This is a genomic window from Aromatoleum sp. (genome assembly GCF_036675785.1).
In the GTDB taxonomy this organism is placed as follows: Bacteria; Pseudomonadota; Gammaproteobacteria; order Burkholderiales; family Rhodocyclaceae; genus Aromatoleum.
Map to the genome: position 1 here is coordinate 114,531 of NZ_JAKFEF010000022.1, position 56,184 is coordinate 170,714.

50 protein-coding genes and 1 tRNA gene are annotated in these 56,184 nt (G+C 64.3%); 21 read left to right on the plus strand and 30 right to left on the minus strand.

Translation table 11 applies throughout. The annotated features are described in order from the left end of the window. Window positions 1-11: 11 nt before the first annotated feature. The 6 genes from V6M37_RS05515 to V6M37_RS05540 form a co-directional block, all read right to left on the minus strand. Window positions 12-638, minus strand: a complete 627-nt coding sequence (locus tag V6M37_RS05515; protein WP_332671572.1) for a DUF502 domain-containing protein — start codon at window positions 636-638, stop codon at window positions 12-14. A 14-nt stretch (window positions 639-652) separates the two neighbouring features. Beyond that, entirely contained in the window at window positions 653-925 is a 273-nt protein-coding gene (locus V6M37_RS05520) for an FmdB family zinc ribbon protein (RefSeq protein WP_332671526.1), read from the minus strand. Between the two features lie 133 nt (window positions 926-1,058). Further along, window positions 1,059-1,910: a prepilin peptidase gene (locus tag V6M37_RS05525; RefSeq protein ID WP_332671527.1), complete on the minus strand. Its 852-nt coding sequence runs from the start codon at window positions 1,908-1,910 to the stop codon at window positions 1,059-1,061. A gap of 64 nt (window positions 1,911-1,974) precedes the next feature. Then, a complete protein-coding gene (locus V6M37_RS05530) occupies window positions 1,975-3,207 on the minus strand; it encodes a type II secretion system F family protein (protein WP_332671528.1) in 1,233 nt (410 codons plus the stop codon). Between the two features lie 16 nt (window positions 3,208-3,223). Beyond that, the gene (gene pilB, locus V6M37_RS05535) at window positions 3,224-4,936 is read right to left on the minus strand and encodes a type IV-A pilus assembly ATPase PilB (protein ID WP_332671529.1); all 1,713 of its coding nucleotides are present in this window, start codon (window positions 4,934-4,936) and stop codon (window positions 3,224-3,226) included. A gap of 112 nt (window positions 4,937-5,048) precedes the next feature. Continuing rightward, the gene (locus V6M37_RS05540; protein ID WP_332671530.1) at window positions 5,049-5,876 is read right to left on the minus strand and encodes a cytochrome C assembly family protein; all 828 of its coding nucleotides are present in this window, start codon (window positions 5,874-5,876) and stop codon (window positions 5,049-5,051) included. A 42-nt stretch (window positions 5,877-5,918) separates the two neighbouring features. Here V6M37_RS05540 and ffh point away from each other — a divergent pair, with 42 nt between their 5' ends. From ffh to gloA, 5 genes are read left to right on the plus strand one after another with little or no spacing between them, the layout of a single operon-like run. Beyond that, entirely contained in the window at window positions 5,919-7,277 is a 1,359-nt protein-coding gene (ffh, locus tag V6M37_RS05545; RefSeq protein WP_332671531.1) for a signal recognition particle protein, read from the plus strand. Window positions 7,278-7,289: 12 nt separating this feature from the next. Then, window positions 7,290-8,054, plus strand: a complete 765-nt coding sequence (locus V6M37_RS05550) for an EI24 domain-containing protein (protein ID WP_332671532.1) — start codon at window positions 7,290-7,292, stop codon at window positions 8,052-8,054. A 9-nt stretch (window positions 8,055-8,063) separates the two neighbouring features. Further along, a complete protein-coding gene (locus V6M37_RS05555; RefSeq protein WP_332671533.1) occupies window positions 8,064-8,816 on the plus strand; it encodes a competence/damage-inducible protein A in 753 nt (250 codons plus the stop codon). Beyond that, on the plus strand, window positions 8,798-9,595 hold the full coding sequence (locus V6M37_RS05560; protein WP_332671534.1) for a M48 family metallopeptidase: 798 nt from the start codon (window positions 8,798-8,800) through the stop codon (window positions 9,593-9,595). Before V6M37_RS05555 ends, V6M37_RS05560 begins: the two co-directional genes overlap by 19 nt. A gap of 11 nt (window positions 9,596-9,606) precedes the next feature. Then, window positions 9,607-9,990, plus strand: a complete 384-nt coding sequence (gene gloA, locus V6M37_RS05565; RefSeq protein WP_332671535.1) for a lactoylglutathione lyase — start codon at window positions 9,607-9,609, stop codon at window positions 9,988-9,990. A gap of 21 nt (window positions 9,991-10,011) precedes the next feature. Here the strand turns inward: gloA and V6M37_RS05570 are convergent. The 5 genes from V6M37_RS05570 to rpsU all read right to left on the minus strand — a co-directional run bounded on the left by V6M37_RS05570 (window position 10,012) and on the right by rpsU (window position 14,852). Beyond that, window positions 10,012-10,088 (minus strand) — tRNA-Ile (locus V6M37_RS05570). Window positions 10,089-10,206: 118 nt separating this feature from the next. After that, window positions 10,207-12,195, minus strand: coding sequence for an RNA polymerase sigma factor RpoD (gene rpoD / locus V6M37_RS05575; protein WP_332671536.1), 1,989 nt, complete (start codon window positions 12,193-12,195; stop codon window positions 10,207-10,209). Window positions 12,196-12,244: 49 nt separating this feature from the next. Continuing rightward, window positions 12,245-14,065, minus strand: a complete 1,821-nt coding sequence (dnaG, locus tag V6M37_RS05580) for a DNA primase (protein WP_332671537.1) — start codon at window positions 14,063-14,065, stop codon at window positions 12,245-12,247. Window positions 14,066-14,099: 34 nt separating this feature from the next. Continuing rightward, window positions 14,100-14,546, minus strand: coding sequence for a GatB/YqeY domain-containing protein (locus tag V6M37_RS05585; RefSeq protein ID WP_332671538.1), 447 nt, complete (start codon window positions 14,544-14,546; stop codon window positions 14,100-14,102). Window positions 14,547-14,639: 93 nt separating this feature from the next. Beyond that, complete coding sequence (gene rpsU / locus V6M37_RS05590; protein ID WP_011238288.1) at window positions 14,640-14,852, minus strand: 30S ribosomal protein S21; 213 nt, start codon at window positions 14,850-14,852, stop codon at window positions 14,640-14,642. 144 nt (window positions 14,853-14,996) lie between these two features. On the opposite strand from rpsU, the gene tsaD reads away from it, so the two are divergent. Further along, on the plus strand, window positions 14,997-16,031 hold the full coding sequence (gene tsaD / locus V6M37_RS05595; protein WP_332671539.1) for a tRNA (adenosine(37)-N6)-threonylcarbamoyltransferase complex transferase subunit TsaD: 1,035 nt from the start codon (window positions 14,997-14,999) through the stop codon (window positions 16,029-16,031). A 93-nt stretch (window positions 16,032-16,124) separates the two neighbouring features. Here tsaD and plsY read toward each other — a convergent pair whose 3' ends face one another. Continuing rightward, on the minus strand, window positions 16,125-16,718 hold the full coding sequence (plsY, locus tag V6M37_RS05600) for a glycerol-3-phosphate 1-O-acyltransferase PlsY (protein ID WP_332671540.1): 594 nt from the start codon (window positions 16,716-16,718) through the stop codon (window positions 16,125-16,127). A gap of 41 nt (window positions 16,719-16,759) precedes the next feature. Here plsY and V6M37_RS05605 point away from each other — a divergent pair, with 41 nt between their 5' ends. Further along, entirely contained in the window at window positions 16,760-17,137 is a 378-nt protein-coding gene (locus V6M37_RS05605) for a dihydroneopterin aldolase (RefSeq protein ID WP_332671541.1), read from the plus strand. Between the two features lie 43 nt (window positions 17,138-17,180). On the opposite strand, the gene V6M37_RS05610 is transcribed toward V6M37_RS05605, so the two are convergent. The 10 genes from V6M37_RS05610 to V6M37_RS05655 form a co-directional block, all read right to left on the minus strand. After that, entirely contained in the window at window positions 17,181-17,552 is a 372-nt protein-coding gene (locus V6M37_RS05610; protein ID WP_332671542.1) for an H-NS histone family protein, read from the minus strand. A gap of 129 nt (window positions 17,553-17,681) precedes the next feature. Continuing rightward, window positions 17,682-18,173: a Cys-tRNA(Pro) deacylase gene (gene ybaK / locus V6M37_RS05615; RefSeq protein ID WP_332671543.1), complete on the minus strand. Its 492-nt coding sequence runs from the start codon at window positions 18,171-18,173 to the stop codon at window positions 17,682-17,684. Window positions 18,174-18,229: 56 nt separating this feature from the next. After that, window positions 18,230-19,147 carry a site-specific tyrosine recombinase XerD gene (gene xerD / locus V6M37_RS05620; RefSeq protein ID WP_332671573.1) on the minus strand — a complete coding sequence of 306 codons (918 nt, stop codon included), beginning with the start codon at window positions 19,145-19,147 and terminating at the stop codon, window positions 18,230-18,232. Then, on the minus strand, window positions 19,144-19,656 hold the full coding sequence (locus V6M37_RS05625; RefSeq protein ID WP_442880995.1) for a methylated-DNA--[protein]-cysteine S-methyltransferase: 513 nt from the start codon (window positions 19,654-19,656) through the stop codon (window positions 19,144-19,146). The genes xerD and V6M37_RS05625 overlap by 4 nt, the downstream gene beginning before the upstream one ends. After that, a complete protein-coding gene (locus V6M37_RS05630; protein WP_332671544.1) occupies window positions 19,653-20,930 on the minus strand; it encodes a glutamate-5-semialdehyde dehydrogenase in 1,278 nt (425 codons plus the stop codon). The genes V6M37_RS05625 and V6M37_RS05630 overlap by 4 nt, the downstream gene beginning before the upstream one ends. A gap of 178 nt (window positions 20,931-21,108) precedes the next feature. Beyond that, window positions 21,109-22,116: a DNA polymerase III subunit delta gene (holA, locus tag V6M37_RS05635; protein WP_332671545.1), complete on the minus strand. Its 1,008-nt coding sequence runs from the start codon at window positions 22,114-22,116 to the stop codon at window positions 21,109-21,111. Then, a complete protein-coding gene (locus tag V6M37_RS05640) occupies window positions 22,113-22,619 on the minus strand; it encodes an LPS-assembly lipoprotein LptE (RefSeq protein ID WP_332671546.1) in 507 nt (168 codons plus the stop codon). Before V6M37_RS05640 ends, holA begins: the two co-directional genes overlap by 4 nt. A gap of 12 nt (window positions 22,620-22,631) precedes the next feature. Continuing rightward, on the minus strand, window positions 22,632-25,247 hold the full coding sequence (gene leuS, locus V6M37_RS05645; RefSeq protein ID WP_332671547.1) for a leucine--tRNA ligase: 2,616 nt from the start codon (window positions 25,245-25,247) through the stop codon (window positions 22,632-22,634). Window positions 25,248-25,491: 244 nt separating this feature from the next. Continuing rightward, the gene (locus V6M37_RS05650) at window positions 25,492-25,818 is read right to left on the minus strand and encodes a hypothetical protein (protein ID WP_332671548.1); all 327 of its coding nucleotides are present in this window, start codon (window positions 25,816-25,818) and stop codon (window positions 25,492-25,494) included. Window positions 25,819-25,893: 75 nt separating this feature from the next. Continuing rightward, complete coding sequence (locus V6M37_RS05655; protein WP_332671549.1) at window positions 25,894-26,154, minus strand: hypothetical protein; 261 nt, start codon at window positions 26,152-26,154, stop codon at window positions 25,894-25,896. Here V6M37_RS05655 and V6M37_RS05660 point away from each other — a divergent pair. Continuing rightward, window positions 26,153-28,372, plus strand: coding sequence for a UvrD-helicase domain-containing protein (locus tag V6M37_RS05660; RefSeq protein ID WP_332671550.1), 2,220 nt, complete (start codon window positions 26,153-26,155; stop codon window positions 28,370-28,372). The genes V6M37_RS05655 and V6M37_RS05660 overlap by 2 nt on opposite strands. A 117-nt stretch (window positions 28,373-28,489) precedes the next feature. Here V6M37_RS05660 and V6M37_RS05665 read toward each other — a convergent pair whose 3' ends face one another. Next, window positions 28,490-29,269 carry a ParA family protein gene (locus V6M37_RS05665; RefSeq protein ID WP_332671551.1) on the minus strand — a complete coding sequence of 260 codons (780 nt, stop codon included), beginning with the start codon at window positions 29,267-29,269 and terminating at the stop codon, window positions 28,490-28,492. A 366-nt stretch (window positions 29,270-29,635) separates the two neighbouring features. Between V6M37_RS05665 and V6M37_RS05670 the strand changes: the two genes are divergently transcribed. The 5 genes from V6M37_RS05670 (at window position 29,636) to dnaE (ending at window position 38,160) form a co-directional block, all read left to right on the plus strand. Continuing rightward, window positions 29,636-31,936, plus strand: a complete 2,301-nt coding sequence (locus V6M37_RS05670; RefSeq protein WP_332671552.1) for an NADP-dependent malic enzyme — start codon at window positions 29,636-29,638, stop codon at window positions 31,934-31,936. Between the two features lie 101 nt (window positions 31,937-32,037). Further along, the gene (locus tag V6M37_RS05675; protein ID WP_332671553.1) at window positions 32,038-33,174 is read left to right on the plus strand and encodes a phospholipase A; all 1,137 of its coding nucleotides are present in this window, start codon (window positions 32,038-32,040) and stop codon (window positions 33,172-33,174) included. A 76-nt stretch (window positions 33,175-33,250) separates the two neighbouring features. After that, complete coding sequence (locus tag V6M37_RS05680) at window positions 33,251-34,225, plus strand: quinone oxidoreductase family protein (RefSeq protein ID WP_332671554.1); 975 nt, start codon at window positions 33,251-33,253, stop codon at window positions 34,223-34,225. A 27-nt stretch (window positions 34,226-34,252) separates the two neighbouring features. After that, window positions 34,253-34,621, plus strand: a complete 369-nt coding sequence (locus V6M37_RS05685) for a hypothetical protein (RefSeq protein WP_332671555.1) — start codon at window positions 34,253-34,255, stop codon at window positions 34,619-34,621. A 44-nt stretch (window positions 34,622-34,665) separates the two neighbouring features. Beyond that, window positions 34,666-38,160 carry a DNA polymerase III subunit alpha gene (dnaE, locus tag V6M37_RS05690; protein WP_332671556.1) on the plus strand — a complete coding sequence of 1,165 codons (3,495 nt, stop codon included), beginning with the start codon at window positions 34,666-34,668 and terminating at the stop codon, window positions 38,158-38,160. Window positions 38,161-38,312: 152 nt separating this feature from the next. On the opposite strand, the gene V6M37_RS05695 is transcribed toward dnaE, so the two are convergent. Continuing rightward, window positions 38,313-38,912, minus strand: coding sequence for a peroxiredoxin (locus tag V6M37_RS05695; protein WP_332671557.1), 600 nt, complete (start codon window positions 38,910-38,912; stop codon window positions 38,313-38,315). A 268-nt stretch (window positions 38,913-39,180) separates the two neighbouring features. Here V6M37_RS05695 and V6M37_RS05700 point away from each other — a divergent pair, with 268 nt between their 5' ends. The 5 genes from V6M37_RS05700 to V6M37_RS05720 all read left to right on the plus strand — a co-directional run bounded on the left by V6M37_RS05700 (window position 39,181) and on the right by V6M37_RS05720 (window position 45,052). Next, entirely contained in the window at window positions 39,181-40,809 is a 1,629-nt protein-coding gene (locus tag V6M37_RS05700) for a methyl-accepting chemotaxis protein (RefSeq protein WP_332671558.1), read from the plus strand. A gap of 174 nt (window positions 40,810-40,983) precedes the next feature. Further along, on the plus strand, window positions 40,984-41,313 hold the full coding sequence (locus V6M37_RS05705; RefSeq protein WP_332671559.1) for a c-type cytochrome: 330 nt from the start codon (window positions 40,984-40,986) through the stop codon (window positions 41,311-41,313). 39 nt (window positions 41,314-41,352) lie between these two features. Continuing rightward, window positions 41,353-41,925 (plus strand): NapC/NirT family cytochrome c, encoded by a 573-nt coding sequence (locus V6M37_RS05710; RefSeq protein ID WP_332671560.1) that lies wholly within the window; start codon window positions 41,353-41,355, stop codon window positions 41,923-41,925. A 76-nt stretch (window positions 41,926-42,001) separates the two neighbouring features. After that, complete coding sequence (locus V6M37_RS05715) at window positions 42,002-43,018, plus strand: DmsE family decaheme c-type cytochrome (RefSeq protein WP_332671561.1); 1,017 nt, start codon at window positions 42,002-42,004, stop codon at window positions 43,016-43,018. A gap of 15 nt (window positions 43,019-43,033) precedes the next feature. Then, complete coding sequence (locus V6M37_RS05720; RefSeq protein WP_332671562.1) at window positions 43,034-45,052, plus strand: MtrB/PioB family decaheme-associated outer membrane protein; 2,019 nt, start codon at window positions 43,034-43,036, stop codon at window positions 45,050-45,052. Window positions 45,053-45,205: 153 nt separating this feature from the next. On the opposite strand, the gene V6M37_RS05725 is transcribed toward V6M37_RS05720, so the two are convergent. From V6M37_RS05725 to V6M37_RS05740, 4 genes are all read right to left on the minus strand, one after another. Next, complete coding sequence (locus V6M37_RS05725; protein WP_332671563.1) at window positions 45,206-45,508, minus strand: acylphosphatase; 303 nt, start codon at window positions 45,506-45,508, stop codon at window positions 45,206-45,208. A 53-nt stretch (window positions 45,509-45,561) separates the two neighbouring features. Then, window positions 45,562-47,250, minus strand: coding sequence for a SulP family inorganic anion transporter (locus V6M37_RS05730; RefSeq protein ID WP_332671564.1), 1,689 nt, complete (start codon window positions 47,248-47,250; stop codon window positions 45,562-45,564). Window positions 47,251-47,382: 132 nt separating this feature from the next. Beyond that, window positions 47,383-49,551: a methionine--tRNA ligase gene (gene metG / locus V6M37_RS05735; RefSeq protein WP_332671565.1), complete on the minus strand. Its 2,169-nt coding sequence runs from the start codon at window positions 49,549-49,551 to the stop codon at window positions 47,383-47,385. 82 nt (window positions 49,552-49,633) lie between these two features. Next, window positions 49,634-50,041, minus strand: coding sequence for an OmpA family protein (locus V6M37_RS05740; protein ID WP_332671566.1), 408 nt, complete (start codon window positions 50,039-50,041; stop codon window positions 49,634-49,636). A gap of 350 nt (window positions 50,042-50,391) precedes the next feature. Between V6M37_RS05740 and apbC the strand changes: the two genes are divergently transcribed. From apbC to V6M37_RS05755, 3 genes are all read left to right on the plus strand, one after another. Then, the gene (apbC, locus tag V6M37_RS05745; RefSeq protein WP_332671567.1) at window positions 50,392-51,483 is read left to right on the plus strand and encodes an iron-sulfur cluster carrier protein ApbC; all 1,092 of its coding nucleotides are present in this window, start codon (window positions 50,392-50,394) and stop codon (window positions 51,481-51,483) included. Window positions 51,484-51,601: 118 nt separating this feature from the next. Continuing rightward, window positions 51,602-52,168 carry a dCTP deaminase gene (dcd, locus tag V6M37_RS05750; protein ID WP_332671568.1) on the plus strand — a complete coding sequence of 189 codons (567 nt, stop codon included), beginning with the start codon at window positions 51,602-51,604 and terminating at the stop codon, window positions 52,166-52,168. A 132-nt stretch (window positions 52,169-52,300) separates the two neighbouring features. Next, window positions 52,301-54,553: an arginine/lysine/ornithine decarboxylase gene (locus V6M37_RS05755; protein WP_332671569.1), complete on the plus strand. Its 2,253-nt coding sequence runs from the start codon at window positions 52,301-52,303 to the stop codon at window positions 54,551-54,553. Window positions 54,554-54,613: 60 nt separating this feature from the next. Here V6M37_RS05755 and V6M37_RS05760 read toward each other — a convergent pair whose 3' ends face one another. Both V6M37_RS05760 and V6M37_RS05765 read right to left on the minus strand, forming a co-directional pair. Continuing rightward, on the minus strand, window positions 54,614-55,120 hold the full coding sequence (locus V6M37_RS05760) for a dihydrofolate reductase (RefSeq protein ID WP_332671570.1): 507 nt from the start codon (window positions 55,118-55,120) through the stop codon (window positions 54,614-54,616). Beyond that, window positions 55,117-55,911 carry a thymidylate synthase gene (locus V6M37_RS05765; RefSeq protein WP_332671571.1) on the minus strand — a complete coding sequence of 265 codons (795 nt, stop codon included), beginning with the start codon at window positions 55,909-55,911 and terminating at the stop codon, window positions 55,117-55,119. The genes V6M37_RS05760 and V6M37_RS05765 overlap by 4 nt, the downstream gene beginning before the upstream one ends. Window positions 55,912-56,184 lie beyond the last annotated feature (273 nt).

Here is a 56,184-nt window from a genome sequence, read left to right on the forward strand (position 1 = left end):
GGGCCGCGCGGTTACTCAGTCAGCAGAGCGGAGCGGGGCTGGGCGGCGCGTGCCGGTGGCGCCACGACACCCATCGAAATGATGTACTTGAGGGCTTCGTCGACACTCATGTCGAGTTCGATCACCTCATCTTTCGGCATCATCAGGAAAAAGCCGGAGGTCGGGTTCGGCGTCGTCGGCACGTACACGCTGACGTGCTCGCCCCGGAGGTGGTGAGCCGCATCCCCGCCCGGTGTGCCGGTCAGGAAGGCGATGGTCCACGAACCGTGACGCGGATACTGCACCAGCAGCGCCTTGCGGAACGCTTGGCCAGTGCTGGAAAAGAGGGTATCGGAAACCTGCTTGACGCCGTAGTAGAGCGATTTCACGACCGGGATGCGGGCGAGCAGGGCTTCCCAGTAACGCACGAGCTTCTGGCCGATCACGTTCGCCGCGATCAGCCCGGTCGTGAACACGATCAGCACGCCGACCAGAAGGCCCGCGCCGGGAATGTTGAATCCGATCGCGTGACGCGGCTGAAGGCCGTTCGGCAGCCACTCGATGATCTGGTCGAGGCTGCCGACGATCCACGCCAGGACCATGAAGGTGATGGACAGCGGAATCCAGATCAGTAATCCGGTGATTAAATATTTCTTCACGGCCCCGCCGTCACTCAGCCGGAATGGCAGGCGCAACCGCCGGCGCATCCGGCCGCCGCGGCCGCGCTCTCGGCCGGTTTGCTCGCACTCGACGCGGAGACGCTACCGCCCTTGAAGTCCGTCGCGTACCACCCGGTCCCTTTCAGCTGGAAGCCCGCTGCGGAGACCATCTTCGTGTAAGAGTCCTTGCTGCACGCGGGGCAAACGCTAAGCGGCGCGTCGCTCATCTTCTGCATGTGTTCCTTCTGGAACCCGCAGCTGTCGCAACGATATTCGTAAATGGGCATGGCAACCTCCGGAAAGCAAGCGCGTAAGTCTAGCGCAACGCAGCATGAGCGAGAAGTCAGCGCGGACGGAGCTTGGAGCGGTCCGCGTCGATCCCGCATATGGCGGCGCGCCCGTGTTTTCAAGCGCCCTTGCTTACAGTCGGCCGAGGTAGAGGGTGGTCAGCGAGTCGCCCCAGAACAGTGCGATCACGCCCGCAGCGGCGAGGTAGGGGCCGAACGGTATCGGGACGTTGCGTCCATGGCGCTTGACGACGATCAGGCCGACGCCCGTGACCGCGCCGACGAGCGACGAGAACAGGATCGTCAGCGGCAGCATCTGCCACCCGAGCCACGCGCCGATCGCCGCAAGCAGCTTGAAATCGCCGTAGCCCATGCCTTCCTTGCCGGTCACGAGCTTGAACAGCCAGTAGACCGACCACAGAGACAGGTATCCGGCAATTGCCCCGACGACCGCATCTGGCAATTGCGCGTAGGTCGCGCCGAGATTGAAGACGAGTCCGATCCATACCAGCGGGAGCGTCACGCTGTCGGGCAGCAGCTGGGTGTCGAGATCGATGAAGGCGAGGGCGATCATCGCCCACAGGAACAGCAACGCGCCGGCCGCGGCGAGACCGAAGCCGAAGTGCCACGCCGCGTAGCCGGAAAGGACGGCGGTCAGCAGTTCGACGATCGGATAGCGCCGGCCGATCGTTGCATTGCAGTGGCGGCAGCGCCCGCGCAATGCCACGTAGCTGATGACCGGGATGTTTTCCAGCGCGCCGATCTGATGCCCGCAGTGCGGGCAGCGCGAGCGGGGCGTTGCGAGGTTGAAGGGTTCCTCGTCGGGCGCCGGCTCTCCGTGCAATTCCGCGGCCTGCGTGTGCCACTCGCGCTCCATCATCCGGGGCAGGCGGTGGATCACGACATTCAGGAAACTGCCGACGAACAGGCCGAGGACGGCTGCGAGCACGGCGAAGACCAGGGAGTCGTTCAGAAGGTTGAGCATGAAAGATATCGACCGAGGGCGTCCGGCGCGGGGGCGCGGCAACGCGCCGGACGGGGGAAGGGACTCAGACGACCTGGCCGAGCTTGAAGATCGGCAGGTACATCGCGACGACGAGCCCGCCAATCACGGTGCCGAGGAAGACCATGATGAGCGGCTCGAGCAGCGTCGACAGGCCGGCGACCGCATCGTCGACTTCCTGTTCGAAAAAGTCCGCGACCTTGCTCAGCATCGAATCAAGCTGGCCCGACTCCTCGCCGATCGACACCATCTGCACGACCATGCTCGGAAAGACGCTCGAGTTCTGCATCGACACCGTCAGGCTCGTGCCCGTGCTCACTTCCGTCTGGATCTGGCGCGTCGCGGTGAGATACACGTAGTTGCCCGACGCGCCGCCGACGGACTCCAGGGCTTCGACGAGCGGCACCCCCGCGGCGAACATCGTCGACAGCGTGCGGGTCCAGCGCGCGATCGTCGCCTTGCGGATGATGTCGCCGACGACCGGCAACTGCAGCACCATCCGGTCGACCGCGATCTGCATCGCCGGCGAACGTTTGTACATCGCGCTGATGCTGACCACGATCGCCGCGAGGATGCCGAAGATGATGTACCAGTAGGCGACGAACGCGTCCGATATCGCGATCACCATCAGGGTCGGCGCGGGAAGGTCGGCGCCGAAGCTGGTGAACACGTTCTTGAACTCGGGCACGACGAACAGCATGATCACCGTCACGACGATCGCCGCGACGACGATGACCGCGATCGGATAGAACATCGCCGACTTGATCTTGCTCTTGATCGCTAGGACTTTTTCCTTGTACGTCGCGATGCGGTCGAGCAGGCCGTCGAGGATGCCCGCCTGCTCGCCGGCCGCGACCAGATTGCAGAACAGCTTGTCGAAATAGACCGGGTGCCTGCTGAACGCCTGCGACAGGTTGGAGCCCGTCTCGACGTCGTTGCGGACATCGTTGAGGAGCCTCGCGAGACTCGGATTACCCGCGCCCTTGATGCCGATGTCGAAGGCCTGCAGCAGCGGCACGCCGGATTTCATCATCGTCGCGAGCTGGCGCGTGAAGAGCGCGATGTCCTTGTCGGTGATCTTGTGACCGCGGGTCATCTTCTGCTTCTTGACCTTCGACACGCGCACGCCCTGCCGGCGCAGCGTCGCCTGCACCAGCGCCTCGCCGCTCGCGCGCATTTCGCCGCGGACGGTTCGACCGTTCTTGTCCTTGCCTTCCCAGCTGTAGAGGGTTTCCTTCGGGCCGGTCGCGGTTCGCCCGGCTCGCGTTGTGGTCGCCATGGGGGATGTTCGTTCCCTATTCGTTGGTGGAAGCGAGGACTTCTTCGAGCGATGTCACGCCCTGCCGGACTTTCAGTAGCCCCGACCGGCGCAAATCCTTCACGCCTTCCCGCTTTGCCTGCTCGGCGATGTCCATCGAGTTGCCGTTGGTCATGATGATGTGGGCGATTTCCTCGGTGATCGGCATCACCTGGTAGATCCCGACCCGTCCCTTGTAGCCGCTGCCCTTGCAGCGATCGCAGCCGCCCGGCCCGTACGGCTGCCAGCTGCCATCGAGGTCGTCTCCTGAAAAACCAGCCTGCAGCAGGGCTTCGATCGGAATGTCGACCGGCTGCTTGCACGTGCACAGTCGTCGCGCCAGACGCTGCGCGGTGATCAGGATCACCGACGACGCGATATTGAACGGCGCGACGCCCATATTCTTTAGCCGCTCGAGCGTCGTCGGGGCGTCGTTGGTATGCAGCGTGGACAGCACGAGGTGGCCGGTTTGCGCCGCCTTGACCGAAATCTCGGCCGTCTCGAGGTCGCGGATCTCGCCGACCATGATGACGTCCGGATCCTGCCGTAGGAACGCGCGCAATGCGGCCGAGAAAGTCAGGCCCGCCTTCTCGTTGACGTTCACCTGGTTGATGCCCGGCAGGTTGATTTCAGCGGGATCCTCGGCTGTCGAGATATTGACGCCGGCCTTGTTGAGGATGTTGAGACAGGTGTAAAGCGAAACGGTCTTGCCGGAACCGGTGGGGCCGGTGACGAGAACCATCCCGTACGGGCGCTCGATCGCGTCGAGCAGCGCCTTCTTCTGCTCGGGCTCGTAGCCGAGCGCGTCAACGCCGAGCATTGCGGACGACGCGTCGAGGATCCGCATGACGATCTTTTCGCCATGCAGCGTGGGCAGGGACGACACGCGGAAGTCGATCGACTTGTTCTTCGACAGAACGAGCTTCATACGGCCGTCCTGCGGGATGCGCTTCTCCGAGATGTCGAGCCGGGAAATCACCTTGATGCGCGCGGCGATCTTTTCCTTGAGGATCAGCGGAGGCTGCGCGATTTCACGCAGCACGCCGTCGGTGCGCACACGGATCCGGTAGTACTTTTCGTAGGGCTCGAAGTGGATGTCCGAGGCGCCCTCGTTGATCGCGTCGATCAGGACTTTCTGGATGAACTTGACGACCGGGGCGTCATCGACTTCCTGCGTGTCTTCGGTCGGCGCCTCCGACGGGCCTTCCTGCTGCAGGAGGTCCATGTCGAATTCTTCGCCCGTCAGGTCCTTCAGCGTCTGTTCCGCCGATTCGGCGAGCGATTCGGACAGCTGCGCGAGCCGATCGGCTTCGACGATGACGGGGTCCACCTGAAGACCGGTCTGAAACCGGATCTCGTCGAGCGCCCGCATGTTCGACGGGTCGGCGGTCGCGACGGTCAGGCGGTTCTGACGTTTGCCGAGCGCCACCACCTGATGCTTGCCCATCAGCTTGCGGTCGATCGCGTCGCGTGGGATGACCGCGCGGTCGATCGCCGAAATGTCGAGCAGCGGATAACCGAAGGTCTCGGCGGCAAACCATGCGACCGCGCGAGGGGTCATAAGCTTGCGTTGCGCCAACTCGACGATGAAGCCGTTCGGAACCCCCGGTGCGTTCGCCGTGCACGCGACGGCATCGGCTTCGGAAAGCCGGCCGTGCTGGATCATCGCTCGCGCGAGTCCGCTCAGCGCAGTCTGGGGATTTGCTGCCATTTACCGCTCTTAACTGTCTGGCATCCAGTCTTGCATGGGGCGCCGACGCTTGTAAAGTTTCGTAACACTGCGCGCGGATGCAAGCTCAATCGCGGGAATGCTGTCCTCGCGTTCAGTTCGGACGCCCGAGCAGCACTTCGATCACGAACCGGCTGCCGACATAGGCGAGCACGAGCGCCAGGAAGCCGGCGAGGGTCCAGCGCAGCGCCACCCGCCCGCGCCAGCCCCAGACTCGCCGACCGAAGAGCAGCGCACCGAAGAGCAGCCATGAAATGATCGCGAAGACCGTCTTGTGGTCGAGACGGAAGGGCTGGCCGAACAGCTCTTCGGAGAACAGCACGCCGGAACTCAACGTCAGCGTCAGGAGGATGAAGGCGATCCCGATCAGCCGGAACAGGAGGGTCTCCATCGTCAGCAGCGGCGGCAGGTTCGCGAGGGTCCGCGTGAGACGGCCGCTGTGCAACTGCCGCTCGGCGACCGCCATTAGCATTGCGTGCAGCGCGGCGAGCGTGAACAGGCTGTACGACAGCATCGCGATGATGAAGTGCGCGCGGAACGCGGGCGACCCCGCATTCGGAAGGATATGTTCGCCGGGAAAGATCAGCGGCAGTGCGCTGCCGATCAGCCCGGCGGGAATGACCATCGCGTGCAGGCCGTCGAGGCGCGCGTAAAAGGTCTCGATCCAGTAGAAGCAGACGGCCAGCCAGACGACCAGCGACACCGCCGGTCCGAAGCCGAAGTGCATCGCATCGCCAGGGAAAATGGCTGCGCGCAGCGACAGGCCGTGGGCGACGATGGCGACGAGGAGAGTCACGCGCTCGGGCGCCGACATGCCCTTGCGCGGTGCCGGGGCAGGTGCCCGCGCATAACTGCGCCAGAACGAGATGCCCAGGACCGCGTACATCGAGGCGGCCAGTAGATGAAGTAGAATGGTCTGCATAGATTTCCGCAGTTTACTCCAAGGCCGAGGGGCCCAGCCAACATGCTCGACAATCTCACCCAGCGCCTGTCCAAGGTCGTAAAAACCCTCCGCGGGCAGGCGCGGCTCACCGAAGACAACATCCAGGAAGCCATGCGCGAAGTCCGCCTCGCGCTGCTCGAGGCGGATGTCGCGCTTCCGGTCGTGAAGGATTTCGTCGGGCGGGTCAAGGAAAAGGCGGTCGGCCAGGAAGTCGCCGGCTCGCTCACGCCGGGGCAGGCCCTCGTCGGTGTCGTCCACGACGAGCTGAAGGCGCTGATGGGCGGGACCCACACCGGCCTCAACCTCGCGACCCAGCCGCCGGCGGTGATCCTGATGGCGGGTCTCCAGGGCGCAGGCAAGACGACGACCACCGGCAAGCTCGGCAAGTTGTTGCATGAGCGGATGAAAAAGAAGGTGCTCGCGGTCTCGGCCGACGTGTACCGTCCGGCGGCGATCGAGCAGTTGAAGGCGGTCGCGGCGCAGGCGGGCATCGATTTCTTGCCGTCGACGCCGGACCAGAAGCCGGTCGACATCGCGCTTGCCGCGATCGATCACGCCCGTCGTCATTACTACGACGTGGTCCTGCTCGACACCGCCGGCCGCCTCGCGATCGACGCGGCGATGATGGACGAGATCAAGGCGCTGCACGCTGCGGCCAAGCCCGTCGAGACCCTGTTCGTCGTCGACGCGATGCTCGGCCAGGACGCGGTCAATACGGCGCGCGCGTTCAACGAGGCGCTGCCGCTGACCGGTGTCGTGCTGACCAAGCTCGACGGCGATGCGCGCGGCGGCGCCGCGCTGTCGGTGCGCCACGTGACCGGCAAGCCGCTCAAATTCGCCGGCGTCGGCGAGAAGCTCTCGGGCCTCGAGGAATTCCATCCCGAACGGATGGCGAGCCGGATCCTCGGCATGGGCGACATTCTCGGCCTGGTCGAGGAGGCGCGCCGCGGCGTCGACGAGGAGAAGGCGCGCGCGTTGGCACAGAAGCTCAAGACCGGCAAGGGCTTCGACCTGAACGATTTCAAGGAGCAGATCGCGCAGATGCGCAAGATGGGCGGTCTCGCGTCGATGGTGGAAAAGCTCCCGGCCCAGTTCGCGCAGGCGGCCGGCAAGTTGCAGGGCGGCGCGGAGGAAAAGGCGATCGGGCGCATCGAAGGGATCATCAATTCGATGACCGCGATCGAGCGGGCGAAACCGGACATCCTGAAGGCGAGCCGCAAGCGGCGCATCGCCGCGGGAGCCGGCGTGACCGTTCAGGAGGTCAATCGCCTGCTGAATCAGTTCGAACAGACGCAGAAAATGATGAAGCAGTTTTCGAAGGGCGGCATGCAGAAGATGATGCGCAACATGAAGGGCATGCTGCCCGGAATGATGCGGTAACCGGTTGCCCGGATGAGAGAAATCCTCGTCGCCTTCGCTCGCGCGATCCGCAGTCTCATGCAGCGGGGCGTGCTGCTGCATCTGCTGTGGCCGAGCGCCGCAGCGCTCGTGTTCTGGGTCATCATCGCGATCTTCGCGTGGTCCCCGGTGGTCGCCGCCGTGATCGGCTGGATCGAAGGCTGGTCGTTCGCGCGCGACTGGCTGATGGCGTCCGAGCTGGGGGCAGCGACGACGCTTTTCGTCGTCAAGCTCTCGATCGTGCTCGCGCTGCTGCCACTGATCTACGTGACCGCCGCGCTGCTCGTCGCCGTCTTCGCGCTGCCGCTGATGCTGGAGCGCGTCGCGGCCCGGGACTACGGCGACATCGAGCGGCGCAAGGGCGGCTCGAACCTCGGCAGCGCGTGGAACGCGACGGTCGCGGGGATTTTTTTCGTCATCGGCCTGATCGTGTCGCTGCCGTTCTGGCTCATCCCGGGGGTTGGCCTGCTCGCGTCGGTCGTCCTCACCGCGTGGCTGAACCAGCGCGCGTTCGGGTATGACGCCCTGATGCTGCACGCCGACCGCGAGGAACTGCGCCAGCTCCCGCGCACGCTGCGCCAGCCGATGTTCCTGCTCGGAGGCGGGTGTGCGCTGCTCGCGTACATCCCGGTCGTGAATCTCGTTGCCCCGGCGTTCTGCGGCCTCGCCTTCGTCCATTTCATGCTCGAATCCCTGCGTCGCAAGCGCGCGCTGAGCGGTGTCACCGTGCTCGACCCGCTGCCGGGCAGTCCGTCGTAAGGGCTCGCGGTGGCGTTCGGCGCGATCATCGTCGGCGACGAAATCCTGTCCGGCCGGCGGACGGACAAGCATTTTCCGAAACTCGTCGAACTGCTCCAGGCCCGCGGGATGAAGCTGTCGTGGGCGAGATACGTTGGCGACGAATTGGGCGGACTCGTCGAGATCCTGCGGCAGAGTTTCGCGGCCGGCGACGTCGTCTTCAGCTTCGGCGGCATCGGTGTGACACCCGACGACCGGACGCGGCAGGCCGCCGCCGCGGCGCTCGGCGTCAGGCTTGCGTTGCATCCGGCGGCCGAAGCGATCCTGCGGGCGAAGTTCGGCGACGAGATCACGCCGCACCGGCTGCAATTGGGTGTCTTCCCGGTCGGCAGCGGAATCATCCCGAACCCGTTCAACCAGGTTCCGGGCTTCTCGATCCGCGATCACTTCTTCGTGCCGGGCTTCCCGGTGATGGCGTGGCCGATGGTCGAATCGGTGCTCGACTCGCGTTTCCGCCATCTGCATCACGCGGAGGATTACGTTGAACGCGCGATCACGGTGCGGGACGGCTACGAAGGCGGGCTCATCGACTTGATGGAGGCGATTACGGCGGCCTACCCCGACACGAACCTGTTCAGCTTGCCCACGGTGGCGGAGACCGATCGACAACGGCGGTCGCTCGAACTCGGCGTCAAGGGGCCGGCCGCGAGCGTGTCGAAAGCGATGGAGCAGATCAAGGTGGCGGTCGGCGAGCGGGGCTACGCATGGCAGGACAAGGTCTGAAAGCGGCGACGCGCAGCAAGGCGTCCTCGGCGACGAGCGAGGAGCAGCGCCTCATCCGGCTGGGCGAGCGCGATATCCCGGTGCTGCTGCGACGTTCCTCGCGGCGGACCTTCGCGCTGCAAATCGACGAGCGCGGCGTTCGCGTCTCCGTGCCGCAGCTTGCGCGGGAAACCGATATCGAGCGCTTCGTCGCCGGGAATGGTCGCTGGTTGCTCGACAAGCTGGCGGCGCGCCGGGAGCGGCACGCGGAGCAGCTTTTCGACCCGGTCGATGGCGCGCGCTTTTCCGTTCTCGGCGAACACTGCCGGGTGCGGCTCGAAGCCTGCGGGCGCGGCGCGCGCTGGCGCGCTGGCCCGGACGGCGTCGAGGAACTCGTGCTCGACCCCGCTCACGAACCGCGGGCGGCGATGATAAGGGCGCTGCGAAAGCGCGCGTTGCCGTGGTTTTCCGAGCGGGTCGCGGAATACTGCTTCCGTTCGGGATGCGCCGTGCCGCCCGTTCGACTGTCGTCGGCGCGCACGCGCTGGGGAAGTTGCAGCGCAGGCAGCGGCATCCGCCTGCACTGGCGGCTGATCCATCTGCCGCCGGCGCTGATCGACTACGTCGTCGCGCACGAGGTCGCCCATCTCGCTGAAATGAATCACTCGCCACGCTTCTGGGCCGTCGTCGGCAGCCTTTACCCGGGCTGGAAGGCGGCGCGCGCGGCGCTGCGGAAGGCCGCGCTCGCCCTGCCGATCATCGAGGCGACGGCGGCTGGAGGATTTCTGAACGAAGACTGAGAGGATTTGAAATGCGCGTTCTCCATACGATGTTGCGGGTCGGCGATCTCGACCGGTCGATTGCGTTCTACACCGACGTCCTTGGCATGCGACTGCTGCGCCGGCAGGACTACCCCGAAGGGAAATTCACGCTGGCATTCGTCGGATACGAGGACGAGGCCGAAGGCGCCGTGATCGAACTGACGCACAACTGGGGTGTCAGCCAGTACGACATCGGCAACGGCTTTGGACATATCGCGCTCGCCGTGCCCGACGCACACCACGCGTGCGACGAGATCCGGTCGCGGGGCGGAAAGGTCGTGCGCGAGGCGGGACCGATGAAGCACGGCAGCACCGTCATCGCCTTCGTCGAGGACCCGGACGGCTACAAGATCGAGCTGATCCAGCGAGGGTGAGCGAAGGCGGGAGCGGATCGGTGGTGGGCCCTGCGGGACTCGAACCCGCAACCAACGGATTATGAGTCCGCTGCTCTAACCGATTGAGCTAAAGGCCCTTCTTGTAGAACTGGTGCGCTCCCTCGGCCCGTCCCGGTCGAGCTTCGCGCCAGACCGCCGGGCTGTCGAGGACCGAACATGGGAGCGCGCCCGTCGCAGGGACGGGCGCCGAGGGGGTCAGGCGTCGCTGTCGAGGAAGCTGCGAAGTCGTTCGGAGCGGCTTGGATGGCGCAGCTTGCGCAGCGCCTTCGCTTCGATCTGCCGGATCCGTTCCCGCGTGACATCGAACTGCTTACCGACTTCCTCGAGGGTGTGGTCGGTGTTCATTTCGATGCCGAAGCGCATGCGCAGCACCTTCGCTTCGCGGGCGGTCAGCGAATCGAGGACTTCGCCGGTCGCGTCGCGCAGGCTCGAATACATCGCCGCGTCCGCCGGCGCGAGCGTCGCCTGATCTTCGATGAAGTCGCCGAGGTGCGAATCGTCGTCGTCGCCGATCGGCGTCTCCATCGAGATCGGCTCCTTCGAGATCTTCATGATCTTGCGGATCTTCTCCTCGGGCATCTCCATCTTCTCGGCCAGCGTCGCCGGATCCGGCTCCTGACCGGTTTCCTGCAGGATCTGGCGGCTGATCCGGTTCATCTTGTTGATCGTTTCGATCATGTGAACCGGAATCCGGATCGTGCGCGCCTGGTCGGCGATCGAACGCGTGATCGCTTGGCGGATCCACCACGTCGCATACGTCGAGAATTTGTAGCCGCGACGGTATTCGAACTTGTCCACCGCCTTCATCAGGCCGATGTTGCCTTCCTGAATCAGGTCGAGGAACTGCAGGCCGCGGTTCGTGTATTTCTTCGCGATAGAGATAACGAGGCGCAGGTTCGCCTCGGTCATCTCGCGCTTGGCGCGGCGCATCTTCGCTTCGCCGGTCGACATCTGGCGGTTGATGTCCTTTAGCTCCTTCAGCGGGATGCCGATGTGGGTCTGCAGATCGATCAGCTTCTGCTGTTCTTCGAGCACCGCCGGATGCACGCGCATCAGGCCCTCGGCGTAGTTCTTGCCCGCGCCGATCTCGTCCTTGAGCCAGTCGAGGTCGATCTCCTTGCCCGGAAAGACCTTGATGAAGTGCTGGCGCGGCATCCCAGCGCGGTCGACGCATAGCTGCAGGATCTGGCGCTCGTGGCCGCGCACCTGCTCGACCATGTGGCGCACCGAATCGCACAGGCGCTCGATCGACTTTGCGGTGAAGCGGATATCGAGCAACTCGTCCGAGATGTGCCGCTGAAATTCGAGATAGGCGGGGTCCTGGGACCCGCGCTGTTCCAGCACCTCCATCTTGTTCGTGTGCAGGTCGCGAATCACGGCGAAGCGGGCGAGGGCGTCCGTCTTCAGTTGCAGCAGGGTCGCCGCATTCGCCGCGGCTTCCTTGTCCTCGTCGCTTTCGTCGTCGTCGTCGCTCTCGTCGTCGCTGACCTCCTCCTCGCTCGCTGCGGGCTCCTCCTCGGTGCTCTCGGGGAGTTCTTCTTCCGCTTCGGCGGCGTTCGGGTCGATGAGGCCGTCGATGAGTTCATCGATGCGCATCTCGTCGCGCGCGACCTTGTCGGTGATCTCGAGCATCTCGGCGATCGTCGTCGGGCAGGCCGAGATCGCCTGGACCATGTGGCGCAGTCCGTCCTCGATCCGCTTCGCAATCTCGATTTCGCCTTCGCGCGTCAGCAGTTCGACGGTGCCCATTTCACGCATGTACATGCGGACGGGATCGGTCGTGCGGCCGAATTCGGAGTCGACGGAAGACAGCGCCTGCTCGGCCTCTTCCTCGGCGACGTCCTCGTCCACGGTCGTCGGCACGCTGTCCGACATCAACAAATCTTCGGCCGCCGGAGCTTCGTCGAAGACCCGGATGCCCATGTTGTTGAAGGTCGCGATGATGCCTTCGATCTGCTCCGCGTCCGCGACGTCATCGGGGAGATGGTCACTGATTTCGGCGTACGTCAGATAGCCGCGCTCCTTGCCCAGCGTGATCAGGGTTTTGAGGCGGGTACGGCGAACCTCGGCGTCGAGCGGCGCAACCTGCGGGCCCTCGGCCATCAGTGTGTTCTTGTCTTTGGCTCTGGAGGCACGTCCTTTCGGGCTGTCCTTGCGCGAATCCTTGGTTTTTTCGCGGGCCATGGCACTCCTTGAATGGGGCTAGAGAAGATTCGGAAAACCGGCAATTATACTAAAAATCTTTGACTTTTCCGACGTTGACGAGGTTCCTTTTTTCCATTAGAAGCGCTGCGAGCCGACGGCGTTCGATCGGGGAAAGGCCCGCCTCGCGCTCCCTTGCCGTCAGTTCTTCGATTTCGCGCGCGATCGCGTCGGCGTGCAGCTTGCGCAGCGCGTCTTCGAACAGCGTCTCCACGATGTCGTCGTCGAATTCCGCCTCGACGAGTTCCCCGGCACACCGCGCGAGCACTTGGCCGTGGGCCGTCTCACGGAAGCGTTCGACCAGTGCGCCGAGTCCGGCGTTCGGGGGGAGGTCGCCGGTACTCGTCGCATCGACGATTGCGACCAGCGCCTCGCCCTCGGGGTTCGTCGCGGGGACCAGGTCCACCGGTAGTCGCGCGGCGAGGGCTGGGTGCTGGAGCACGAGTCGAAGCAAGGTCGCGGCGGCCGAGGGGGGCTTGCGGCGGCCGCGCGGAGGTCTCGCCGTGGCGTTGCCGGGCCGCCAGGCCGGCCGACCTTCCGGCTCGCCTCGGTCGGCGGCCGGCGCGGGCGTTGCGACGTCCAGCCCGAACGCGCGCTCGACCTCGGCCTGGCTGAACCCGCCGAGTCCGGCGACCGCCTTGATCACTTGCAGCCTGAGCATCGGGGCGGCGATGCGGGTCACGAGGGGCTTCGCTTCGTGCACGAGGCGCGCGCGTCCTTCCGCGGTGTCGGGTGGGCAGCTCGCCGTAAGCTCGTTGAGCAGGAAGGTCGCGAGCGGCGTCGCGCTTGCGGCGGCCTGACGGAAGGCTTCGCTTCCTTCCGCGCGAACGAACGAGTCCGGATCGTGCTGTTCCGGCAGGAAAAGGAAAGCGAGCGTGACGTCGTCGCGCAGAGCTTCGAGGGCGGACTCCAGTCCGCGGCGCGCAGCCTTGCGACCGGCGGAGTCGCCGTCGAAGCAGAACACAATCCGCTGCGAGTGACGCAGCAGCGCGTGGATGTGGTGAGGCGTCGTCGCCGTGCCGAGCGTCGCGACCGCGTTGCCGATGCCGAACTGCGCGAGCGCGACGACGTCCATGTAGCCCTCGACGACGAGGACATAACCGCTGTCGCGCATCGGCTTCTGCGCCTGCGTCAGGCCGTAGAGTTCGCGCCCTTTTTCGAAAAGCGGCGTTTCAGGCGAGTTCAGGTATTTCGGTTCGCCGCCGTCGAGAACCCGGCCGCCGAACGCGATGATGCGGCCGCGGCGATCCTGGATCGGAAAGATGATCCGGTTGCGGAAGCGGTCGTAACGGCGGCCCGCGTCGTTCTCGATGACGAGGCCGGCGTCGAGCAGGGGCTTCGAGTCGTAATCGGGGAAGGTCTTTTGCAGGCCCTGCCAGTCGTCGGGTGCATAGCCGATGCCGAAGCGCGCGGCGATTTCGCCGGAGACGCCTCGTCGTTTCAGGTAGGCGATCGCGGCCGGCGCCTGTTTCAGCTGCTCGCGGTAAAAGTGCGCCGCCCGCGACATCGCGTCGATGAGTGCGTCGTTTTGCGGCGTTTCGATCCGCGGGCTTGCGCCACCCTCCTGCGGAACCTGAAGTCCGGCGCGCGAAGCCAGCTCCTTGACGGCTTCGACGAACGGCAGTCCGCTGTACTCCATCAGGAAGCCGATCGCGCTGCCATGCGCGCCGCAGCCGAAGCAATGGTAGAACTGCTTGCTCGGGCTGACGGAAAACGACGGGGACTTTTCGCCGTGAAACGGGCAGCAGGCGAAGTAGTTCGCGCCGCCCTTTTTCAGTGGCAGATGAGGCTCGATGACGTCGACGATATCGACGCGGGCGAGGAGGTCCTGGATGAACGACTGCGGGATCATGGCCGAGCCGATGCCGGCCCGATGCGGCGGTAATTCAGCGGGAGAGTTTCTCGCGCACCCGCCGGGATGCTTCCGACATGTCGGCGCGACCCGCGAGGCGAGGCTTCAGTACGGCCATCACCCGGCCAATATCGGCGGGGCTGCTGGCATTGCTTTCGGTCAGGGCGGCGTCGATCGCTGCCTCGAATTCCGCGTCGGAAAGCGCTTCCGGGAGGTACGCCGACAGCACTTCGATTTCGAACCGCTCGCTTGCGGCGAGCTCCGGCCGGTTTGCGGCATCGTACTGGGTCGCGGCGTCGCGACGCTGCTTGACGAGCTTTTCGACCGTCGCCATGACCGCGGCGTCGTCGAGTTCGACTCGTTCGTCGATTTCGCGCTGCTTGATCGCGGCGATGAGCAGGCGGACCGCCGACAGCCTGGCGCTGTCCTTCGCGCGCAGCGCTGCTTTCATGTCGTCCTGGATTCCGGTCTTCAGAGACATGGCGTGCTCTCGATCGAAAATGAAAACGCCACGCCGGGCGCGAACCGATGATCCGCGCCCGGCGTGGAGATCCGCCGACTGAACCCGAAAGGATCAGTACAGCTTCGGCGGCAGGGTCTGGCTGCGCAGGCGCTTGTGGTTGCGCTTCACTGCGGCGGCGGACTTGCGCTTGCGTTCCGCGGTCGGCTTTTCGTAGAACTCGCGGGCGCGAAGCTCGGTCAGCAAACCGGTTTTTTCGATGGTGCGCTTGAAGCGGCGAATGGCGACTTCGAACGGCTCGTTTTCCTTGACGCGGATACCCGGCATTGCTTGCTTCCTTGAGTGTCTGTGGGCGGAAAAACGAGGATTATAACGGCGCGAGCATCCCTCGCCAAGTACAACCTTAGCCTCTCGTCGTGCCCGCCGGTAGAATGGGCGGTTCTCGACGGAAAGGGCCACGGGCGGTCAGTGATGAGAGTGCTGGGAATCGAAACTTCGTGCGACGAGACGGGCGTCGCGGTGTTCGACACCGAAAGGGGGTTGCTCGGGCATTGCGTGCATTCGCAAATCGAGCTGCACGCCGAATACGGCGGCGTCGTCCCCGAGCTCGCGTCGCGCGACCATATCCGCCGCCTGCCGGTGCTCGTCAGGCAGGTGCTCGCGGCCTCCGCGTGCACAGCAGGCGAGCTCGATGCGATCGCGTATACGGCCGGCCCGGGGCTTGCGGGCGCGCTGCTCGTCGGCGCGAGCTTTGCAGAGTCGCTCGGTCTTTCGCTCGGCGTGCCGGTCTTGCCGGTCCATCATCTCGAAGGTCATCTGCTGTCGCCGCTGCTGGCCGCCGAGCCGCCCGAATTTCCGTTCATCGCGCTGCTGGTCTCCGGGGGACATACGCAACTGATGCGGGTGATCGGCGTCGGGGAGTACGCGCTGCTCGGCGAGACGCTCGACGATGCCGCGGGCGAAGCATTCGACAAAACCGCAAAACTCATCGGTCTCGGCTATCCCGGCGGGCCGGAGCTGGCGCGCCTTGCGGAAACCGGGCACGGCGGGCGGTTCCGTCTGCCGCGTCCGATGCTGCACTCCGGCGACCTCGACTTCAGTTTCAGCGGCCTCAAGACCGCGGTGCTCAACGTCGTGTCGGGGAGGGAGTGGCAGCCGGAACGGGACGCCGCAGATCTCGCCACGGATTTCCAGGAGGCGGTCGTCGAGGTGCTGACCGCAAAAGCGCTCAAGGCATTGGAGCAGACCGGTCTGTCGCGGCTCGTCGTCGCGGGCGGAGTGGGGGCGAATCGAAAGCTGCGCCAACGCCTCGATTCGTCGTCGCGGCGCAAGGGCTGGAAGGTGTATTACCCGGAGCCGGAACTTTGCACCGATAACGGCGCGATGATCGCATTTGCCGGTGCGCGTCGGTTTGCAGCCGGACAGGCGGGGGCGGGCAGTTTTGCGGTGCGGGTGTTTCCCCGTTGGCCGCTCGCCGACCTGAAGGCGCCCGGCGTGCCTGGGTAAGCGTCGCGCGCTAAACGGAAGGCCGGGGCGCTCGTACGGTCGTGATGCGAGGGTGAGCGATTCTCGACAGGCGCTCCTGCTGTTTCCGATATTTCAGGCGCGCCGCCCCCCGATCTTGCTTTCGGTGCCGCTGATCAATTTGCGGATGTTGGATGCGTGACGCCAGACGAGGATGCCGGCAACGACCGCCAGCACGACGATGGTCGGCCCCGGGCCGAGCAGCACGAGGCCCGCGATCGGCGCTGCCGCCGCGGCGGATAGCGCGGCGGCCGACGAGTAACGGGTGAAGAATGCGACGGCGAGCCAGACGAACAGTGCGACGAAGGCGATCCACCCGTTGATTCCGGCGAGAACGCCGAGGGCAGTGGCGACCCCTTTACCTCCGTTGAACCGTAGAAATACGCTGAATACGTGCCCGAGGAAGGCGACGAGCCCGGCGAGCGCGGCTTCGAACGGTGAAAAGCCGAAGCGTGCCGCGGCCCAAACGGCAAGCCATCCTTTGAGGCAATCGCCAACGAGGGTCACCAATGCGGCCGCCTTGTTGCCGCTGCGCAGCACATTCGTCGCGCCGGGGTTTCCGGAACCGTATTTCCGCGGATCGGCGAGACCGAACAGACGGCTCGAAACGATCGCGAAGGGAATCGACCCGAGCACGTAGGCCGCGAGCAATAAAGGCAGAAGGGGCATGTTTTCACCTAAAATTGCCGCGATTCTAATCGGGAAACAACATGGATTTCATCTTCATCGAGGAACTGCGGGTTCAGGCCTGGGTCGGGATCTATCCCCGTGAAAAGGCCGCGCCGCAAACCGTCGAATTCAACCTGACGTTCGGGGTGCCGGATTCCGCCGCGGAGCATGACGACATCGGCGACACCATCAACTACGCCGAAGTGATAGAGCGGATCCGCAGCGAGCTCCTGAGCCGACACTTCAATCTGATCGAGACTTTGGGTGAATTCGTCGTCAATCTGCTGTTCGATGAATTCGGCGTCCCGTGGGTCAAGATCCGGATTGCGAAGATGGGAGTGATGAAAGGCGTGCGGCGGGTCGGTGTGTACATCCAGCGGGGGCGGGAAGGCATTTCGCTCCCGCCTTCCGCCGCTTGAGCCGGAACGCCGAGCCGATTCGAAACGGCGTTCCTGCGACTCGTCATTTCTCGGCGCTCGCTTCCAGTTCGGCCAGCGGTTTGGCCTGCGCGAGCCAGTCGATCACCCATTGCGGCTTCCTGCCGCGCCCGCTCCAGCCGATTGCGGGGTTTTCGGGATGACGATACTTCGCCGGGCTCGCACCGTTCTTCTTTGCTGCAGCCTTGGTCTTGCGCTTGGTCGAAGGCTGCTTTTCCTCGCCGGCGGAAGAAGCGCCGCCAAGGAGATCGCTGAGCGACAGACCCTCTTCGGCCGCCATTTTTTGCACTTTCTTGAGCAAATCACGGCGGGCGCTATCGCTCCGCCGGCGAATCTCGGTCTCGACCCGCGATTGAAGGCGGCGCAATTCAGTCAGCGACAGCTTGGCCAGTTCCATGGTTTCTCCAGTTATTGAACTTTGTCTTGATACGATCCCGGATCGTCAATACGTATTCTTTCCATGTCAACGGCCCGGCATACTTATTTTGCCAGCAAAACGCCGGAATTAGAATCCTGCGGCGGAAAATTACTCGATTGCCGCATTGACGATCTGCAGTGTCAATACACGCGGGAGATCGTTGGGGTTCAGGCCGACGAGAAAGCCTCGCCGTCCGCCGTTGATATAAATGAGCGGTAGATCGAGGATCGACTTTTCAATGAATACCGGAAGCGGTTTGCGGGTGCCGAATGGTGAGGTCCCGCCGACGAGATAGCCGGAGTGGTGCGTCGCCGTTTCCGGGGTGCAGGGCGCGATGCGCTTGCGGCCCGTTTGTCGGGCCAGTTCCTTTGTCGATACCTTGCGATCGCCGTGCATGAGGACGATCAGCGGGCTCGCGTCCTCGTCTTCCATTACGAGCGTCTTGACGACCGAATGTTCCGGTACGTTCAGTTCGCGGGCCGATGTCCGCGTTCCGCCATGAGGCTCGTACGGATAAAGATGCGTGGAGTACGAAATACGATGCTCCTTGAGGAAACGGGTGGCCGGGGTTTCCGGCGCGCGCGATCCCGATTTGCTCATGCACTTGCTCCATGAATCATGGGTGTCGTTTTGCCCGACGAATCTGCGCTGCAGTGTCAGGCGCGGGGATGGTGGCGGGCGTGCAGGGCTTTCAGCCGCTCCCGTGCAACGTGGGTATAAATTTGCGTGGTGGAAATGTCCGCGTGGCCGAGCAGCAGCTGCACGACGCGCAAATCGGCGCCGTGGTTGATCAGGTGCGTCGCAAAGGCATGCCGCAGGGTGTGCGGCGAAATTGACGCCGGCGAGATTCCGGCGGCGAGCGCATAGTGCTTGATGATTCGCCAGAACATCTGGCGCGTCATTCCGGTGCCGAAGCGGGTCAGAAAGACGTCGTCGCTGACTCTGCCATCGAGCAGGAGCGGCCGGGCTTTGGCCAGGTATTTCTGCATCCATTCGACGGCCGCCTCGCCGAGCGGCACGAGCCGTTCCTTGTCGCCCTTGCCGGTGACCCGCACCACACCGTCGATCAGGTTGACCGCGAATATCTTCAGGCCGACGAGTTCGGAAACGCGCACGCCGGTCGCGTAAAGGACTTCGAGCATGCCGCGGTCGCGAAGGCCGAAGATTGTGCCGGCATCGGGTGCGGCGAGCAGCGCTTCGACCTGGGCCTCCGACAATGTCTTCGGAAAACGCTCGGTGCGCATCGGCGGGTCGAGCAAAACGGTCGGGTCGTCGACAATCCGGCCGTCGGAAAGCAGATTCCGGTAATAGCGTCGCCACGCGGACAGCAATCGACGCTGGCTCGACGGTTTGGATTGCCGCGAGAATTCGGCGAGATAGGCGGCTAGGTCGTCGCCGTGTGCGTCGCGTAATTGCCCCCCGCGCTTGCCCAGCCAAAGCGCGAAAAGCGTGAGATCGCTGCGATAGGCGGACAGGGTATTGCGGGCGAGACCGTGTTCGAGCCAGACCTCGTCGGTGAACGCATCGAGCTCGGCCCGGATTTCCGCGCTCAGGCTCGTCTCGATTCCGCTCAACGCCCTGCCTCGAACTCCAGCAGCCAGTTCTTCGCGTCGATCAGATAACCGTCGGTGGCGTTGGCGAAACCCCCGAGCCCCGCGGCGGACACTACCCTGTGGCAGGGGATCACGAGCGGAAACGGATTCGCGCCGCACGCCTGGCCAATCGCTCTTGCAGCGGTTCCGAGTTCGGCTGCGAGCATGCCGTAGCGCCGATATTCGCCGGGCGGAATTGCGGCGATCGCGTTCCAAACCCGGCGCTGGAAAGCCGTGCCGCGGTTCGCGAGCGGCAATTCGAAAGGGCGCCCGGGGTCGGCGAGCCAGCGATCGATCTGCGTCGCGACCTGCTCCGCGAGCACACACTCGGGTGCCGCCGCCGGCGTCTCGGGCGGCAGGAACACGAGTTCGTCGACGACATCCCCGGCGAGGCGGACGCCGAACGCGCTGAACGGCAGCGAGAGAACGGCCGCGAAATGATCTCGATGCGAATCGACTGTGCGGCCCGATGTCTTGCGAGGGGAAGTCAGCGCCGCGTCTCCCCGTGGCCGAAAACGATCCACTTTTGGCTCGTCAGCCCCTCGAGTCCGACCGGTCCCCGAGCGTGGATCTTGTCGGTCGAAATGCCGATTTCCGCGCCGAGCCCGTATTCGAAACCGTCAGCGAAGCGGGTCGAGGCATTGACCATGACCGACGAAGAATCGACTTCGCGGAGAAAGCGCATCGCCTTCGTGTAGTTCTCGCTGACGATCGCCTCGGTATGGCCGGAGCTGTAATTGTTGATATGGGTGATCGCGTCGTCGATATCGGCGACGACCTTTACCGCGATCACCGGCGCGAGATATTCCTCGTGCCAGTCCTGCTCGGTTGCCGTCCGGAGTTTCATATTGGCGATGCCGGCTTCACGCAGGATCGACAATGACTCGGCGCAGCCGCGCATTTCGACGTCTTTCGCGGCGAGCATGCGGCCGATCTCCGGCAGGAAGCGCGCCGCGACGTCGCGCGCGACGAGCAACGACTCGGCCGTATTGCAGGTGCCATACCGCTGCGTCTTGGCGTTTTCGACGATCGGAACGACCTTCGCCGGATCGGCATCCGAATCGATATAGACGTGACAATTGCCGTCGAGATGCTTGATGACCGGCACGCGCGCTTCGGCCGAAATGCGCTCGATCAGCCCCTTGCCTCCGCGCGGGACGATGACGTCGACGAATTCCGGCATCGTGATCAAGTGGCCGACGGCCGCGCGGTCGGTGGTTTCGATGACCTGCACCGCCGTCTCGGGAAGGCCGGCGGCGGCGAGCCCGTCCCGCACGCAGGCCGCGATCGCCTGGTTGCAGTGCATCGCTTCCTTGCCGCCGCGCAGGATCGCAGCGTTGCCGGATTTCAGGCACAGCGCGGCGGCGTCCGCGGTCACATTCGGCCGCGCCTCGTAGATGATGCCGATGACGCCCAGCGGCACGCGCATCTTCCCGACTTCGATGCCCGAGGGGCGCCGTTTGACATCGTTGATTTCGCCGACGGGGTCGGGCAGCGCAGCGACCTGTTCGAGCCCTTCGGCCATGGCCTCGACGCCCTTGTCGGTGAGGGTCAGGCGGTCGATCAGCGCCGGCTCGAGTCCCGCCGCCCGCGCCTCTTCGAGGTCGCGCGCGTTCGCTGCGAGCAGTTGCGCGCGGCGTTCGCGAATCGCGGCAGCCATCGCGAGGAGCGCGTCGTTCTTGCTGGCCGTCGTGGCGGCAGCGAGCAGGCGGGAGGCAGCGCGGGCTGCGCGGCCCACCGTCTGCATGTAATTCCGGATTTCCATGGCGGTCTCGAGTGCCGGTAAAAGGCAATTAAATCATCGTTCGGGCGCGATCGGCCAGCCTCCACCCGCCCCGAACGGAGAATTCGGGTGAACGAAGCAGTCTGGGCGGGACGTAAAGCCGGGCGAAAAATGCCGCCGCCGAACAAGAACCGAAGGGATTCCACCCGGGCGGGCGCAGTCAGCGGCGGCAGACTCGCAGCGCAAGCTGCAGGAATTCGTCCCAGATGTCTCCGGCAGCGAGCCCCTTGATGATGCGGTCGATCTTCGCCGCATGCAGCAGGGCCGCGCGCAGGGCTGCGGGCCGGAGGCGCGGCAATGCGCGCTGGATCGCCTGCCGGCGACGCTCGTCGAAGATGCGTTCGGCCTTCATCAGGTTCGCGAGCGGCTGGCCGGACGCTTGGCCGCCGGCGAGCGTGGCGAGCGTGCGGATCTCGTTCGCTAGCGCCCACAGTACGAGCGGCGGCGCCGTGCCTTCTCCCTGCAGTCCTTCGAGGAGTCGCGTGCAGCGGGCCGGATCGCCTTCGATCAGCGCCTGCCGCAGCATGTCGATGTCGTAGCGTGCGACGTTCAGCACGGCGCTGCGGACGTCGTCTGCACTCAGTCTGCCTTCGCCGTGCAGCAGGCCGAGCTTGAGGATTTCCTGGTGCGCGGCGAGCAGGTTGCCTTCGACATGTTCGGCGATGAAGCTCAGGGCTTCGGGCTCGGCGACCTGCTTCTGCAGCGCGAGGCGCCCGGCGATCCACTCCGGCAGGCGCTCGCGTTCCGGCGCATTCAGCTCCAGCGCGATGCCCGCTTCGGCCAGCGCCGTGAACCACCCCGTCTTGCGCGTTGCCCAATCCACTTCGGGCAGGGTGACCAGCGTAACGATGCCGCTGCCGGCATGACGTGCGTGACGCTGCAGCGCCTCACCGCCTTCACGCCCGGGTTTCCCGTTCGGGATGCGCAGGTCGATCAGTTTCGAGCCGCCGAACAACGAGAAATTGCCCGCGGCCGCCGCGAGCGCGTCCCAACGGAAACCCTGGCCGACGACGAGCGTTTCGCGTTCTTCGAAGCCTTGCCGCCGGGCCGCGGCGCGCACGAGGTCGGCCGCTTCGAGGACGAGCAGGGGCTCGTTGCCGTGCAGCAGGTAGAGCGGCGCGAGCGGCTTGTCGAGATGGGCGCGTAACTGGTCGGGCCGCAGGTTCACGGATTGGCGGCAGCGAGGCGGCGCACCAGCTGGTCGACGAGGTCGGCCTGCATGTCCCGGAAAAGCAGCGCTTCTTCTTGCTCCTTCGCGAGCACCTGCGAATCGTCGAAGTTGTATTCGCGCTTCGCCGAAATCGTCGTCGGCGCGATCCACTCGTTGCCGGCGCGGCCGACGAGGCGGAATCTCATGACGTGCCGGAGTTCGTATTCGCGCACCTTGCCGGCGCCGGTAAGCGTCAGGATCTCGCGCTCGGGCGCGCTCTGCAGGATCTCGAGCCGGACTTCCGCCTTCGCGGGGTCGTCGACGACCTCGGTGCTGCCGCTCGCGATAACCCGCCGGCGCAGCGCCGAGCCGAGATCGGAATGGGCGCTGACGCCGAGGTGGATGCTCGAAAACGGAAGCGGCCGCGGCCCGCGGAGCTGGAAGCCGCAACCGGGCAGCGAGGTCGCCACCGCGGCGGCGCCGAGGGCGAGAATGAGACGGCGGCGGACAGGGGAGGTCATCGGCAATCCGGATCAGACGACGATATTGACGAGACGGCCGGGCACGACGATCACCTTGCGCGGCGGCTTGCCTTCCATGAATCGCTGCGCCGCTTCGGACGCCAGCGCGAGCGTCTCGATGTCGGACGGGCCGGCATCCGCAGTCACCCTGACGCTGCCGCGGAGCTTGCCGTTGACCTGCAGGACGAGATCGATTTCATCCTGTTTCAGCGCGTCGTCGGACGGCTCCGGCCAGGGCGCGTCGAGCAGTTCGCCGCCGAAGTCGCAGTCCTGCCACAGCGCCTGCGTGATGTGCGGCGAGATCGGCGCGAGGAGGCGCAGCAGGATGCCCAGTCCTTCCTCGGCGACTTCGGCGTGGGCGGCGGCATCGTCGCGCGGGGCCTTCTCGAGCGCGTTCAGGGTCTTCATCGCCGCGGAGACGACGGTGTTGAACTGATGCTTGCCGAAGTCGTAGTTAGCCTGCTTGAGGCAGGAGTGGATTTCCCGCCGCACGGCCGCGAGCGCATCGGGCAGTTTGCCGACCGGGAGCCGGCGGTCGGCTGGCAGTTGCTGGCGGAAGTCGCTCGCGAAAACGTGGCCGAACGTCCACACGCGCCGCAGGAAGCGGTACGCCCCTTCGACCCCGGAGTCGGACCACTCGAGTTGCTGGTCGGGCGGCGCGGCGAAGATGATGAAGAGGCGGGCGGTGTCCGCGCCGTACTGGTCGACGAGGGCCTGCGGGTCGACGCCGTTGTTCTTCGACTTCGACATCTTCTCGGTGCCGCCGATGACGACTGGCTGGCCGTCGGCGACGAGCTTCGCGGCGGCGACGCGGCCTTTTTCATCACGCTCGATCGCGACGTCGGCTGGGTTGATCCACTGCTTCTTGCCGCCTGCGGCTTCGCGGTAATAGGTTTCGGCGACGACCATTCCCTGTGTCAGCAGGTTCGTGAAGGGTTCCGATACGTTGACGAGGCCTTCGTCGCGCATCGCGCGCGTGAAGAAGCGCGAGTAGAGCAGGTGGAGGATCGCGTGCTCGATGCCGCCGATGTACTGGTCGACCGGGGCCCAGTAGTTGACGCGCCCGTCGAGCATCGCGTTACCGTTGTCCGGGGAGGCATAGCGCAGGAAGTACCACGACGACTCGACGAAGGTGTCCATCGTGTCCGTTTCACGCTTCGCCGGCTTGCCGCACTGCGGGCAGTCGCATTCGTAGAATTCGGGCATCTTCGCGAGCGGCGACCCGCGGCCGGTGATTTCGACATTCTCCGGCAGCACGACCGGCAATCGGTCGTCGGGCACCGGCACGTCGCCGCAGTCGCCGCAGCGGATCATCGGGATCGGACAGCCCCAATAGCGCTGGCGCGAAATCCCCCAGTCGCGCAGCCGATACTGCGTGCGCTTCGCGCCCAAGCCCTTCGTTTCGAGATCGGCCGCGATCGCGGCGACCGCATCCTGGAAATGCAGACCGTCGTACTTGCCGGAATTGACGAGGCGCCCGTGCTCCGCGTACGCGTCCTGCCACGGCGCGAGCGTGTCCGTGTTGCCGGCCGAGCGTACGACCATCCTGATCGGCAGCCGGTATTTCGTCGCGAACGCGAAGTCGCGCTCGTCGTGTGCCGGCACCGCCATCACCGCGCCTTCGCCGTAGCCCATCAGCACGTAGTTCGCGACCCAGACGTCGAGAGGTTTGCCGGTGATCGGATGCACGACACGCAGCCCGGTCGCCATCCCCTTTTTTTCCATCGTCGCGAGGTCCGCTTCCGCGATCCCGCCGTGCCGGCATTCGTCGACGAAGGCCGCGAGCGCCGGGTTGTTCGCCGCCGCTTGCAGCGCGAGCGGATGCTCGGCGGCGACCGCGACATAGGTCGCGCCCATCAGCGTGTCGGCGCGCGTCGTGAACACCTTCAGTACGCCGGCGTGGCCGATCGTCGCGACGTCGTACGGGAAATGCACCTCGACGCCTTCCGAGCGGCCGATCCAGTTCTTCTGCATCAGCTTGACCTGCTCCGGCCAGCCGGGCAGCGCGTCGAGCGCTTCGAGAAGTTCATCCGCGTACGCGGTGATCTTCATGTAGTACATCGGGATTTCGCGCTTCTCGATCGGCGCGCCGCTGCGCCAGCCGCGGCCGTCGATGACCTGTTCGTTCGCGAGCACGGTCTCGTCGACCGGGTCCCAGTTCACGGTGCCGAGCTTCTTGTAGATCAGTCCCTTCGCGTACAGCCGCGTGAACAGCCACTGCTCCCACCGGTAATAGTCGGGCTTGCAGGTCGCGAGCTCGCGCGACCAGTCGATCGCGAAACCGAGACGCTTCAGTTGCGTCTTCATGTACTCGATGTTCGCGTACGTCCATTTCGCCGGCGGCACGTTGTTCTGGATCGCGGCGTTCTCCGCCGGCATCCCGAAGGCGTCCCAGCCCATCGGCTGCAGCACGTTGTAGCCGCGCATCCGGTGGTAACGCGAGAGCACGTCGCCGATCGTGTAATTGCGCACGTGCCCCATGTGGAGCTTGCCCGACGGGTACGGGAACATGCTCAGGCAGTAGTACTTCGGCTTGCCGGCGTCCTCGGCGACACGGAAGGCCTCGGTGCCCTCCCAGTGCTGCTGGGCGGCGGCTTCGACTGCGGCGGGAATGTATTTGTCCTGCATGGCGGGGCTGGCGTCGCGGCGTGGAAAACGCGCAAGTATATCGCGAAGGCGGGGCCCGCCGGGCGGGGCGGTTCTGTCCCCCTGCCGGGCATTGCTTCGAGCGCGCGCAGCAGGATGAGCGTCGTCCCGATGTCGGATGGCGGAAAAAAAGCATCCGGCCGCGCCGGATGCGAATCTCCATGAACGGAGAGGGAGGGAGACGATACCGCGACGGCCGGGCGTCGCGGGGAGTTCGGGAGACCGGTCAGGCCGCTCTGCGGGGGCCGCCGGAATGGTGGTGCCAGTTCGCCGACATCGCGGAAACGACGTCTTCGAACGCGGTCAGCGGCAGGCGCCACAGGCGATTCTGGCTGCGCACGAACGGCGTGACGCGCGGCGCGCACATCGTGGCCTGTTCCTCTTCGAGCAGCCGCTGGAAGGTGTTCATCGCTTCGCCCCAGTACTCGGCGTTGCCGACCCAGCCCGTCGCCGCGGTGGCTTCGCGCACGGCCTTGTGCCACAGCACGGTCGCACGATCGATCGATACGCCGGCTTTGCGGGCATACCAGGGCAAAAGCTTCGGTGTCTTCATGTCCGTTCTCCAGTGGCCTTGTCGGCCTTGTGCGCCGAGGTAGGCCTTGTAAGCCTACCGTTGCGTTTGGCGCCGTTAATGCACTGCAGCATCAGAGGTTCCGGCGAATTTTCCGTGGAACCACTTGCAGTGTCCTTGATAAAACTCAACTGAATGTTGCCGCGCACAATCCAAAAAATAATGGAAAGACAGTAGCTCGATCAAGAGCGTGTTGCGGCAGTGCAACACGCCGAGCACACCGGTTCCTTTGCTCGTCCGATCTGCGGGGGTCGCGCCGTCCTGCTCCGGCATTCCTCCGCGCCCGGTAAAATCACGGGCACCCAAGGAAACCTCCATGTCAGACCTGCTAGCCAATCTAAATCCCCAGCAACTCCAGGCAGTCACGCTGCCGTCCCAACACGCCTTGATCCTCGCCGGCGCCGGCTCCGGCAAAACGCGCGTCCTGACGACTCGCATCGCCTGGCTCGTCCAGACGGGACAGGTCGACCCTCACGGCGTTCTTGCCGTTACTTTTACGAACAAGGCCGCGAAGGAACTGCTCGCCCGTCTGTCGGCAATGCTTCCGTTGAGCTTCAACCGCTCGGCGCGCAGCATGTGGATCGGTACCTTCCACGGCCTCTGCAACCGTCTGCTGCGTACCCACCACCGCGACGCCGGGCTGCCCCAACTCTTCCAGATCCTCGACTCGGGCGACCAGCTCGCCGCGATCAAGCGGCTGCTCAAGGCACTCAATGTCGACGACGAAAAATTTCCTCCCCGCGAACTGCAGCATTTCATCAATGCCCAGAAGGAGGCCGGCCTGCGTCCGCATGCTGTCGATGCTTGGGACGACCATACCAGCCGTCGGGTAGGGCTTTATACCGAGTATGAAGTACAGTGCCAGCGCGAGTCTGTTGTGGATTTTGCGGAGTTGTTGCTCCGCAGCTTCGAATTGCTCGAACGCAATGAACCCTTGCGCCAGCACTACCAGCGCCGTTTCCGGCACGTCCTCGTCGACGAGTTCCAGGACACGAACCGGCTGCAGTACCGGTGGCTGAAGCTGCTCGCGGACGAGGGGCGCGAGGGCGGAGCGAGTCTTTTCTGCGTCGGGGACGACGACCAGTCGATCTATCGCTTTCGCGGCGCCGAGGTCGGCAACATGCGCGATTTCGAGCGCGAGTTCCACGTCGCGAACGTCATCCGCCTGGAGCAGAACTACCGTTCCCACGGCAATATTCTCGACGCCGCGAACGCAATCATTCGTCACAATACTGCGCGGCTCGGCAAGAACCTGTGGACCGAGCGCGGGGCCGGGGAGCCGATCCGGGTGTTCGAGGCGCTTGCCGATCTCGACGAGGCGCGCTGGATCGTCGAGGAAATCCAGTCGCTGGTGCGCGACGGAACGGGCCGGTCGGACGTCGCGCTGCTCTATCGCTCCAACGCGCAGTCGCGTGTGCTCGAGCATCAGCTTTTTTCGGCGGGCATTCCGTATCGCGTCTATGGCGGCCTGCGCTTCTTCGAGCGGCAGGAAATCAAGCATGCGCTCGCGTACTTGAGGCTGATCGCGAACGCGGACGATGACACCGCGTTCAGCCGCGTCGTGAACTTCCCCGCCCGCGGCATCGGCGCGCGGTCGCTCGAAGTGCTGCAGGACGCGGCGAAGACCTGGAACAGCAGCCTGTATGCGTCGGTCCCACACCTCGCCGGCAAGCCGGGGACCGTGCTCGCGCAGTTCGTGCGCCTCGTCGAGGACCTGCGGCGCGACACGGCGAAGCTGCCGCTGTCGGAAATGGTCGATCATGTGCTCGATGCGTCGGGCCTGCGCGCGCACTATCGCAACGAGAAGGAAGGGCAGGAGCGGCTCGAGAACCTCGACGAGCTGATCAACGCGGCGGCGAATTTCCTCGTGGAGTCCGGCGCGGGTGCCGAAGCGCTCGATCAGCCGCACGCGCTGCTCGCGGACTTCCTCGCGCACGCGTCGCTCGAAGCGGGCGAGCACCAGGCCGACGCCGGGAGCGACGCGGTGCAGCTGATGACAGTGCACGCTTCGAAAGGGCTCGAGTTCGACGTCGTGTTCCTGTCGGGCCTAGAGGAAGGCCTGTTTCCGCACGAGAACAGCATCCTCGAAACGGAGGGGCTCGAGGAAGAGCGGCGCCTGATGTATGTCGCAGTGACGCGTGCGCGGGAACGGCTCTACCTGTCGTTCGCGCAGAGCCGGATGCTGCACGGGCAGACACGCTACAACCTGCGGTCGCGATTCCTCGAGGAGATTCCAGAGGTGCTGACGAAGTGGCTCTCGGTGCCGAGTTCGCGGGCGAGTGCCGTGAGGAGCGGGTTCGGCGGCTACTACGAGCCGTCGCGCGGCGCCGGTGCGAAACCGGCGCCGGTTCCGCCGCGCCGCAATCAGGAGGTCGGTGGGCTGCGCATCGGGCAGACGGTGAGCCACGCGAAATTCGGCAAGGGCGTTATCGTCGCGGCCGAGGGCAGCGGGTCCGACGCGCGCGTGCAGATCAATTTCGGGCCGGCCGGCATCAAGTGGTTGCTGCTAGGGGTCGCGAAGCTTACGGCGGTTTGACCGGAGCGCGCCGGCCTGCGCGATGTCGGCGTCCTCGCTCTTGGCTCCCGTGCGGGGCAACGAGGGTGGCGGCTGACAACGGCCGTGGCGCGGGACCCGGGGTGTCGGGGACGAGCGTCAGGCGCCGTACTTGCGCGCCAGCGTGTCGTGCAGCGCGACGAACTCCTGCGCGAGCTTGTGCTTCGGGTCGAGGTGGATCATCGGCCGCGACTGTTCGTGCGATTCCTTGATCTTCACCGATGCCGACAGGTACGGCGTCAGGACCGGCAGGCCTTCATTGATCAGTTCCTGCACGACTTTCTGCGGCAGTCCTGCGCGTGCCTGGAACTGGTTGACGACGATGCCTTCAACGGTCAGGTCGTGGTTGTGGTCCGCGCGGATTTCCTGGACGCTCTCGAGCAACGAATACAGTGCGCGGCGGGAAAATTCGTCGCAGTCGAACGGGATCAGGCAGCCGTTGGCGGCGATCAGCGCCGAGCGGGTGAAGAAGTTGAGCGCCGGGGGCGTGTCGATGTACACGACGTCGTAATGCCGCGACAGTTCGTCGAGCGCATCCCGCAGCTTGTAGATCTTGTAGCGCGACTCGAGCTTGCCTTGCAGGTCTTCGAGAGCGGGATGCGACGGCAGCACATCGAGTCCCTCGAACGGGCTGGCGACGATGAACTGCTCGGTTCGCTTCGGATTCAGCTTGAAGTTCAGCGTCTGGTCGAAAAAGTCCGCGAGGGTCGCGTCGAGCGTCTCGCCGCCGCAACCGAGGAGGTATTGCGTCGAGTTGCCTTGCGGATCGAGGTCGACGACGAGAGTCCGCCTGCCTTGCTGCGCACTGATCGCAGCGAGATTGCAGGTAATGGTCGATTTGCCGACTCCGCCCTTCTGATTGAACACCACGCGCCGCATTTTCGCCTTCCTTTCGTGACTGCTGCGGGATTGTGCCAAAAAACCATACCGGTTAGGGGTTATAGGTCGCGCTTTTCCCGGCGCGCCGACCCGTGGCATGGTGGTAAACCCCTATCAATCCCTGCCCACGGCGGCAAGCGCTGCGCTAAACTTGCCGCTCGCCGAATTCGGCCACCGCGGGCGCTTTCAGGCATTCGTCATGTAAATCCCGATTGATCGGTTACGCTCGGCGCAGTGGCCGTCACCCGGACGCAAAGGGAACTTTGCGACTGCGGATTTACGCAATTGGCGAAGCGCGGGTGGGGGCGTATTTTCCGGTAGCCGCACGTCCAGACAGAACAACTCATCCAAACCGAGAGGGAGAACATGGATCAGGATTTCATCGCCGCAGCACTCGACTATCACCGTTCGCCGACGCGCGGCAAGATTTCCGTCGTTCCCACGAAGGGCCTCACGAACCAGCGCGACCTCGCGCTCGCGTATTCGCCCGGTGTGGCCGCCGCGTGCGACGCCATCGTCGCGGACCCGAACGAGGCGCGCGAACTCACTTCGCGCGGCAATCTCGTCGCCGTCGTCACCAACGGCACCGCGGTGCTCGGGCTCGGCAACATCGGTCCGCTTGCCGCGAAGCCGGTCATGGAAGGCAAGGGCTGCCTGTTCAAAAAGTTCGCGAACATTGACGTCTTCGACATCGAATTGTCCGAGAAGGATCCGGACAAGCTGATCGAGATCATCGCGTCGCTCGAGCCGACGCTCGGCGGCGTCAACCTGGAAGACATCAAGGCGCCGGAGTGCTTCTACATCGAGCAGAAGCTGCGCGAGCGGATGAACATCCCGGTCTTCCACGACGACCAGCACGGCACCGCGATCATCTCGTCGGCGGGCCTGATCAACGGGCTGAAGATCGTCGGCAAGGACATCGGCCAGGTCAAGCTCGTCTGCTCAGGCGCGGGCGCCGCGGCGATCGCGTGCCTCGACCTGATGGTGGGTCTCGGCCTCAAGCGCGAGAACGTTTTCGTCTGCGACTCGAAGGGCGTCATCAGCCTCGGTCGCGACGAGAACATGGAGCCGAACAAGGCGCGCTACGCGCAGCGCACCGACGCGAAGACGCTCGGCGACGTCATCGAAGGCGCCGACGTGTTCCTCGGCCTGTCGACCGCCGGCGTGCTGAAACCCGAAATGGTCAAGCGGATGGCCGACAAGCCGCTGATCTTCGCGCTCGCCAACCCGAATCCCGAGATCCTGCCGGAAGTCGCGAAGGAAGCGCGCCCGGACTGCATCATTGCGACCGGCCGTTCGGATTACCCGAACCAGGTCAATAACGTCCTGTGCTTCCCGTTCATCTTCCGCGGCGCGCTCGACGCCGGCGCGACGAAGATCACCGAGGAGATGAAGCTCGCGTGCGTGAAGGCGATCGCCGACCTCGCGCAGGCCGAGCAGAGCGACATCGTCGCCGCGGCCTACGATCGCGAGGACCTGCGCTTCGGCCCCGACTACATCATCCCGAGCCCATTCGACCCGCGCCTGATCGTCAAGATCGCGCCGGCGGTCGCAAAGGCAGCGATGGAGTCCGGCGTCGCGACGACGCCGATCGCCGACCTCCAAGCCTACGCGGCGAGCCTGTCCGATTTCGTCTACACGTCCGGCATCGTGATGAAGCCGGTGTTCTCGGCCGCGAAGCGCGTGCCGGCGGAACTGAAGCGCGTGCTGTACGCCGAAGGCGAGGACGAGCGTGTGCTGCACGCGGCCCGGGTCGTCATCGACGAGGAACTCGCGCGTCCGATCCTGATCGGCCGTCCGAACGTCATCGAGATGCGGATCCAGAAGATCGGCCTGAACCTCGTGCCGGGCCGCGATTTCGACATCATCAATCCCGAGTCCGATCCGCGTTACCGCGAGCTGTGGCAGGAATACCACCGCATGATGTGCCGCGACGGCGTCACGCCCGACATCGCGAAAGCGAAGATGCGGCGCGACACGACGCTGATCGGCTGCATGGTGCTGCGCCGCGGCGACGCCGATGCGCTGGTGTGCGGCACGTTCGGCACGTATGACTACCACTTCAGCCAGGTCGAGAACGTCATCGGCCTGAAACCGGGCGCGAAGCTCTTCGCGACGATGAGCCTGCTGCTGCTGCCCAAGCGCACGCTCGCGATCACCGACCCGTACCTGAACGAGAACCCGAACGCTGAAGAAGTCGCCGAAATCGCGCGGATGGCGGCCGACGAGCTGCGTCGCTTCGGCCTCGAGCCGCGCGCCGCGCTGCTGTCGCATTCGAACTTCGGCAGCTCGCGCTCAGCGTCAGCGCGCAAGATGCGCGAAGCCGCCGCGATCCTGCGCCGCACGTCGCCCGACCTCGAGTGCGACGGCGAGATGCACGGCGACTCGGCCATTTCGCCCGCGATTCGTGCGAAGGTGAACCCGGAGTCGTCGCTCGTCGGCGAAGCGAACCTGATGGTGATGCCGAACCTCGACGCGGCGAACATCTCGTTCAACCTGATGAAGATGGCCAACGGCGACGGCGTCTCGATCGGACCAATGCTGCTCGGCGCGAAGCTGCCGGTGCACATCCTGACGCCGTCGGCGACGGTGCGCCGCCTCGTCAATATCACCGCGGTGGCGGTCGTGGACGCCTGCGAGCAGCGCCTGCAAACGACGAAGGCGTAAGGCCCACGCGTCCGCCGACCTCGCGGGGGGCGGCGGACGCGTGTCGATTCGAATGGCTATTCCGGCGTTAGCCGGGTCTCCCCCGTAGACGGAGCGCCCCGATGCGCGCATTCCGAATTTCGCTGCTGGCCGCCCTCTCGTCGCTCGCGCTGCCGGCTCACGCGGACTGGCTGCTGTCTTCGTTCGCGACCCGGGTTGCGGCCGGACAACCCTTCAGGATTTCGCTCGTGCGCGACGCCGACGCTGCGGACGAGCCGCTGCCCGATCGCCTGAAACTGGTCGTCGAGACCGGTGAACGGCTGCTGAGTCTCGACCTGGCGCCGAGTCGGCAAACGGCGGGCGCTGCATTCCGCCGTGACTACGTCGGAAATTGGCCGGCCGGGGTCACCGGACCGGTCGTGCTGCGGCTTGCGGACCGCGCTTCGTCCCGGCTGGTGCTTCTCGCGCAGGACGCCCCGGGCGCGCCCGGCGAGGAGGCTGTCCCCGTGCCGCCCGCCGAAATTGCCGCCGGGACCGCTGTTGCGCCCGAGCCGGCGCTGACCGTCAATGAGCCGATGTACTTCCTCGTCGGCGTGGACGACGACACCGCGCGTTTTCAACTGAGCTTCAAGTACCGCATCTTCGACCCGGAAAGCGCCATCGTCGAGTCGCTGCCCGCGCTCGGCGGGCTGCATTTCGGCTACACCCAGACTTCGTTGTGGGACCTCGGGTCCGACTCGAAGCCGTTCCGTGACACGAGCTATCGACCGTCGTTCTTCTACGAATGGCGCTTTGCGTCCGATCCGTCGAGTCGGCGCGGCGTCGGCGCACGCGCCGGCTACGAGCACGAATCGAACGGCCGCGACGGGGAATCGTCGCGCAGCATCGACACCCTGTTCGCGACGGTCGACTGGCGCTTCGGCCTCGGAAACGGATCCTATGTCGGGGTGACTCCGAAGGTGTGGACGTATCTCGACCGCGACGAGAATCCCGACATCTACCGTTACCGCGGCTATGGGGAGCTCGGACTGCGCTTCGGGCGCGACGACGGATGGCTCGCGCGGCTCCGGCTGCGCCGCGCCGCCGCCGGAGAGGGCAGCACGCAGCTCGACCTGTCATATCCCTTGACGCAGCGCGTCCTGTCCGAAACGGCGATCTATCTGCACCTGCAGGTTTTCGACGGCGTCGGTGAAACGCTGCTCGACTACAACAAGTCTCAGGACACCCAGTTTAGAATCGGCTTCTCGATCCAGCGCTGACCAGCCTGCGAGGATCTCCGGCGATGCCGGCGGGATGGTGTCCGGCCATCCGAATTTCCGACAGTAGGAGACGTTCATGCCCAAGGCGATTCGCTTCCATCAGACCGGCGGGCCCGAGGTGCTTCAGTGGGAGGACGTCGTCGTGCCCCCGCCCGCGGCCGGTGAAGTGCGCCTGCGCCACCACGCGGTCGGCCTGAATTACATCGACACCTATCACCGCAGCGGCCTCTACCCGGTGCCGCTGCCGTCCGGGATCGGTGTCGAAGGGGCAGGCGTCGTCGAAGCGGTCGGCGAGGGTGTCGCCGATTTCTCGCCCGGCGACCGCGTCGCGTATGGCGGCGGACCGCTGGGCGCGTATTCCGAGGTGCGCAACATTCCCGCTCACCGCCTCGTGAAGCTGCCCGACGCGATTTCGTTCGAGCAGGGTGCGGCGATGATGCTGCAGGGGCTTACCGCTCAGTACCTGCTGCGCCGGACGTACCGCGTCGAGCCGGGCGACACCGTCCTGATCCACGCGGCCGCGGGCGGCGTCGGCCTGATGGCGTGCCAGTGGGCGAAGGCGCTCGGCGCGACGGTCATCGGGACCGTCGGCTCGGACGAAAAGGCCCGCATCGCGCACGGCCACGGCTGCGATCATACGATCGTCTATACGCGCGAGAACTTCGCCGAGCGCGTCAGGGAAATCACGGGTGGCGCCGGCCTTCCGGTCGTATACGACTCGATCGGCAAGGACACTTTCATGGATTCGCTGCGCTGCCTGCGACCGCTCGGCATGATGGTGCTGTTCGGCGCGGCGTCCGGGCCGGTGCCGCCGTTCGATCTGAGCCTGCTGAACACGATGGGCTCGCTGTACGTCACGCGTCCCGGAATCGCCGCGTACACGGCGAAGCGGGAAGACCTCGTGACGATGGCGAACGAACTTTTCGAAGTCGTCGGTTTCGGCAAGGTCCGGATCGAGGTCAACCAGCGCTATCTGCTGAAGGACGCGATGCAGGCGCACCGCGACCTCGAAGCGCGGCGCACGACCGGCTCGACGGTCTTGTTGCCGTGATGCCGCGATGAGATGGAGGCACGCAGCTTGAAGCGCACGATCCTGCTGTCGCTGCTCGTGTTGACCCTGCAGCCGGTTCCCCCGGTGATGGGGCAGCCGGCCGGCCGCGCGGCGATGAACCCCGCCGAAACCGCATTCGTCGCCGCCGCCAGCCGTCGCATCGAGGATCACTTCGTCGCGGAAGTCGCGCGGATCACCGGGACGACGCCGCGGCAAGTGCGCAAGGCGATGCCCGACGAACACCGCATCACGTCGACGGCGATGCGGCTGATCGCGGCGCTCGAAGTCGAACTCGGCACCCCGTTGTCGGCCGAGCAGCAGGCGGAGATCCTCGAGGCGGACCGGATGCGCAAGCAGGCGCTGGCACAGGCGCGCGAAGCGGCCGGTGGTCGCTGATCCGCGGCGTGGGAAGGCGGGGGCATCGGGTAAAATCCGTCCCCATGACCGCCCCATACGCTCCGCGCTTCATCCATCTCCGGCTGCACTCCGAATACTCGATCTCGGACGGCATCGTCCAGATCGACGCTGCAATCGCAAGCGCGGCCGCGGACAATATGCCGGCGCTCGGCATTTCCGACCTCGCGAACCTCTTCGGGATGGTCAAGTTCTACAAGGGCGCGCGCGGCAAGGGGATCAAGCCGGTCCTCGGCGTCGACGCGTGGATCACGAACGACGCCGACCGCGACAAGCCGTTCCGCGTCCTGCTGATCTGCAAGAACCGCAAAGGCTACGGACAGTTGTGCGAACTGCTGACGCGCGCCTATCTCGACAACAAGTTCCGCGGCCGTGCCGAGATGCGCCAGCACTGGTTCGCCGACGGCGCGGCCTCCGATCTGCTGTGCCTGTCCGGCGCGACGATGGGCGACGTCGGCCTGGCGCTTGCAAACGGCAATGTCGAACTGGCCGAGCGCCTCGCGGCCGAGTGGTCGGCGCTGTTCCGGGATGCGTTCTACATCGAGCTGCAGCGCGCCGGGCACCCGGGCACCGAGACCTATATCCGCCAGGCGGTGCAACTCGCGGGCCGCCTCGGCCTGCCGGTCGTCGCGACGCACCCGGTGCAGTTTCTGAAGCGCGAGGACTTCAAGGCGCACGAGGCGCGCGTGTGCATCGCGCAGGGTTACGTCCTCGCTGACAAGCGCCGGCCGCGCGATTTCACCGAGGAGCAGTACCTCAAGAGCCAGGACGAGATGTGCGAACTCTTCGCGGATCTGCCCGAGGCGCTCGAAAACACCGTCGAGATCGCGCGCCGCTGCTCGCTGTCCGTGCAGCTCGGCAAGAACTTCCTGCCGCAGTTCCCGACGCCGGAAGGGATGACGCTCGACGACTTCCTCGTCGCGGAAGCTAAGGCCGGCCTCGAAGTGCGCCTCGCGGAGCTTTACCCCATTGATACCGAGCGCGAGCGCCAGCGCCCGACCTACGAGGCGCGGCTCAAGTTCGAGACCGACACGATCATCCAGATGGGCTTTCCGGGCTACTTCCTGATCGTCGCGGACTTCATCAACTGGGCGAAGCATAACGGCGTCCCCGTCGGCCCCGGACGGGGCTCGGGCGCGGGCTCGCTCGTCGCGTATTCCTTGCGCATCACCGACCTCGACCCGCTCGCGTACGCGCTGCTGTTCGAGCGTTTCCTGAACCCCGAGCGCGTGTCGATGCCCGACTTCGACATCGACTTCTGCCAGGACAACCGCTACCGCGTCATCGAATACGTGCGCGAGCGCTATGGCAAGGACGCCGTCAGCCAGATCGCGACCTTCGGCACGATGGCGTCGAAGGCCGTCGTGCGCGACGTCGGCCGCGTGCTCGATCTGCCGTACGGGCTGTGCGACCGCCTGTCGAAGCTGATCCCGATCGAGGGCGCGAAGCCGGTCTCGCTCGCGAAGGCGTACGAGATGGAGCCCCAGGTCGGCGAGATGATGAAGGACGGCAACGACGGCGAGTCGGTGCAGGAACTGTGGAGCCTCGCTGAGCCGCTCGAAGGGCTTTCCCGCAACGTCGGCATGCACGCCGGCGGCGTGCTGATCGCGCCGGGCAAGCTCACCGATTTCTGCCCGCTCTACATCGCCGACGGCGACGACGCGACGCCGGTGTCGCAGTTCGACAAGGACGACGTAGAAGCGGTCGGCCTCGTGAAGTTCGACTTCCTCGGCCTGAGGAACCTGACGATCATCGAGCTCGCCGTCGACTACGTCGAGCGACTGACCGGCGAGAAGCCGAACCTCGCAGCGCTCCCTTTCACCGACCCGGCCGCGTACAAGATCCTGAAGGACGCGAATACGACCGCGATCTTCCAGGTCGAATCGGACGGGATGAAGAAGCTCCTGAAGAAGCTCGCCCCCGACCGCTTCGAGGACATCATCGCGGTGCTCGCGCTGTACCGGCCGGGGCCGCTCGGCTCGGGGATGGTCGACGACTTCATCCTGCGCAAGAAAGGTCAGCAGGAGATCGACTACTTCCATCCGGATCTGAAGCCCTGCCTCGAGCCGACCTACGGCGTGATCGTGTATCAGGAGCAGGTGATGCAGATCTCGCAGATCATCGGCGGCTACACGCTCGGCGGCGCGGACATGCTGCGCCGCGCGATGGGCAAGAAGAAAGCCGACGAGATGGCGAAGCACCGCGAGACGATTGCGGCCGGCGCGAAGCAGAAGGGCTACGATCCCGCGCTCGCCGAGCAGCTCTTCGACCTGATGACGAAGTTCGCGGAATACGGCTTCAACAAGTCGCACACCGCCGCGTACGCGGTCGTCACGTACCACACCGCGTGGCTGAAGGCGCACCACTGCGCGGCCTTCATGGCCGCGACGATGTCGGCCGACCTCGACAACACGGACACGATCAAGATCTTCTTCGAGGACTCGATCGCGAACGGGCTGACGATCCTGCCGCCCGACGTCAATGCGTCGGACTTCCGCTTCGTGCCGACCGACCGCAAGACGATCCGCTACGGCCTCGGCGCGGTGAAGGGAGTCGGCGAGCCGGCGGTGCGGTCGATCCTTGGCGCGCGGGAGGTCGGGGGCGCCTTCAAGGATCTCTTCGACTTTTGCGCGCGCGTCGACCGCCGCATGGTGAACCGGCGCGTCATCGAGGCACTGATCCGCTCGGGCGCGTTCGACCTGATCGAGCCGAGCGGCACCGCCGACCGCGCCCGCCTGCTCGCGACGGTGAGTCTCGCGATGGAAGCCGCCGAACAGGCGGCCGCGAACGCGATGCAGGGCGGGCTGTTCGATCTGATTCCCGAAGCCGCAGGCGCGCCGCCCGAGTACGTGAACGCCCGTCCATGGACCGAGCGCGAACGGCTGAAGGAAGAGAAGCTCGCGATCGGCTTCTTCCTGTCGGGGCATCCGTTCAACAGCTTCCGCAAGGAAGTCCGGCGCTTCGTCCGGCGCCCGCTTACGGACCTCGAGCCGTCGCGCGACCTGTCGTTGCTTGCCGGTGTCGTCATGGACGTGCGCACGAAGATGACCGCACGCGGAAAGATGGCGTTCGTCGTGCTCGACGATGGCAGTCAGGTTCGTGAAGTCTCGGTGTTTTCGGAACTCTTTGACGGCCAGCGCGCGAAGATAGTGACCGACGAAGTCCTGGTTGTCGAAGGCAAGGTCAGCAACGACGACTTCACCGGCGGCTTGCGCATCGTCGCGGACAAACTGATGACGCTGGGCGAAGCGCGTTCCCGCTTCGCTCGTGCGCTGCAACTGACCGTGAACGGAGAAGTGAAAGCGACGGGCGGCGCAGCGGCCGCCGCCGATCGTCTGCAGGCCCTGCTGACGCCGTTCCGCGATGGAGGTTGCCCGGTCCGCGTGCGCTATCGCAACGAGCAGGCCGAGGCGGATCTGCCGTTCGGTGAAGGCTGGCGGGTGCGGATCGACGACGCGCTGCTCGACGGTCTGCGCGAGTGGCTGCCGGCCGACGCGGTCGAAGTGCTTTACCCGAACTAGCCGCTGTCCGTGCGAGAGCCGCCCGCTTCAAAGCAGCAGACGAGGCAAGCCGGCAACCGGTAAGCAAGCGAGCCCGCTCTGCCAGGGATCCGGAATCAAAAAAAGCCGCGGCTCTTGCGAGGCCGCGGCTTCTCTGATGCGGCAAAGTCCGATCAGAGCTCTTCGGCGTGCTGCGACAGGTAGCTCGCGACGCCACTCGGGTCGGCCTTCATGCCGGCCTTGCCCTTGTTCCAGCCAGCGGGGCAGACCTCACCGTGCTCTTCGGTGAACTGCAGCGCGTCGACCATCCGCAGCATCTCGTCGACGTTGCGTCCCAGCGGCAGGTCGTTGACGACCTGGTGCCGCACGACGCCCGACTTGTCGATCAGGAACGACCCGCGGAAGGCGACGCCGCCCGCGGATTCGACGTCGTACGCGCGGCAGATCTCGTGCTTCACGTCAGCGACCATCGCATACTGCACCTGGCCGATGCCGCCGTTATTGACCGGCGTGTTCTTCCATGCGAGGTGGGTGAACTGGCTGTCGATCGAAACGCTCAGCACTTCCACGCCGCGCTTCTTGAACTCCTCGAGCCGGTGGTCGAACGCGATCAGTTCGGACGGGCAAACGAAGGTGAAGTCGAGCGGGTAGAAAAACACGACCGCGTACTTGCCCCGGGTAAATTCGGAGAAGGTGATTTCCTTGATTTCGTTGTTGCCGAGGACCGCGGTGGCGGTGAAATCCGGGGCCTGCTTGCCTACGAGAACTGCCATGTCATCTCTCCTTGTCCGGTGGAATTAGTGCAGCGGCATCTTCACCCAGCGCTCCGGGGCAGTCAAATTGGAATTGCAATGGTGTGTTGATAGCCGCTGCCTATCGCTGCCCCTTTTGTCCTCCCTGGTATTTCGTGAAATACGGGTCGTTTTCCATTGAATTCGACATTTGTTAAATGTTCCTTTCCAGTTACCGTTACTTACAGCCAAACAGGTATCTGCCGGGGCGTGCGTCCGTCCCCGTGTCCCGCGAAAACAGGAAATCGTCATGATCGAACGACTCAAGAACTCGCCCATCTGGGTGCGCCTCATCCTCGCGATCGGAAGCCTGCTGATCGCCGTCGGTACGACACTCGTCGTGTGGGTGTCGGCTGAACAGGAGCGCATGGCGATCGAGCAGTCGCACGATTTCGCCGAGAGCGTCAACCAGATGACGATGGCCGCGCTCGTGTTCATGAAGACGACGAAGACGATCAAGCGCCGCGCGATCTATCTCGATCAGGTGAAGCAGTCGTCGGGTATGACCGACCTGCGCGTCGTCCGCGCACAACCGGTGGTACACCAGTTCGGGGATGGGGACGAGGACGAGATGCGGGTCGGTCCCGACGAGAAAGCCGTCATCGAGAGCGCCAAGCCGCTCTTCGAGGTGCGCGACGATCCGATGCACGGTAAGGTCCTGAAGGCGGTGTTTCCGGCGATCAACCGGGAAAACTACCTCGGCAAGAACTGCATGGAATGCCACGACGAGTTCCCGGCAGGCACGGTGCTGGGTGCGGTGACGATGGAAGTCTCGCTCGACCGCACGGCCGCCGCAGTGAGCTCGGCCCGCACGAAGCTGATCGGGGGCGCGGCGGTCGCGCTCGGCGTCGTGCTGCTCTGCGTCTTCTGGTTCCTGCAGCGCTTCGTCGCCGGCCCGCTCGGCGCGATGGCGCACCGACTGCGCGACATTGCCGATGGCGAAGGCGACCTCACGCAAAGACTGCCTGTCAATGGACAGGACGAGGTCGGGCAGGCCGCCACTTACTTCAACCGCATGATGGAAAAGCTTCAGGGCGTGATGCGCAACATTTCCGCGTCGGCCGATCAGGTGTCGAGCGCGGCGACCGATCTGCAGGCCGGGACCGGGCAGATTCGGACCGGAGCGGGCGAGCAGTCCGAGAAATCCGCTTCGGCCGCTTCCGCGGTCGAGGAGATGGCGGCGAGCATCGTATCGGTCGCGCAGGCGAGCGGCGAAGTCCTCGAACTCGCACGTACCAGCCTCTCGCGCGCGGAACAGGGCAATTCGGACGTGTCCGAGCTGACCGGACGCCTGAGTGACGTCGAAACGGCCGTGAGCAAGATGACCGACACGGTCGGCGAGTTCATCCACCATACGGATTCGATCTCTAGTCTCACCGCGCGGGTCAAGGAGATCGCCGACCAGACGAATCTGCTCGCGCTGAACGCTGCGATCGAAGCTGCCCGCGCCGGCGAGCACGGCCGCGGCTTTGCCGTCGTCGCCGACGAAGTGCGCAAACTCGCGGAGAAGTCGACCCGCTCGGCCAGCGACATTGACGACGTCACGCGCAACCTGAACGGCGGATCCGAAAACGTCCGCGCGGCGATCGTGCAGGGCTCGGAGGCGCTGCAACTGATCCGGGAGTCGATGCTGCGCGTCTCCGCTGCCCTACAGAGCAACATGACGACGGCGAGCGGCGTCGCGGACGGCATGAACAGCATCGCGACAGCGACCGAGGAGCAGATGCAGGCGAGCAACCTCGCCGCGAGCAGCGTCGAGATGATCGCCGGGCTTGCACAGCAGACGAGCACGTCGATCGACGACGTGGCGACCGCGACGCAAAGCCTCGAGCGCCTGGCATCGGAACTGCGCGACGAAATCCGGCGCTTCCGCGTCTAACTTCATCAGCTTGTCGGGGGCCTTGTCGTCCGTCAAGGCGCCGTTTCTAACGTGTACATTTTTTGCAACATCCGTAATTCCCGTTGTTGTTGTAAGGGTTTTCCGGGCGTATAAATGCCCTCACTCTGATTGCGGAATCGTCCTTATCCTCCGCGCCGAACCCAAGGAGTCATCATGAAATATCTGTCGTTGATTGCGTTGGCGATCGCCTCTGCTACCGTCAGCTTGCCGGCGTCCGCCGTCGACGCCAAAGCCGCCGAAGCGCTCGTTCGCAAGAGCAAGTGCCTCACCTGTCATGCGATCGACAAGAAGAAGGACGGTCCCTCTTACAGGGAAATCGCGGCCGAATACAAAGGCCAGGCCGACGCCGAGGAAAAGCTGATCAAGCACGTGACCGTGCCGAGCAAGGTCAAGGTCGATGGCAAGGAAGAAGATCACGAGACCCTGAAGTCCGACGATCCGGCGCAGGTGAAGAACGTCGTGCAGTGGATTCTTTCGCTTTAAGAAACGGATTGAAAGCCGATAAGGGCCAGGGAGGACAGCATGACAATTACTCGATGGTTGAGCCGCCGGTCACCCTGGTTCCTGCTGGCGAGCGCCGGCGTCGTCGCCCTCGTGATCGGGGGCGGCGCGTTCGCCGGGCTGAAGTGGACCAACACCGAAGCGTTCTGCATCGGATGTCACGAAATGCGTGACAACGTTTATGTCGAATACAAGGACACCCCCCACGACCGGAATGCGTCGGGCGTCAGGGCGACCTGTCCCGACTGCCACGTTCCGCGCGACACCGGCCCGTTGCTCATCCGCAAAGTGGAGGCGACCGGCGAGCTATGGGCAAAGCTGACGGGCAAGATCGACACGCCCGAAAAATTCGAAGCGCACCGCTACGAACTGGCAAAAAGCGTATGGGCGACGATGAAGCGCACCGACTCCCGCGAATGCCGGAACTGCCATAGCGAAAGTGCCATGAGCTCGGAACTGCAATCCGAGCGAGCACAAACCCGACACGAGCGCGCAAAGCGCGAAAACCTGACCTGCATCGAATGCCATTTCGGCATTGCGCACAAAGAGCCCGAGGGGCCCGGGCCGCAGGAAATCGATTTCAGTGCGGAGTGATGAAGGATTCCGGCGAGCCCGCAAGAGCTGTCGGGGTAATGGGCTGTAACCGCATCAAGCAGAAGGGGAAAACAAGATGAAAGTCGATTTGAAAAGCGTCCGGCGCTGGTTGCCGGCCGCGCTGCTGGGCGTCGCCTTGCTCGGCGGAGCGAACGCCTGGGGCGCGGACGACGAGGAACGGAAGGACCTCGCGCTGACCGGGGACAAAGTGTGTACCCGCTGCCATGATGAGACCGAGGCCTACCCGGTGCTGGCCATCGGCAAGACGAAGCACGGCACCGTCGCCGACGAGCGCACTCCGACCTGTACGAGTTGCCACGGCGACAGCAAACGCCACATCGAAAACATCCGCGAAGCCGGCGAAACCGCACGTCCGAAGCCTGACCTTACTTTCGCGGGTCAGATCACGTCCGCACCGCCTGACGACCTGGTGGACCGCTACTTCGGCCGCGCCGGCAAGGGTACGTCTACTCCGGTTGAAGAGCGCAACCAGGCATGCCTCAACTGCCATGAGGGCGGCAAGCGCATCCATTGGCAGACCAATCTCCATGCAGCGCGTGATGTGGCCTGCACGTCCTGCCATCAAGTTCATACACAGCACGACCGGGTCCGCGACAAGCAGACCCAGCCGGAAGTGTGCTTCGCGTGTCACAAAGAGCAGCGCGCGCAGGTCAATCGCCCGTCCCACCACCCGATCAAGGAAGGCAAGGTCGTTTGCTCCGACTGCCACAACCCGCACGGCAGCGCCGGCGAGAAGATGATGGTCCGGGATAGCGTCGTCGAGACCTGCTACACCTGCCACATGGAAAAGCGCGGGCCGTTCGTGCGCAACCATCAGCCGGTCACCGAAGACTGCACGATTTGCCACAATCCGCATGGCACCGTTAATGACAACCTGTTGAAGCAGCGTCCTCCGTTCCTATGCCAGCAGTGTCACGAGCCGACGAGTCACCGCGGCGCGATTCCGGCGCTCACCGCCGGAAACGGAACGTCCGGGGGGGGAGTGACGATGGGCCGCGGATGCGTGAATTGCCATACGAACATCCATGGCACGAACAATCCGACGAATGACGGCCGGGTCTTTTTCCGGTAAAGAGAGAGGACAATCATGAGCCAACTTAAGACTGTCCGAGTCGCCAGTCTCACCGCGCTCGCGGCCTCGTTCGCGGCTGCTTTCGGCTCTGCATACGCCGAAGACGACGAGATCACTCGCCTCATCCGTCCCGAAAGCTCGGTCACCCTGGGCATCGGGTATCTCACGGACGATGCCGCCCGGTTTGGGCAATACACGGGCCTGAAGGACATGGGCCTGTATGGGATCGGGAGTGTGGATTACGTGCGCCGCGACGACCCGACGGGGACCTGGTACCGCCTGAGCGGCCGTAATCTCGGCTTGCAGTCCCGTGAGCTGCGTGTCGAGCACGAGCGGCAAGGCGACTGGCGTTACTCGCTCGAGTACAACCAGATTCCGCGCTTTTCGCAGTACGAGGTGAATACCGGTCTTCAGGGGCTCGGTCACGAGGTGCAAACCGTGAGGACCATCGCGCCGGGTACCGGCTTCGATAAGCGCCTCAAGACCGAGCGCGAAGGCGTGACGCTCGCAGGCCAAAAGATGCTTGGCAATGGGTTGGACGTCCAAGTTCGCTTCAAGAACGAAACCAAGGAAGGCCGCCGGCTGTTCGGGGATCGAACTATTTCGCAGGCGTTCCTCGCCGAGCCGATCGACCACACGATGAAGCAGGTTGACGTGATCCTCGGTTATACGGGCAAAAATCTGCAGCTTTCCGGCGGGTACTACGGTTCGTTCTTCAACAACGAAAACTCGGCCTTGCAATCGTTTAACGGAAACCTCATCCCGCCGACGTCTCTGGGTCTGATCGCGTTGCCACCGGACAATGAGGCGCATCAGTTCTATCTGACCGGTGGTTATAGCTTCAGTCCGACAACGCGGGGCAACTTCAAGGTCGCACGCGGCGTCGCTACGCAAAACGATTCTTTCGTCAATCCGGCGCTGCCTGCAGTGGGGCGCACAGATCTCGGCGGTCGGGTCGAGACGACGCTGGTACAGGCCGGTGTCACCGCCCGTCCGATGCCAAAGCTGTCTCTTCTTGCGAATTTCAAGTACGAAGACCGCGACGATGAGACGCATGAACGGATGTATTTCACCCAGACGACGACCCGGAATGGTTTCAACGAGAGACCGTCGATGCGTTCCCATCTCGGCAAGGTCGAAGCAAGCTACTTGTTGCCCGCCGATTTTCGTCTGACGGGCGGGGTGGATTACGACGCGCGCCGGCGCACGGTGAATCCTCTTAGGCAGGTAACCTTCCGCGAGGAAACCGACGAGACGTCCTACCGCATCGAACTGCGCAGATCCTTGTCGGAAACGGTGAACGGGTCGGTCGCGTACATTCATAGCGACCGCGACGGATCGAGCCTCGACGTGATGTCCGTTCCTGCAGTGCCGGGAACTACCGCAGTGCCGTTACACCTGGCCGACCGGGAGCGCGATAAGGTGCGGCTCAAGCTCGATTGGGTGCCTGTCGATCCGCTGTCGGTCCAGTTGATGGCCGATTTCTCAGATGACAGCTATGACAGGGATACGTACGGCCTGGACAAGGGTAAGGCTCAGTTCTGGTCGCTCGACGCGTCGTACGCCATTACGGACGAATGGCAAGGGCTTGCGTGGGTTTCCCGGGATTACTCGCGGGTGGTCAATTCCACGCGTGGCAGCGGAACGGGCATTCCCCTACAGGACTGGGCCGCAAACCTGCGCTTGCTGTCGCAGGCTTTCGGCTTGGGATTTCGGGGCAGCCTCGGCTCAAGCTGGAAGGTCGGCGGCGATTTCCAATACTCGCACGACCGCAGCTCCTACGGCCTGACCGGAACGGCAACGCCGTTGACGTCCCTACCTGACGTCAAGTACACGCTGCGCACGCTGAAGCTCTTCGCGGAATACGAGATGAGGCAGGACCTGTCGTTGCGGTTCGACGCCGTGCATGACCGTTGGAACACCAACGACTGGCTGTGGACGAACTACGTGTACTCGGACGGCACGAGGCTCAGTCAGGACGACAGCCAGAAAGCCACCTTCGTCGGTGTTTCGATGCGCTACGCCTGGCGTTGATCGGCACGGCGTGAGGGATGGCAAACGGCCCGCCTGTTTTCGGACAGGCGGGCCGTTTCTTTCATGGGCCGGCTGAACACGCTGAGCTTTCGTCCGTTGCGTCCCCGAGCCGCTTTGTTTCCCTCGCGTCTCTCGTGCCGAAAGCTTCTCGCCTCAGGCGGTCGGGCGCACCAAAAACGACTCCATCTCTTCGAACTCGGCGCAAGCCACTTCCAGTCGGTCGACCCGAGCGCCTGGAGGCCCGTTGCGCGCCCAGTCGACGAACGCGTCGACCCGCGAGCGCGGTCCGCTCACTAGCGCTTCGACCGAACCGTCGTGTCGGTTGCGCACCCATCCTTTCAGCCCGAGGCGCAATGCCTCCCTCCGGGCGCCCGCGCGATAGCTCACGCCTTGGACCCGTCCATACACCGCAAGTCGAAGCGCGGTCGCCTCGGACTCGTCGTGGTCTTCATGCATGGAAAATCTCCACGTACCATTCCCTCGCGGCCGGACGACGGACTACGGCGGCGTCACACATACGACAACTCCGGTTCATGCCCGCGCATTCTCTGCGCGCGCAGCAACGCTTCGGTGAGGTTCGCGACGACCCGTCCTTCGCCGAGGGTGTCGCGGAAGCCGGAACGGACGACGATTGATGCCGGCTGGGCGTTCAGATCGCACAGAATGAGGTCGGCGCCGCGCTTCTGGAGCGTCCGGTGCAGGGTCTGCAGCGCGTCGAGTCCGGTCGTGTCGATATTGATCACCTTTTCCAGGTCCAGAATGACAACATCGGGATGACCATCCTGCATCAGCATCAGGTCCTCGAGCTTGTTTGCAGCGCCGAAGAACAGGCTGCCGAAGACGCCGTACGCGAGAATCCTGGGGGTGCCGTCGGGCCGCGAAAGAGCTTCGACGCCGTAGTGATCCTCCAGCGGGATGCGCTCGATGCGCGTGAGATCCGACATCCGGTAGATGAAAAACAGACTCGCGAGCGCCATCCCGAGTTCCACCGCGAGCGTCAGGTCGAAGACGACCGTGACGAAGAAGGTGCCAAGCAGGATCAGCCGATATTGCGCCGAGTAGCGCTTGAGTTCCTTCCAGCTGAAGGCGTGCCACTCGCCCATGTTGACCGACACGATGACGACGATCGCCGACAGCGTCGCGAGGGGAATATGGCTCGCGAGCGGCGCGAGCGCGAGCACGACCGCGAGGAGTACGAGGGAGTGGACCACGCCGGCGACCGGAGTGCGGCCGCCGGTGCGGATGTTCGTCGCGGTGCGGGCAATCGCGCCCGTCGCCGCGAAGCCCCCAAACAGCGGCGCGGCGATGTTTGCGATGCCCTGCGCCATCAGTTCCTGGTTGGGGTCGTGCCGGTTGTCGATGAGGGTATCGGCGACGCGGGCGGACAGCAGCGACTCGATCGCGCCGAGCAGCGCGATCGTCACCGCGGGTGCGATCAGCTTCCCGAGCGTCCCCAGGGAAAGGTCCGGCAGGCCGATTGACGGGAGTTCCTGCGGGATGCCGCCGAAGCGGCTGCCGATCGTGTCGACCGGCATCTGGAACAGCGCGTTGACCGCCGTCGCGATGATCAGCACCGCGAGGGGGCCGGGAAGTCGGCGCATCCACGCCACTCGGGCAGCGACGCGGTTCCACGACAGCAGCACTGCGAGCGATGCGACGGCGACCGCGACCGTGGGGACGTTCATCGTGCCGACGGCACCGAACAGCACTTCCATCTTGCCGAAGAACTCTCCGGGCACACTGTCGATCGACAGGCCGAGGAAGTCCTTGATCTGCGAGATGAAGATGACGACCGCGATGCCGTTGGTGAAGCCGATGACGACCGACACCGGAATGAAGCGGATCATGCTGCCGAGGCGGAAAGCGCCCATCGCGAGCAGCATCACGCCGGACATCATCGTCGCGATCAGCAGATTTTGGACGCCGTAATCGACGACGATCGCATACACGATCGGGATGAACGCGCCGGTCGGGCCTCCGATCTGCACATGCGAGCCGCCGAGCGCGGCGATCAGGAAGCCGGCGACGATCGCCGTCCAGATACCGGCGGTCGGGCTCATGCCGCTGGCGATCGCGAAGGCCATCGCGAGTGGCAGGGCGAGGACGCCCACCGTGATGCCGGCCGAAAAATCCTGCGTGAATGCGGCCCGGCCGTAGCCGGGCAGGGTGTCAAAAAGTTTTGGTCGAAACCTGATCATGAAGCCTCCTGAATTCCTCGTTTCGCTGCTTAGCGCGCCGGGTGCCGGTGAAAACCAGCAGTCCGGGCGCCGTGCGCTGCCGCACCATCCAGCGTTTCGAGGGAGTCAGAGGCATGTCGCGTGTGCGGACCTCTACTTGACGCGCATGCCGGCGACCGCGCCGCTGTCGGGCGACAGGATGTAAAGCCCGCCGGTCTTGGCATCCGGGTCGGAGGCTGCGAGCACCATGCCTTCGCTGAGACCGAACTTCATCTTGCGCGGCGCGAGGTTCGCGACCATGACGGTGAGGCGCCCCACGAGTGCCGCGGGGTCGTAGGCCGACTTGATACCCGCGAATACCTGGCGCGGCTTTATCTGGCCGTTTTCGGTCTCGCCGATGTCGAGCTGCAGCCGGATCAGCTTGTCCGCACCTTCGACGTGTTCCGCGTTGACGATGCGGGCGATGCGCAGATCCACTTTCGCGAAATCGTCAATCGAGATGTGCGTCATTGCGGTTTCCGCCCCCTGCGCCGAGTTCTGCTGCTTTTCGGCGTGGCGCTGCTGGGAATGCTCGGCGGCCTTCGTGGACGTCTTCGTGTTGGAGGCGGTGGCGGGGGCCAGAGACTCGCGGTTCGCCTCGAGCAGCGCGTCGATCTGCTTGCGCTCGACGCGCGTCATCAAATGGGCGTAGGCATTGATCGCATGCCCGGCAGACAGCGGCTGCCAGGTGTCCTGCCAGTCGAGTTGCTCGATCGAAAGGAAATTTTCGACTTTCGCTGCCAAGGCCGGTAGCACGGGCTTCAGGTAGCGTGTCAGGTCGCGGAACAGTGTCAGAGCGGTGCTGCAGACGACATGCAACCGTGCGTCCTGACCGTCGAGCTTTGCGAGTTCCCACGGCTTGTGATCATTGACGTACTGGTTCGCGAGATCGGCAAGCCGCATGATCTCGCGCAACGCCCGGCCGTAGTCGCGCTCTTCGTACGCCTCGGCGATCGTCCCCGACCGGAACGCGGCTTCGAAATCGCCGGTGGCGGCCGCGTCGCTCGCGCCGAGCTTGCCGTCGAAGCGCTTCGCGATGAATCCCGCGCAGCGGCTCGCGATGTTCACGTATTTGCCGACGAGGTCCGAATTGACCTTTGCGATCATGTCGTCGAGGTTCAAGTCGACGTCTTCCATCGTCCCGTTCGATTTGGTCGCGAAGTAATAGCGCAGCCACTCGGGATTAAGGCCCTGCGTGACGTACGAGCGCGCGGTGATGAACGTGCCGCGGCTCTTGCTCATCTTGGAACCGTCGACGGTCAAGAACCCGTTGACGCACAGCTGCGACGGCGTGCGGTAGCCGGCGAACTGCAGCATCGCCGGCCAGAACAGGGCGTGGAAATACAGGATGTCCTTGCCGATGAAATGGACCATCTCGGTGGCGGCCGCTGCGGCGCGATGCCCGTCGGTGAAGTCCTCGACGGCGATGTCGTCGCGACGCGCCGCGAGGTTGCGGAAGCTTGCGAGGTAGCCGATCGGCGCGTCGAGCCAGACGTAGAAGTATTTGCCGGGCGCGCCGGGAATCTCGAAGCCGAAGTAGGGCGCGTCGCGCGAGATGTCCCAGTCCGAGAGCGTGTTCTCATCCGTCGTCGCGTCGCCGAGCCATTCCTTCATCTTGTTTGCGGCCTCGGCCTGCAGACGCCGCCCGCCCGCGGCATTCGTGCCCCCCGTCCAGTCGCGCAGGAACGCGACGGCGCGCGGGTCGGAAAGCCGGAAGAAGAAATGTTCCGACGTCTTCAGCACCGGCTTCGCGCCGGACACCGCGGAGTAAGGGTTCTTGAGATCGGTCGGAGCGTACGCGGCGCCGCACACTTCGCAGTTATCGCCGTACTGGTCGGCCGCCCCGCATTTCGGACATTCGCCCTTGATGAAGCGGTCCGGCAGGAACATCTCCTTCACCGGATCGTAGAACTGCTCGATCGCCCGCGTGTCGATCAGCTCCGCAGCCCTGAGCTTCGCATAGACGTCCTCGGCATACGCGCGGTTCTCGTCGCTGTGCGTGCTGTGATAGTTGTCGAACGCGACGCCGAAGTCGGTGAAGTCGCGCAAGTGCTCGCCGTGGACGCGCGCGATCAGCGCTTCCGGCGTGATGCCTTCCTTCTCCGCGCGGAGCATGATCGGCGTGCCGTGCGTGTCGTCCGCGCAAACGTAATGGACCGTGTTGCCGCGCATGCGCTGGTAGCGAACCCAGACGTCGCCCTGGATATATCCGACGAGATGACCGAGGTGGATGTCGCCGTTGGCGTAGGGCAGGGCGTTCGTGACCAGGATTTTGCGGGGCATGGTGAGCGGCGACGATCAAAAAAGAGGAGTGTAACAAAGGGCGGCGCGCCGCAAGCCGGGGGCTCCGCTCGAAGGGGGCGGTCTAACGGAGAAGCGGGCGGACGACGATCTCGACCCGGCGGTTCTTCGCACGTCCCTCCTCGGTCCGGTTGTCGGCGATCGGTTCGGACTCGCCTTTGCCGTCGGCGCGCAGTCGCGAGAGCGCGACTCCATGCATGCGCAGATGCTCGGCGACCTTCTCGGCCCGCCGGATCGACAGCTGAAGATTGTGCAATTCGCTCGCCATGCTGTCCGTGTGGCCGAAGATCTGGATATCGGTCGCCGTCATCGGCGCGAGCACTGCTGCGATCCGGTCGAGCGTGTCTCGGAGCGATGCCTTCGGCTCCTCTCCTCCGCGCGAGAATGCATCCGCCCCCGGCAGCAGGAGTTGCAACGCGCCGTCGTCACGCACTTCCAGCGCGATGTCGCCCAACCCGCTCAAGCCTTTCACGATGCGTGCGCGTTCGGCCGTCCATTCGGTGGTCGGGCCCGCTTTCCGGGGGGCGGGCGGAGCCTCTCGTCCCGGTGGCGCGGAGACGTCGGATTCAGTGACGTGGGGTGCGGTCGCGCACGCGGACAAGAGCGCGAACGCGGCAACTGCGGAAAAGGCCTTGAATGGTGACATCCTTGCGGTGGTCCCTCGCGTCATGGAAACGATTTGGATGGCCGATCATTTTAGCGGCCGACGATGCATTGCGAATCGCCCTTTTGTCGTCGAGGGTGAGCGCGCGGCGCAGCTTAGGTATGATTTGCTCCGATGTGGCCCCGTCCGCGGGCCTTCGATCTCCGAGGACCGTACCCATGAGTCTTACCCAGGAATCCGTAACCGAAGCCCTGAAGAGCGTCGTCGATCCGAATACCGGCAAGGATTTCATCGCAACGCGTTCGATCCGGGATGTCGGCATCAGTGGCGACGAGGTCCGCCTCGAAGTCGTTCTCGGCTATCCCGCGAAAAGCCAGCACGACGCGCTTCGCGAGTTGCTGTCGTCGGCGGTATCGACACTTCCCGGTGTCGGCCGGGTCACGGTCGATATCACCAGTAAGATTGTCGCGCACGCGGTCCAGCAGGGGGTGAAGCTGCTTCCCGGGGTCAAGAACATCATCGCGGTGGCGTCGGGCAAAGGCGGCGTCGGCAAGAGCACGACGTCGGTGAATCTCGCGCTCGCGCTCGCCGCCGAAGGCGCGCGCGTCGGTATCCTCGATGCGGACATTTACGGCCCGTCCCAGCCGCAGATGCTCGGCATTGGCGACCAGCGGCCGCAGTCCATCGACGGCAAGACGATGGAGCCGCTCGAAGCTCACGGCCTGCAGGTAATGTCGATCGGCTTCCTCGTCGATGTGGAGACGCCGATGGTGTGGCGGGGCCCGATGGCGACGCAGGCGCTCAACCAGTTGCTCAAGGAGACGAACTGGAAGGATCTCGATTACCTGATCATCGACATGCCGCCGGGCACCGGCGACATCCAGCTCACACTGTCGCAGACCGTTCCGCTGACGGGTGCCGTCATCGTCACGACGCCGCAGGACATCGCGCTGCTCGATGCGCGCAAGGGGCTGAAGATGTTCGAGAAGGTCGGCGTCCCTATCATCGGCGTGGTCGAGAACATGAGCATCCACATCTGCTCCAACTGCGGTCACGAGGAGCCGATCTTCGGTTCCGGTGGAGGCGAGAAGCTGTGCGCCGACTACAACGTGCCGTTTCTCGGCGCGCTGCCGCTCGATCTCCAGATCCGGCAGGAGACCGACAAGGGGACCCCCACGACCATTTCGGACCCTAACGGACGCATCGCGTCGCTCTACAAGGAGATCGCCCGCAAGGTCGCGGTGCGCGTGGCCGTGAAGGCGAAGGACATGACGCACAAGTTCCCGAATATCGTCATCAAGAACACCTGATGCGGGGGTGTTCTGCGGGACCGTTTTTCGTGCTTTCGGTCCCGCCGCGCTTGCCCTAAACTACGCGACTTTTCGCGTCCGGCGGGTGCCGGGCCTGCGCCAGAGGAAACCGCGCCCCATGTCCATCAAGTCCGACCAGTGGATCCGCCGCATGGCGGAGCAGCACGGCATGATCGAGCCGTTTGCGCCCGAACTGGTTCGCCAGAACGAGTCCGGAAAAATCGTGTCGTATGGCACCTCGAGCTACGGCTACGATGTCCGCTGTGCGAACGAATTCAAGATCTTCACGAATATCAACTCGACGATCGTCGATCCGAAAGATTTCGACGCCCGCAACTTCGTCGACTTCGTCGGCGACGTCTGCATCATTCCGCCGAACTCCTTCGCGCTCGCGCGCACGGTTGAATATTTCCGCATCCCGCGCAGCGTGCTCACGGTGTGTCTTGGAAAATCCACCTACGCGCGCTGCGGCATCATCGTGAACGTGACGCCGCTCGAACCCGAGTGGGAAGGGCATGTCACGCTCGAATTTTCGAATACGACCCCGTTGCCTGCGAAGATTTACGCGAACGAGGGCATAGCGCAAATGCTGTTTTTCGAGTCCGACGAGGAGTGCGCGACGTCGTACAAGGATCGCGGCGGCAAGTATCTCGGTCAGACGGGTGTGACGCTGCCGAAAATCTGAACCACGAACCAATCGCACTGACCGTTCGATGATGAACCGGGCCGCATGACGGCCCTTTCGTGCTTTCCGTAACAGGAAAGCAGACTTGGCGCGATTAAGATTCGCGCCTGCCGCGACGCTGGAGTTACAGGAATGCGCTTTCATTTTCCGATCATCATCATCGACGAGGACTTCCGCTCGGAGAACACGAGCGGCCTCGGCATTCGCGCCCTGGCGAAGGCGATCGAGGACGAAGGAATGGAGGTGCTGGGTGTCACCAGCTACGGCGATCTCACGTCGTTCGCGCAGCAGCAAAGTCGCGGCTCCGCATTCATCCTGTCAATCGACGACGAGGAATTCTCGTCGTCCGAGGCGTCGGACAAGGCCATCGCGGACCTTCGTGCCTTCGTCGAGGAAATCCGCTTCCGCAATGCGGACATTCCGATCTTCCTGCATGGCGAAACCCGCACGAGCCGGCACATTCCGAACGACGTGCTGCGCGAAATGCACGGGTTCATCCACATGTTCGAGGACACGCCCGAATTCGTCGCGCGCTATATCGTGCGCGAAGCGAAGAACTATCTCGAGAGCCTCGCCCCGCCGTTCTTCCGCGCGCTCACGCACTACGCGGCCGACGGGTCGTATTCCTGGCATTGCCCGGGACATTCAGGCGGGGTCGCATTCCTGAAGAGTCCCGTAGGGCAGATGTTCCACCAGTTTTTCGGCGAGAACATGCTGCGGGCCGACGTGTGCAATGCCGTCGAGGAACTCGGACAGTTGCTCGACCATACCGGACCCGTCGCCGCCTCAGAGCGTAACGCCGCGCGGATCTTCAACTGCGACCATCTTTATTTCGTGACGAACGGCACCTCGACGTCGAACAAGATGGTGTGGCATACGACGGTCGCGCCCGGTGACATCGTGGTCGTCGACCGAAATTGTCACAAATCGATCCTGCATTCGATCATCATGACCGGCGCGGTGCCGGTGTTCCTGACGCCGACCCGCAACCACTACGGCATCATCGGCCCGATCCCGCTCGACGAATTCCGCATGGAAACGATCCGGCGGAAGATCGAGGCGAATCCCTTCGCGCGCGAGGCCGTGGGCAAGAAGCCGCGCATTTTGACGATCACGCAATCGACCTACGACGGCGTCGTCTACAACGTCGAGACGATCAAGGAGATGCTCGACGGCCAAATCGACACGCTGCATTTCGACGAGGCCTGGCTGCCGCACGCCGCGTTCCACGATTTCTACGGCGATTATCACGCGATCGGCGCCGATCGGCCGCGCTGCAAGCAATCGATGGTGTTCTCGACCCAGTCGACCCACAAGTTGCTGGCCGGACTGTCGCAGGCATCGCAGATCCTCGTGCAGGACTCGGAGACGCGCAACCTCGATCGCGACGTGTTCAACGAAGCCTACCTGATGCACACGTCGACCTCGCCGCAGTACTCGATCATCGCGTCCTGCGACGTTGCGGCAGCGATGATGGAGCCGCCCGGAGGCCCGGCGCTGGTCGAGGAGTCGCTGTCGGAGGCGGTCGAGTTTCGCCGTGCGATGCGCAAGGTCGACGCCGAATTCGGCAGCGCAGACTGGTGGTTCAGGGTCTGGGGGCCCGAGTATCTGCCCGAGGAGGGCATCGGCGAACGTGAAGACTGGATGCTCAAGGCAGGTGAGCGCTGGCACGGATTCGGCAACCTCGCGCCTGAATTCAACATGCTCGACCCGATCAAGGCTACCGTGATCACTCCGGGGCTGGACGTCGACGGCGATTTTGCGGACTCGGGCATCCCCGCCGGGATTCTCACCCGCTATCTCGCCGAACACGGAATCATTGTTGAGAAAACCGGCCTTTATTCCTTTTTCATCATGTTCACCATCGGGATCACGAAGGGCCGATGGAACACGATGGTCACTGAACTCCAGCAGTTCAAGGACGACTATGACCGGAACCAGCCTCTGTGGCGCGTGATGCCCGAATTCATCGCGAAGCATCCACGCTACGAAAAGGTGGGCCTGAAGGATTTGTGCGGGCAGATCCACACGTTTTACAAGGCACACGACATTGCTCGGCTCACGACCGAGATGTACTTGTCGGATATGGTGCCGGCGATGAAACCCGCCGATGCGTTCGCGAAGATGGCCCACCGGGAGATCGAGCGTGTCGCGATCGATGAACTGGAGGGCCGAGTGACGGCGATGCTCGTCACTCCGTACCCCCCCGGAATCCCGCTGCTGATCCCGGGCGAGCGCTTCAATGCGACGATTGTGCGTTACCTGAAGTTCGCGCGCGATTTCAATGCGGCTTTCCCGGGATTCGAGACCGATATTCACGGGCTCGTGCGGGTGCAGGCGAACGGCAAAGTGGATTACTACGTCGACTGTGTGAAGCAGGGCTGACGCGAAGGGGAAGCGGCGGGGAATTTCTCCGCCGCCGGGGGTCGGTAGCGCCCGTCCTGCTCAGCGCGCCGGCTTGCGTCTGAACTCGACGAAATCGAACGGGTATTCGTTCTCCTCGTCGGCGGGGTGGCTCACGCGCCGGGTCTCGGTGAAGTCCTCCCGGTCGAATGTCGGGAAGAACACGTCTCCTGGCACGTCGGCACGGACTTCGGTGAGGACGAGCACGTCGACGCGGTCGAACAGTTGTCGGAAGAGTTCTGCGCCGCCGATCACGAAAACCTTGTCGCTTCTGACCGCTCGTAGCGCTACATCGACATCGCGGAAAACCTCGGCTCCCGGTGCCGGGTAGTCCGTCTTCCGGGTGACGACGAGGTTGCGACGTCCCGGCAGCGGTCTTCCCAGCGATTCCCAGGTCTTTCGGCCCATCAGAATCGGATGTCCCAGCGTCGTCGTCTTAAAGTGTGAAAGGTCTGCCTTCAGGCGCCACGGCAGCCGGTTCTCGAGGCCGATCACCCCGTTGCGCGCCACCGCAACTACGAAGATGATTTCAGGCCCACGCGCGTTCATACTGCAACGTCCGCCTTGATATGGGGATGTGGGTCATAACTCTCGAGCGCGAAGTCCTCGAAGCGGAACGCGAAAATGTCCCGAACCTCTGGATTCAGGCGCATCGACGGCAGCGGCCGCGGTGCCCGGCCGAGTTGCAGCTTCGCCTGCTCGAGGTGGTTCAGATACAGGTGGCAGTCACCCCCGGTCCAGACGAAGTCGCCGGGCGCCAACTCGCATACTTGAGCGACCATCATCGTCAGTAGCGCGTACGAGGCGATATTGAAAGGCACGCCGAGGAATATATCGGCGCTGCGCTGATAGAGTTGGCAGGACAGGCGACCATCGGCGACATAGAACTGGAACAGCGCGTGGCACGGCGGCAACGCCATGCCTTCAACTTCTCCGGGGTTCCAGGCGGAGACGAGGTGACGCCTCGAATCGGGATTGCGCTTCAGCCCGTCGATCAATTGAGCAATCTGGTCGATCGTCCGTCCGTCTGCGGTTTCCCACCGCCGCCACTGCTTTCCATACACCGGGCCGAGGTCCCCTTCTTCATCGGCCCACTCGTCCCAAATGGACACACCGTTTTCGTTCAAATAACGGATGTTCGTGTCGCCGCGCAGGAACCAAAGCAATTCGTGAATGATGGAGCGCGTATGCAGCTTCTTCGTTGTCAGCAGCGGAAAGCCCTCATCGAGCCCAAACCGCATCTGCGCCCCGAATACCGAAAGCGTTCCGGTGCCGGTCCGATCGGCCTTGCGGTCGCCTTTTTCGAGGACATGGCGCATCAGGTCTTGATACTGTTTCATCGAGCGCTCTTTCTCGACCGAACCGGTGCGAGTGGCCGTGTGGGGGAGTAAAAATTGTACACGTATACGCGTGCGCACTGCCCGTCCCAGTTCATTGCTCCAACTACAGCGCATAATGTTCTTGAAGAACCCGACTCGCGCTGAATTTCGTTCGCGTTCTGTTGACACGGTTCGTATTGTGTCTATAATTCGCCCCTCTTCGCGGCGCCCGGTGGTTTTGAGTGCGGGGCGCGACGAGGTGGCGGCAAGAGAAGCTTCTCCGGGTGGAAATAA

Coding starts and splice junctions, on each gene's coding strand:
- V6M37_RS05715 (WP_332671561.1), top strand. CDS start 42,002: ATGAAAGTCGATTTGAAAAGCGTCCGGCGCTGGTTGCCGGCCGCGCTG.
- V6M37_RS05760 (WP_332671570.1), bottom strand. CDS start 55,120: ATGAACGCGCGTGGGCCTGAAATCATCTTCGTAGTTGCGGTGGCGCGC.
- V6M37_RS05720 (WP_332671562.1), top strand. CDS start 43,034: ATGAGCCAACTTAAGACTGTCCGAGTCGCCAGTCTCACCGCGCTCGCG.
- V6M37_RS05680 (WP_332671554.1), top strand. CDS start 33,251: ATGCCCAAGGCGATTCGCTTCCATCAGACCGGCGGGCCCGAGGTGCTT.
- V6M37_RS05520 (WP_332671526.1), bottom strand. CDS start 925: ATGCCCATTTACGAATATCGTTGCGACAGCTGCGGGTTCCAGAAGGAA.
- V6M37_RS05705 (WP_332671559.1), top strand. CDS start 40,984: ATGAAATATCTGTCGTTGATTGCGTTGGCGATCGCCTCTGCTACCGTC.
- dnaE (WP_332671556.1), top strand. CDS start 34,666: ATGACCGCCCCATACGCTCCGCGCTTCATCCATCTCCGGCTGCACTCC.
- V6M37_RS05525 (WP_332671527.1), bottom strand. CDS start 1,910: ATGCTCAACCTTCTGAACGACTCCCTGGTCTTCGCCGTGCTCGCAGCC.
- V6M37_RS05695 (WP_332671557.1), bottom strand. CDS start 38,912: ATGGCAGTTCTCGTAGGCAAGCAGGCCCCGGATTTCACCGCCACCGCG.
- V6M37_RS05530 (WP_332671528.1), bottom strand. CDS start 3,207: ATGGCGACCACAACGCGAGCCGGGCGAACCGCGACCGGCCCGAAGGAA.
- V6M37_RS05640 (WP_332671546.1), bottom strand. CDS start 22,619: ATGACCTCCCCTGTCCGCCGCCGTCTCATTCTCGCCCTCGGCGCCGCC.
- V6M37_RS05550 (WP_332671532.1), top strand. CDS start 7,290: ATGAGAGAAATCCTCGTCGCCTTCGCTCGCGCGATCCGCAGTCTCATG.
- V6M37_RS05605 (WP_332671541.1), top strand. CDS start 16,760: ATGGATTTCATCTTCATCGAGGAACTGCGGGTTCAGGCCTGGGTCGGG.
- V6M37_RS05700 (WP_332671558.1), top strand. CDS start 39,181: ATGATCGAACGACTCAAGAACTCGCCCATCTGGGTGCGCCTCATCCTC.
- apbC (WP_332671567.1), top strand. CDS start 50,392: ATGAGTCTTACCCAGGAATCCGTAACCGAAGCCCTGAAGAGCGTCGTC.
- leuS (WP_332671547.1), bottom strand. CDS start 25,247: ATGCAGGACAAATACATTCCCGCCGCAGTCGAAGCCGCCGCCCAGCAG.
- rpoD (WP_332671536.1), bottom strand. CDS start 12,195: ATGGCCCGCGAAAAAACCAAGGATTCGCGCAAGGACAGCCCGAAAGGA.
- V6M37_RS05610 (WP_332671542.1), bottom strand. CDS start 17,552: ATGGAACTGGCCAAGCTGTCGCTGACTGAATTGCGCCGCCTTCAATCG.
- plsY (WP_332671540.1), bottom strand. CDS start 16,718: ATGCCCCTTCTGCCTTTATTGCTCGCGGCCTACGTGCTCGGGTCGATT.
- gloA (WP_332671535.1), top strand. CDS start 9,607: ATGCGCGTTCTCCATACGATGTTGCGGGTCGGCGATCTCGACCGGTCG.
- V6M37_RS05655 (WP_332671549.1), bottom strand. CDS start 26,154: ATGGAGGTTTCCTTGGGTGCCCGTGATTTTACCGGGCGCGGAGGAATG.
- pilB (WP_332671529.1), bottom strand. CDS start 4,936: ATGGCAGCAAATCCCCAGACTGCGCTGAGCGGACTCGCGCGAGCGATG.
- V6M37_RS05665 (WP_332671551.1), bottom strand. CDS start 29,269: ATGCGGCGCGTGGTGTTCAATCAGAAGGGCGGAGTCGGCAAATCGACC.
- V6M37_RS05675 (WP_332671553.1), top strand. CDS start 32,038: ATGCGCGCATTCCGAATTTCGCTGCTGGCCGCCCTCTCGTCGCTCGCG.
- V6M37_RS05725 (WP_332671563.1), bottom strand. CDS start 45,508: ATGCATGAAGACCACGACGAGTCCGAGGCGACCGCGCTTCGACTTGCG.
- V6M37_RS05765 (WP_332671571.1), bottom strand. CDS start 55,911: ATGAAACAGTATCAAGACCTGATGCGCCATGTCCTCGAAAAAGGCGAC.
- metG (WP_332671565.1), bottom strand. CDS start 49,551: ATGCCCCGCAAAATCCTGGTCACGAACGCCCTGCCCTACGCCAACGGC.
- V6M37_RS05585 (WP_332671538.1), bottom strand. CDS start 14,546: ATGTCTCTGAAGACCGGAATCCAGGACGACATGAAAGCAGCGCTGCGC.
- ffh (WP_332671531.1), top strand. CDS start 5,919: ATGCTCGACAATCTCACCCAGCGCCTGTCCAAGGTCGTAAAAACCCTC.
- V6M37_RS05710 (WP_332671560.1), top strand. CDS start 41,353: ATGACAATTACTCGATGGTTGAGCCGCCGGTCACCCTGGTTCCTGCTG.
- V6M37_RS05670 (WP_332671552.1), top strand. CDS start 29,636: ATGGATCAGGATTTCATCGCCGCAGCACTCGACTATCACCGTTCGCCG.
- tsaD (WP_332671539.1), top strand. CDS start 14,997: ATGAGAGTGCTGGGAATCGAAACTTCGTGCGACGAGACGGGCGTCGCG.
- V6M37_RS05755 (WP_332671569.1), top strand. CDS start 52,301: ATGCGCTTTCATTTTCCGATCATCATCATCGACGAGGACTTCCGCTCG.
- V6M37_RS05630 (WP_332671544.1), bottom strand. CDS start 20,930: ATGGAAATCCGGAATTACATGCAGACGGTGGGCCGCGCAGCCCGCGCT.
- V6M37_RS05540 (WP_332671530.1), bottom strand. CDS start 5,876: ATGCAGACCATTCTACTTCATCTACTGGCCGCCTCGATGTACGCGGTC.
- rpsU (WP_011238288.1), bottom strand. CDS start 14,852: ATGCCGGGTATCCGCGTCAAGGAAAACGAGCCGTTCGAAGTCGCCATT.
- V6M37_RS05650 (WP_332671548.1), bottom strand. CDS start 25,818: ATGAAGACACCGAAGCTTTTGCCCTGGTATGCCCGCAAAGCCGGCGTA.
- V6M37_RS05560 (WP_332671534.1), top strand. CDS start 8,798: ATGGCAGGACAAGGTCTGAAAGCGGCGACGCGCAGCAAGGCGTCCTCG.
- dcd (WP_332671568.1), top strand. CDS start 51,602: ATGTCCATCAAGTCCGACCAGTGGATCCGCCGCATGGCGGAGCAGCAC.
- V6M37_RS05730 (WP_332671564.1), bottom strand. CDS start 47,250: ATGATCAGGTTTCGACCAAAACTTTTTGACACCCTGCCCGGCTACGGC.
- dnaG (WP_332671537.1), bottom strand. CDS start 14,065: ATGATCCCGCAGTCGTTCATCCAGGACCTCCTCGCCCGCGTCGATATC.
- ybaK (WP_332671543.1), bottom strand. CDS start 18,173: ATGAGCAAATCGGGATCGCGCGCGCCGGAAACCCCGGCCACCCGTTTC.
- V6M37_RS05660 (WP_332671550.1), top strand. CDS start 26,153: ATGTCAGACCTGCTAGCCAATCTAAATCCCCAGCAACTCCAGGCAGTC.